Source organism: Rhizobium indigoferae, from assembly GCF_034554815.1.
Classification (GTDB): Bacteria; Pseudomonadota; Alphaproteobacteria; order Rhizobiales; family Rhizobiaceae; genus Rhizobium; species Rhizobium leguminosarum.
In genome coordinates this window covers 3,811,733-3,867,771 of record NZ_CP140635.1, presented here as the reverse complement: position 1 = coordinate 3,867,771, position 56,039 = coordinate 3,811,733, and the positions used below count along the sequence as shown (strand labels likewise).

General features: G+C 60.7%; 55 protein-coding genes (2 of these 55 running past the window's edge). 31 read left to right on the top strand and 24 right to left on the bottom strand.

Annotated elements, in window-relative coordinates:
- On the top strand, positions 1 to 763 hold the end of the coding sequence (locus U5G49_RS19170; RefSeq protein WP_193444342.1) for an FGGY-family carbohydrate kinase. The gene continues 821 nt to the left of window position 1, outside the view; 763 of the gene's 1,584 nt are visible here — the last part of the coding sequence; the start codon falls outside the window, past its left edge; it ends in the stop codon at positions 761 to 763.
- 91 nt (positions 764 to 854) lie between these two features.
- Here the strand turns inward: U5G49_RS19170 and U5G49_RS19165 are convergent, their stop codons facing one another.
- Entirely contained in the window at positions 855 to 1,709 is an 855-nt protein-coding gene (locus U5G49_RS19165; RefSeq protein ID WP_112905253.1) for a MurR/RpiR family transcriptional regulator, read from the bottom strand.
- A 237-nt stretch (positions 1,710 to 1,946) separates the two neighbouring features.
- Between U5G49_RS19165 and U5G49_RS19160 the strand changes: the two genes are divergently transcribed.
- Complete coding sequence (locus U5G49_RS19160; protein ID WP_018243655.1) at positions 1,947 to 2,660, top strand: sulfate transporter family protein; 714 nt, start codon at positions 1,947 to 1,949, stop codon at positions 2,658 to 2,660.
- A gap of 357 nt (positions 2,661 to 3,017) precedes the next feature.
- Here U5G49_RS19160 and U5G49_RS19155 read toward each other — a convergent pair whose 3' ends face one another.
- Positions 3,018 to 3,443, bottom strand: coding sequence for a VOC family protein (locus U5G49_RS19155; protein ID WP_193444341.1), 426 nt, complete (start codon positions 3,441 to 3,443; stop codon positions 3,018 to 3,020).
- Between the two features lie 71 nt (positions 3,444 to 3,514).
- Between U5G49_RS19155 and U5G49_RS19150 the strand changes: the two genes are divergently transcribed.
- Positions 3,515 to 4,093: a TetR/AcrR family transcriptional regulator gene (locus U5G49_RS19150; RefSeq protein ID WP_193444340.1), complete on the top strand. Its 579-nt coding sequence runs from the start codon at positions 3,515 to 3,517 to the stop codon at positions 4,091 to 4,093.
- Here the strand turns inward: U5G49_RS19150 and nth are convergent.
- On the bottom strand, positions 4,058 to 4,864 hold the full coding sequence (gene nth / locus U5G49_RS19145; RefSeq protein ID WP_018243652.1) for an endonuclease III: 807 nt from the start codon (positions 4,862 to 4,864) through the stop codon (positions 4,058 to 4,060). The genes U5G49_RS19150 and nth overlap by 36 nt on opposite strands.
- Here nth and U5G49_RS19140 point away from each other — a divergent pair.
- Together U5G49_RS19140 and U5G49_RS19135 are read left to right on the top strand one after the other, a co-directional pair.
- The gene (locus U5G49_RS19140) at positions 4,863 to 5,360 is read left to right on the top strand and encodes a DUF2244 domain-containing protein (protein ID WP_018243651.1); all 498 of its coding nucleotides are present in this window, start codon (positions 4,863 to 4,865) and stop codon (positions 5,358 to 5,360) included. The two genes, nth and U5G49_RS19140, sit on opposite strands and share 2 nt — an antisense overlap.
- A 179-nt stretch (positions 5,361 to 5,539) precedes the next feature.
- Complete coding sequence (locus U5G49_RS19135; protein WP_026188532.1) at positions 5,540 to 6,412, top strand: methylated-DNA--[protein]-cysteine S-methyltransferase; 873 nt, start codon at positions 5,540 to 5,542, stop codon at positions 6,410 to 6,412.
- A gap of 35 nt (positions 6,413 to 6,447) precedes the next feature.
- Here the strand turns inward: U5G49_RS19135 and U5G49_RS19130 are convergent, their stop codons facing one another.
- The gene (locus U5G49_RS19130) at positions 6,448 to 7,473 is read right to left on the bottom strand and encodes a sugar-binding transcriptional regulator (protein WP_065278088.1); all 1,026 of its coding nucleotides are present in this window, start codon (positions 7,471 to 7,473) and stop codon (positions 6,448 to 6,450) included.
- Between the two features lie 404 nt (positions 7,474 to 7,877).
- On the opposite strand from U5G49_RS19130, the gene tal reads away from it, so the two are divergent.
- Both tal and U5G49_RS19120 read left to right on the top strand, forming a co-directional pair.
- Complete coding sequence (gene tal / locus U5G49_RS19125; protein WP_018445996.1) at positions 7,878 to 8,843, top strand: transaldolase; 966 nt, start codon at positions 7,878 to 7,880, stop codon at positions 8,841 to 8,843.
- Between the two features lie 93 nt (positions 8,844 to 8,936).
- A complete protein-coding gene (locus U5G49_RS19120) occupies positions 8,937 to 9,605 on the top strand; it encodes a DUF1345 domain-containing protein (protein WP_018445997.1) in 669 nt (222 codons plus the stop codon).
- Between the two features lie 54 nt (positions 9,606 to 9,659).
- On the opposite strand, the gene U5G49_RS19115 is transcribed toward U5G49_RS19120, so the two are convergent.
- Both U5G49_RS19115 and U5G49_RS19110 read right to left on the bottom strand, forming a co-directional pair.
- Entirely contained in the window at positions 9,660 to 10,460 is an 801-nt protein-coding gene (locus tag U5G49_RS19115) for an anti-sigma factor family protein (RefSeq protein WP_193444339.1), read from the bottom strand.
- Positions 10,457 to 11,212: a sigma-70 family RNA polymerase sigma factor gene (locus U5G49_RS19110; protein ID WP_018243645.1), complete on the bottom strand. Its 756-nt coding sequence runs from the start codon at positions 11,210 to 11,212 to the stop codon at positions 10,457 to 10,459. Before U5G49_RS19110 ends, U5G49_RS19115 begins: the two co-directional genes overlap by 4 nt.
- A gap of 300 nt (positions 11,213 to 11,512) precedes the next feature.
- Here U5G49_RS19110 and U5G49_RS19105 point away from each other — a divergent pair, with 300 nt between their 5' ends.
- From U5G49_RS19105 to U5G49_RS19070, 8 genes are all read left to right on the top strand, one after another.
- Positions 11,513 to 12,487 (top strand): MBL fold metallo-hydrolase, encoded by a 975-nt coding sequence (locus U5G49_RS19105; protein ID WP_182564998.1) that lies wholly within the window; start codon positions 11,513 to 11,515, stop codon positions 12,485 to 12,487.
- Between the two features lie 20 nt (positions 12,488 to 12,507).
- A complete protein-coding gene (locus tag U5G49_RS19100) occupies positions 12,508 to 12,972 on the top strand; it encodes a tetratricopeptide repeat protein (protein ID WP_130653086.1) in 465 nt (154 codons plus the stop codon).
- Between the two features lie 57 nt (positions 12,973 to 13,029).
- Positions 13,030 to 13,479, top strand: coding sequence for a DoxX family protein (locus U5G49_RS19095; RefSeq protein WP_130653085.1), 450 nt, complete (start codon positions 13,030 to 13,032; stop codon positions 13,477 to 13,479).
- 123 nt (positions 13,480 to 13,602) lie between these two features.
- Positions 13,603 to 14,094 (top strand): hypothetical protein, encoded by a 492-nt coding sequence (locus U5G49_RS19090; RefSeq protein WP_193444338.1) that lies wholly within the window; start codon positions 13,603 to 13,605, stop codon positions 14,092 to 14,094.
- A 190-nt stretch (positions 14,095 to 14,284) separates the two neighbouring features.
- On the top strand, positions 14,285 to 14,554 hold the full coding sequence (locus U5G49_RS19085) for a hypothetical protein (protein WP_193444337.1): 270 nt from the start codon (positions 14,285 to 14,287) through the stop codon (positions 14,552 to 14,554).
- Positions 14,555 to 14,785: 231 nt separating this feature from the next.
- Complete coding sequence (locus U5G49_RS19080) at positions 14,786 to 15,526, top strand: response regulator (protein WP_018243639.1); 741 nt, start codon at positions 14,786 to 14,788, stop codon at positions 15,524 to 15,526.
- Entirely contained in the window at positions 15,523 to 16,899 is a 1,377-nt protein-coding gene (locus U5G49_RS19075; protein WP_193444336.1) for a sensor histidine kinase, read from the top strand. The genes U5G49_RS19080 and U5G49_RS19075 overlap by 4 nt, the downstream gene beginning before the upstream one ends.
- Positions 16,900 to 17,065: 166 nt before the next feature.
- Positions 17,066 to 17,725, top strand: a complete 660-nt coding sequence (locus U5G49_RS19070) for a DUF3313 domain-containing protein (RefSeq protein ID WP_210262184.1) — start codon at positions 17,066 to 17,068, stop codon at positions 17,723 to 17,725.
- Positions 17,726 to 17,854: 129 nt separating this feature from the next.
- On the opposite strand, the gene U5G49_RS19065 is transcribed toward U5G49_RS19070, so the two are convergent.
- From U5G49_RS19065 to U5G49_RS19035, 7 genes are all read right to left on the bottom strand, one after another.
- On the bottom strand, positions 17,855 to 18,028 hold the full coding sequence (locus U5G49_RS19065) for a DUF1328 domain-containing protein (protein WP_003552965.1): 174 nt from the start codon (positions 18,026 to 18,028) through the stop codon (positions 17,855 to 17,857).
- Positions 18,029 to 18,178: 150 nt separating this feature from the next.
- Positions 18,179 to 19,606 (bottom strand): gamma-aminobutyraldehyde dehydrogenase, encoded by a 1,428-nt coding sequence (locus U5G49_RS19060; protein WP_193444335.1) that lies wholly within the window; start codon positions 19,604 to 19,606, stop codon positions 18,179 to 18,181.
- A 13-nt stretch (positions 19,607 to 19,619) separates the two neighbouring features.
- Positions 19,620 to 20,432 carry an ABC transporter permease gene (locus tag U5G49_RS19055; RefSeq protein ID WP_018446007.1) on the bottom strand — a complete coding sequence of 271 codons (813 nt, stop codon included), beginning with the start codon at positions 20,430 to 20,432 and terminating at the stop codon, positions 19,620 to 19,622.
- A complete protein-coding gene (locus tag U5G49_RS19050; RefSeq protein WP_018446008.1) occupies positions 20,422 to 21,384 on the bottom strand; it encodes an ABC transporter permease in 963 nt (320 codons plus the stop codon). Before U5G49_RS19050 ends, U5G49_RS19055 begins: the two co-directional genes overlap by 11 nt.
- Positions 21,381 to 22,367 carry an ABC transporter ATP-binding protein gene (locus U5G49_RS19045; protein ID WP_193444334.1) on the bottom strand — a complete coding sequence of 329 codons (987 nt, stop codon included), beginning with the start codon at positions 22,365 to 22,367 and terminating at the stop codon, positions 21,381 to 21,383. The genes U5G49_RS19050 and U5G49_RS19045 overlap by 4 nt, the downstream gene beginning before the upstream one ends.
- A 235-nt stretch (positions 22,368 to 22,602) precedes the next feature.
- Positions 22,603 to 23,763 carry an ABC transporter substrate-binding protein gene (locus tag U5G49_RS19040; protein WP_028733934.1) on the bottom strand — a complete coding sequence of 387 codons (1,161 nt, stop codon included), beginning with the start codon at positions 23,761 to 23,763 and terminating at the stop codon, positions 22,603 to 22,605.
- A 116-nt stretch (positions 23,764 to 23,879) separates the two neighbouring features.
- On the bottom strand, positions 23,880 to 24,788 hold the full coding sequence (locus U5G49_RS19035) for a LysR family transcriptional regulator (protein WP_003566676.1): 909 nt from the start codon (positions 24,786 to 24,788) through the stop codon (positions 23,880 to 23,882).
- Positions 24,789 to 24,967: 179 nt separating this feature from the next.
- Here U5G49_RS19035 and U5G49_RS19030 point away from each other — a divergent pair, with 179 nt between their 5' ends.
- Positions 24,968 to 25,717, top strand: a complete 750-nt coding sequence (locus U5G49_RS19030) for a hypothetical protein (protein ID WP_018243631.1) — start codon at positions 24,968 to 24,970, stop codon at positions 25,715 to 25,717.
- A gap of 168 nt (positions 25,718 to 25,885) precedes the next feature.
- On the opposite strand, the gene lysS is transcribed toward U5G49_RS19030, so the two are convergent.
- From lysS to U5G49_RS19005, 5 genes are all read right to left on the bottom strand, one after another.
- Positions 25,886 to 27,382, bottom strand: coding sequence for a lysine--tRNA ligase (gene lysS, locus U5G49_RS19025; RefSeq protein ID WP_193444333.1), 1,497 nt, complete (start codon positions 27,380 to 27,382; stop codon positions 25,886 to 25,888).
- A gap of 22 nt (positions 27,383 to 27,404) precedes the next feature.
- Positions 27,405 to 28,871, bottom strand: a complete 1,467-nt coding sequence (gene gltX, locus U5G49_RS19020) for a glutamate--tRNA ligase (protein WP_018243629.1) — start codon at positions 28,869 to 28,871, stop codon at positions 27,405 to 27,407.
- Positions 28,872 to 29,116: 245 nt separating this feature from the next.
- Positions 29,117 to 29,866, bottom strand: coding sequence for a TerC family protein (locus tag U5G49_RS19015; protein ID WP_026188530.1), 750 nt, complete (start codon positions 29,864 to 29,866; stop codon positions 29,117 to 29,119).
- Positions 29,867 to 30,080: 214 nt separating this feature from the next.
- Positions 30,081 to 30,920, bottom strand: a complete 840-nt coding sequence (locus tag U5G49_RS19010) for an AraC family transcriptional regulator (RefSeq protein WP_193444332.1) — start codon at positions 30,918 to 30,920, stop codon at positions 30,081 to 30,083.
- 208 nt (positions 30,921 to 31,128) lie between these two features.
- On the bottom strand, positions 31,129 to 31,809 hold the full coding sequence (locus U5G49_RS19005) for a TetR/AcrR family transcriptional regulator (RefSeq protein WP_193444331.1): 681 nt from the start codon (positions 31,807 to 31,809) through the stop codon (positions 31,129 to 31,131).
- Between the two features lie 151 nt (positions 31,810 to 31,960).
- Here U5G49_RS19005 and U5G49_RS19000 point away from each other — a divergent pair, with 151 nt between their 5' ends.
- The 5 genes from U5G49_RS19000 to xylA all read left to right on the top strand — a co-directional run bounded on the left by U5G49_RS19000 (position 31,961) and on the right by xylA (position 39,081).
- The gene (locus U5G49_RS19000) at positions 31,961 to 33,178 is read left to right on the top strand and encodes an HlyD family secretion protein (RefSeq protein WP_028733938.1); all 1,218 of its coding nucleotides are present in this window, start codon (positions 31,961 to 31,963) and stop codon (positions 33,176 to 33,178) included.
- A gap of 129 nt (positions 33,179 to 33,307) precedes the next feature.
- A complete protein-coding gene (locus U5G49_RS18995) occupies positions 33,308 to 34,906 on the top strand; it encodes a DHA2 family efflux MFS transporter permease subunit (protein WP_018243623.1) in 1,599 nt (532 codons plus the stop codon).
- A gap of 208 nt (positions 34,907 to 35,114) precedes the next feature.
- A complete protein-coding gene (locus U5G49_RS18990; RefSeq protein WP_193444365.1) occupies positions 35,115 to 36,140 on the top strand; it encodes a LacI family DNA-binding transcriptional regulator in 1,026 nt (341 codons plus the stop codon).
- A gap of 21 nt (positions 36,141 to 36,161) precedes the next feature.
- The gene (xylB, locus tag U5G49_RS18985; protein ID WP_193444330.1) at positions 36,162 to 37,616 is read left to right on the top strand and encodes a xylulokinase; all 1,455 of its coding nucleotides are present in this window, start codon (positions 36,162 to 36,164) and stop codon (positions 37,614 to 37,616) included.
- Positions 37,617 to 37,770: 154 nt separating this feature from the next.
- Positions 37,771 to 39,081 (top strand): xylose isomerase, encoded by a 1,311-nt coding sequence (gene xylA / locus U5G49_RS18980; RefSeq protein ID WP_193444329.1) that lies wholly within the window; start codon positions 37,771 to 37,773, stop codon positions 39,079 to 39,081.
- 81 nt (positions 39,082 to 39,162) lie between these two features.
- On the opposite strand, the gene U5G49_RS18975 is transcribed toward xylA, so the two are convergent.
- Entirely contained in the window at positions 39,163 to 40,194 is a 1,032-nt protein-coding gene (locus U5G49_RS18975) for a LacI family DNA-binding transcriptional regulator (protein ID WP_028733942.1), read from the bottom strand.
- Positions 40,195 to 40,364: 170 nt separating this feature from the next.
- On the opposite strand from U5G49_RS18975, the gene U5G49_RS18970 reads away from it, so the two are divergent.
- From U5G49_RS18970 to U5G49_RS18950, 5 genes are all read left to right on the top strand, one after another.
- Positions 40,365 to 41,891: a sugar ABC transporter ATP-binding protein gene (locus U5G49_RS18970; protein WP_168298710.1), complete on the top strand. Its 1,527-nt coding sequence runs from the start codon at positions 40,365 to 40,367 to the stop codon at positions 41,889 to 41,891.
- A gap of 78 nt (positions 41,892 to 41,969) precedes the next feature.
- On the top strand, positions 41,970 to 42,974 hold the full coding sequence (locus U5G49_RS18965; protein WP_003552935.1) for an ABC transporter permease: 1,005 nt from the start codon (positions 41,970 to 41,972) through the stop codon (positions 42,972 to 42,974).
- 84 nt (positions 42,975 to 43,058) lie between these two features.
- Positions 43,059 to 44,006: a substrate-binding domain-containing protein gene (locus U5G49_RS18960; RefSeq protein ID WP_018072728.1), complete on the top strand. Its 948-nt coding sequence runs from the start codon at positions 43,059 to 43,061 to the stop codon at positions 44,004 to 44,006.
- 252 nt (positions 44,007 to 44,258) lie between these two features.
- Positions 44,259 to 45,311, top strand: coding sequence for a sugar phosphate isomerase/epimerase family protein (locus U5G49_RS18955; protein ID WP_012759029.1), 1,053 nt, complete (start codon positions 44,259 to 44,261; stop codon positions 45,309 to 45,311).
- A gap of 223 nt (positions 45,312 to 45,534) precedes the next feature.
- Entirely contained in the window at positions 45,535 to 46,722 is a 1,188-nt protein-coding gene (locus tag U5G49_RS18950; protein WP_018243617.1) for a Gfo/Idh/MocA family protein, read from the top strand.
- 76 nt (positions 46,723 to 46,798) lie between these two features.
- Here U5G49_RS18950 and U5G49_RS18945 read toward each other — a convergent pair whose 3' ends face one another.
- On the bottom strand, positions 46,799 to 47,203 hold the full coding sequence (locus tag U5G49_RS18945; protein ID WP_018243616.1) for a DoxX family protein: 405 nt from the start codon (positions 47,201 to 47,203) through the stop codon (positions 46,799 to 46,801).
- A 238-nt stretch (positions 47,204 to 47,441) separates the two neighbouring features.
- Here U5G49_RS18945 and U5G49_RS18940 point away from each other — a divergent pair, with 238 nt between their 5' ends.
- Positions 47,442 to 48,815 carry a GH1 family beta-glucosidase gene (locus tag U5G49_RS18940; RefSeq protein ID WP_193444328.1) on the top strand — a complete coding sequence of 458 codons (1,374 nt, stop codon included), beginning with the start codon at positions 47,442 to 47,444 and terminating at the stop codon, positions 48,813 to 48,815.
- A gap of 112 nt (positions 48,816 to 48,927) precedes the next feature.
- On the top strand, positions 48,928 to 51,141 hold the full coding sequence (locus tag U5G49_RS18935; protein WP_193444327.1) for a putative bifunctional diguanylate cyclase/phosphodiesterase: 2,214 nt from the start codon (positions 48,928 to 48,930) through the stop codon (positions 51,139 to 51,141).
- 51 nt (positions 51,142 to 51,192) lie between these two features.
- On the opposite strand, the gene trhO is transcribed toward U5G49_RS18935, so the two are convergent.
- The 4 genes from trhO to U5G49_RS18915 all read right to left on the bottom strand — a co-directional run bounded on the left by trhO (position 51,193) and on the right by U5G49_RS18915 (position 54,183).
- Entirely contained in the window at positions 51,193 to 52,122 is a 930-nt protein-coding gene (trhO, locus tag U5G49_RS18930) for an oxygen-dependent tRNA uridine(34) hydroxylase TrhO (protein ID WP_193444326.1), read from the bottom strand.
- Between the two features lie 71 nt (positions 52,123 to 52,193).
- On the bottom strand, positions 52,194 to 52,670 hold the full coding sequence (locus tag U5G49_RS18925) for a VOC family protein (protein WP_193444325.1): 477 nt from the start codon (positions 52,668 to 52,670) through the stop codon (positions 52,194 to 52,196).
- Between the two features lie 138 nt (positions 52,671 to 52,808).
- Positions 52,809 to 53,717 (bottom strand): CHAD domain-containing protein, encoded by a 909-nt coding sequence (locus U5G49_RS18920; RefSeq protein WP_193444324.1) that lies wholly within the window; start codon positions 53,715 to 53,717, stop codon positions 52,809 to 52,811.
- On the bottom strand, positions 53,695 to 54,183 hold the full coding sequence (locus tag U5G49_RS18915; protein WP_018243610.1) for a CYTH domain-containing protein: 489 nt from the start codon (positions 54,181 to 54,183) through the stop codon (positions 53,695 to 53,697). Before U5G49_RS18915 ends, U5G49_RS18920 begins: the two co-directional genes overlap by 23 nt.
- Before the next feature lie 154 nt (positions 54,184 to 54,337).
- Here U5G49_RS18915 and U5G49_RS18910 point away from each other — a divergent pair, with 154 nt between their 5' ends.
- The 3 genes from U5G49_RS18910 to U5G49_RS18900 all read left to right on the top strand — a co-directional run.
- Complete coding sequence (locus tag U5G49_RS18910) at positions 54,338 to 54,976, top strand: 2-dehydro-3-deoxy-phosphogluconate aldolase (protein ID WP_018243609.1); 639 nt, start codon at positions 54,338 to 54,340, stop codon at positions 54,974 to 54,976.
- Positions 54,977 to 55,087: 111 nt separating this feature from the next.
- A complete protein-coding gene (locus tag U5G49_RS18905) occupies positions 55,088 to 55,807 on the top strand; it encodes a tellurite resistance TerB family protein (protein WP_112905199.1) in 720 nt (239 codons plus the stop codon).
- 145 nt (positions 55,808 to 55,952) lie between these two features.
- Positions 55,953 to 56,039, top strand: the 5' portion of a protein-coding gene (locus tag U5G49_RS18900; RefSeq protein WP_193444323.1) for a GNAT family N-acetyltransferase. The gene runs 609 nt beyond the window's last position; only the first 87 of its 696 coding nucleotides appear in the window; its start codon is at positions 55,953 to 55,955; the stop codon falls past the right edge of the window.

Here is a 56,039-nt window from a genome sequence, read left to right as displayed (position 1 = left end):
TCAGCTGGCGCTGATTGCCGGCACGTCGAGCTGCATCGTTACCTTCTCGCGGGAACGCAAGCCGAGCCATGGCATGTGGGGTCCCTATTACGAGGCTGTCTTCCCGCAGTCCTGGCTGGTGGAGGCCGGGCAATCGGCGACCGGCGCGTTGCTCGACCACATCGTGCGCATGCATGCGGCCGGTGGCGAGCCGACGGCTGCGCTGCATCAGAAGATCGTTGCGCGCATCGCCGAATTGCGGGCCGAGGAGGGCGATGACTTCGGTGCGCGGATCTTCGTGCTGCCGGATTTCCATGGCAACCGCTCGCCGCTCGCCGATCCGCATGCCGTCGGCGTCGTCAGCGGGCTGACCCTCGATACGTCCTTCGACGGGCTCTGCGCGCTCTATTGGCGGTCTGCGGTGGGGATTGCGCTCGGCATCCGCCATATCCTGGAAATGATGAAGGAATACGGCTACATGCCCGATACGCTGCATATTGCCGGCGGGCATGTGAAGAACCCGGTGCTGATGGAGCTTTATAGCGATGCGACCGGCTGCAAGGTCGTGGTGCCGAAGATGAACGAGGCGGTGCTACTCGGGACGGCGATCGCAGCATCCGTCGCCTGCGGCTTGTACAAGGATCTGGCGGCGGCCGGCGAGGCGATGTATCCGGGCGGCGACGAACGGTTTCCCGACAAGGCCAAGCAGGCGCTTTACGACCGTGATTACCGCCGTCTTCTCGCCATGCACCGGCACCGCGCCGAACTGGAAACAATGCAATAGACGCCGCCTTAAGGACGCTCCAACACTTTGAATCTGCGCATAACCCCGAAAATCGGTATCGATTTTCGGGGTTATGCGCTGGCCTTTTATATTAGTGGTTTGCCGTCTCGCCGAGGACGGTTGCGAATTCCATCATGCGTCGGCGGCGAAGCGCCGCCTCCTCTCCGACTTGGAGGATGACGGATTCCGACAGGCAATCGAGCAGCGCAATCAGCGGCGGAAGATTATCGAGATCGGGGGCGCGAGCGGGCGGCAAGGGCAGCATGACGTTCGATTGGTCCGCCATCCAGTCCGCTTGCTGCGGCGAAATGAGCACGACCTTATAGCCGTAGCGCCGCGCCGTTCTGGCAAGCAGCCGTGCCTTGGCGAAGCGGCGGCAATCGATGATGACAAGCAGCGCGTCGTCGACTGCCAGCCGGGCGAAGAGTTCCGCAAAACGATTGTCGGCGGCGTCGAGGGTGCGCACGCCGTCGCGGGCTTGCGTCAGCCGCTGACAGAAATGATTGGCCAGGCTGGAGAGCCGCGCATGAGTGGCGATCGACACTTCGCGGGCGGTGCTGATCAAGCCGACGGCTTCTGACCAGTGCGGCTGCGCCGTCAGATGATAGATATGATGGAGGGCCTGAATCTGTTCGGCGACCAGCACGGCGAGCGGTTTACCCTCCGCGGCGTCCGCATGCAGCTCGCTCATAGCGCTCTGCAATTGCGCCGGCGATGTCGTCACGGTCTCGCGAATCTCCACCTTGACGCTGTCCAGTCCCTGATAGCCGAGCGCGCGCAGAAAGCGCCCGACGGTCATCGGCGAAAGATCCAGCCTGTCGGCGACGGACGCAGCCGTCTCGAACGGCAGGTCGTTCAGGTGCTCGGTGAAATATTTCGCGATACGGCGTTCCGCCGGCGTGCCGGTTTTTGCGTATTGCCTGAGTTTGTGCACAAAGTCTTCCACATCAGCCTCCCCCGTCTTCCCTCAGAGGCGTTCCGGGGGTGCGCTGTTGCGCGCCCTTGTCTTTGCAACTATTCTCGGAAGCTGCTTCTCAGGCCCATGCGTATTTTAGATGCCTTACAATATTATATTAGCATTCAGTTTTCGACAAGTTTTCTATTACAGAATGCAATTTTATTCTCTCTTGTCGATGGCCTCCACCTTTCTTACATCTTCGGCGCAACCGGAGACGCCTGAGACATGATTCTTGACGCCGCTCGACTTTCGCTCGCCAATTTATTCGCATCGGAAACACGTTCTGTCTTCTGGAAGGTGCTCGGCCTGACGATTCTCGTGCTCGTCGGCCTCTGGTTCGCTTTGCGCGGGGCCTTCATGGCCTTCCTCTTTCCCTGGCTCACGGGCTTCTTTCCCGATATGCCGGATTGGGCGGGGTGGCTCGCTTTCCTCTTCGCGATCCTTGCCGGTATCGGCCTTGCGCTGATGCTGGCGTTGCTGCTGTCGCCGGTGACGGCGCTGATCGCCGGCCTGTTTCTCGACGATGTCGCCGATGTCATCGAAAAGCGCGACTATCCCAAGGACGCGCCGGGCACCGCCATGCCGCTCGGTCCGGCGATGGCAAGCTCGATCAAGTTCCTCGGCGTGGTGATCCTCGGCAATATCGTGGCATTGTTGTTGCTGTTTATCCCCGGCGTCAATCTGGTCGCGTTCTTTCTGGTGAATGGTTATCTGCTCGGACGGGAGTTCTTCGAATTCGCCGCTATGCGCTCCCGTTCGCCTGATGAGGCACGGCTCTTCCGCGCCAAGCATGCCTCCACCGTCTTTCTCGGCGGGCTGGTGATCGCCCTCTTTCTGGCGATCCCGATCGTCAATCTGCTGACACCGCTTTTTGCCGCCGGCATGATGGTGCATCTGCACAAACTGGTTTCCGCACGGGATACCGGTTTGCGGACCTAGAGCCTTTCCGGGTTAGATTGAAGCATTCTGTTGGCTCAAACGGAGTCGGATGATCGACCGGTCGGCGCGCGTCGTAGCCAAGCTCTACGGCCAAGCCGGCCGGTCGATCAGCCGGCCCGTTTCAGCCAACCCTCCCGCAGATTTGCCGGGCAAATCTGCAAGACTTTAGAATCGCCGGACGCACCTATTGCTTCGCATGGCGAAGCAGTGCGGCCGGTGGGCCGGGCATCTTTCCGCCAGGATCAAAGGCGATGGGCTCGGACGTACCAGGAGGTATGCCCTTCGCCAATCGCCTTTGCCCTGACGAAAACCTGCTCCGGCAGAATGCTGCAATCTAACCCGGAAAGGCTCCAAGGCTCAACCAGGCAGGGCGGAGACGTCGTACATCGCCGCAAATTCAGCGCTCGGCGGGATCGGCTTGATGATGTCGATCAGCACACCGTTCGGATCGGCAGTGATGAAATGCCGCTGGCCGAAATCCTCGTCGCGGATTTCTCTGAGAATTGGCAGGCCGGCGCTCCGGCAGGCTGCATAGATTGCATCGACATCGGCGACCTCGAAATTGAGGAGCAGGCCAGACACCTTGCCGCGGGCTATAGTCGGGATGGTCTCGTGGCTGCTGTCAAGGATGGCAAGCGCGATGTGCTCATTCTCTGGCGATTGCAGGTGAACGTACCAGTCGCTCTCGAACAGAGCTTTGAAGCCGAAATGCTTGCAATAGAAGCTGGCGGTGCCGGCAACGTCGTCGGTCATGATGACAGGATAATAGCTCGTCGATTTCATCTCTTTTTCCTCCTTTGCATTTACATGCAATCTGTATGTTTTTGCCTATTAACATACATTCGAGAGAGCGTATGAGCCGCAGCAATCGCGAGAGAACGGAACAGACGAGACAGGCGCTGATCGACGCCGGTCGGCGTCTCTTCGTCGAGAAAGGTTATGCCGAAACCGCGACGCCGGAGATCGTGGCGGCGGCGGGAGTGACGCGTGGCGCGCTCTATCATCATTTTGAAGACAAGAGGGCGCTTTTTCGCGCGGTTATCGAATGCGAGGCGAAAGCGGTGGGCGAGGCCATCGAGGCGCGCTCGGCGTCTTACGACGCGCCGCGTGCCACGCTGATCGCCGGTGCCTCGGCCTATTTCGATGCGATGAGGGCGGAAGGGCGCACGCGGCTGCTGCTGATCGAGGCACCTGCCGTTCTCGGCTTGTCGGCGACCGCGGCGATCGATGCAGAGAATGCGGAAGCGACGCTGCGGGCAGGGCTTGCAGCCATGCTTCCGAAGGCCGGCGCTATGCTCGAACCGTTGACGTCGCTGCTATCGGCGGCCTTCGATCGCGCGGCGATCGCGATCGAGGCGGGCGCTGAGAGGCGGCATTACGAACAGGCGATCGCTGTTCTACTCGACGGCCTCGCCGATCATCTGTGGTGGTAGCTCGACGAGCGGCGCCGGCACATCCCAACTCTTCTCCGGCGATTTGCAGAGATCGGCAATGACGCAACGCTCGCATTCGGGCCGGCGCGCCTTGCAGGTGTAGCGACCATGCAGGATCAGCCAGTGATGGGCGTGATAGAGGTAATGCTTCGGGATCACCTTCATCAGCCGCGCCTCGACCTCGTCTGGCGTCTTACCGGGGGCAAGCCTGATGCGATTGGCGATGCGGAAGATGTGCGTATCGACGGCCATCGTCGCCTGGCCGAAGGCCATGGAAAGCACGACATTGGCGGTCTTGCGGCCGACGCCCGGCAATCTCACCAGTTCGTCGCGCGTCTCCGGCACCTTGCCGCCGAATTGGTCGACCAGCATCTGTGAGAGTGCGATAACGTTTTTCGCCTTGTTGCGGTAGAGGCCGATCGTCCTGATGTAATCGCGCAGCCGCTCCTCGCCGAGATCGAGCATCTTTTCCGGCGTATCGGCAACCTTGAAGAGCGCGCGCGTCGCCTTATTGACGCCGACATCGGTCGCTTGCGCCGAAAGCGCGACGGCGACGACGAGCGTGAAGGGGTTGGTGTGCTCGAGCTCGCCCCTCGGTTCCGGCCGCTGCACCGAGAAGCGACGGAAGATTTCCTCTCGCTCGGCCAGTGAATAGGCGGTGCGCACCGCTGCCGCCGATTTGCGGCTGACGATCACTTTCGTATCCTGAGGCGTCTTGGTAACGGATTTGAGTTTCGGATTTGCCATGGAAACTCTATACTCAGCAGCCATGATGGAAAGCAACGCCGACAGCTCCAACGAGCAGCCTGTTTTCGCTGCCGAACTCTTTCCCCACCGGTCACTTGGCCGCCGGGGCTTCAAGGTGCTGCTTGCCCTGTCCGGTGCGGTCTGCTTCCTCTACGGCATGTTCTTCATCGCGACAGGCGCCTGGCCGATAGGCTTCTTCTTCGGACTGGATTTCGTGCTTCTCTACGGCGCCTTCTGGCTGAATTACCGCTCCGGAAAAGCGCGCGAACAGGTGACGGTGTCGCGTATGGACGTGTCGGTGCGCAAGTTTACGCCATCGGGACGGATGGTAGAGCATCATTTCAATCCGTTCTGGGCACGCTTCCTCGTTCGCCGGCACCAGGAGATCGGCATTCTTTCCATGCATATCTTCGGTGAGGGCCGGCGCACGGATATCGGCTCCTTCCTCAATCCCGACGATCGCGAAAGCTTCGCCAAGGCCTTCAAGGGAGCACTGGCGACGGTCAAGCAGCGGATCTGAGCTAGAGCGGTTCAGCTTTTCACGGAAGCGCAGAACCGCTCTAGCTTTTGCTTTTACGCAATTCCAGACGGAAAACCGCTTCGCACTTTTCCTGGAATTGCTCTATCCAGCGGCTACGCAAGAATCGGGTGGTTTGCTCACCCCATATTGACTATCTCCTTGTGACAAGGAGAAAGACGATGAATATGATTGCCAACCTGCAGACAGACATCACGCCTGACGGCCCTGATTATGACATTGTCCGTCGGGTAATCGAACTCATCACCGAGGATTACCGCGACCAGCCTTCGCTGGAGGCGATCGCGGCACGGCTCAACCAGTCGCCGACCCAGCTGCAGAAGACCTTCACCCGGTGGGCCGGCCTGTCGCCCAAGGGCTTCCTGCAGGCGGTGACGCTCGACCACGCCAAGCGATTGCTGCGTGGGGAAGACATGCCGTTGCTCGAGACCTCGATTGAGGTCGGTCTCTCCGGGCCGAGCCGCCTGCACGACCTCTTCGTCACGCATGAGGCGATGTCGCCCGGAGAATGGAAGGCGAAGGGCGGTGGTCTCACCATCCGCTACGGCTTCCACATCTGCCCCTTCGGCGTGGCGTTGATCATGGTGACCGACCGCGGCCTTGCCGGCCTTGCCTTCAGCGATTCCGGCGACGAGAGGGCCTGCCTCGAGGATATGACTTGCCGCTGGCCGAATGCCTGTTATGTCGAAGACCTGCAGGCGACGGTTCCCTATGCCGCCCGCATCTTCGAGCCCGGCAAATGGTCCTCGGACCAGCCGCTGCGTGTCGTGTTGATCGGCACGGACTTTCAGGTGCGCGTCTGGCAGAGCCTGTTGAAAATCCCGTTCGGCAAGGCGGTCACCTATTCCGATATCGCCAACGATATCGGCCGGCCGACGGCGCAACGCGCCGTTGGTGCGGCGGTCGGGGCAAACCCGATCTCCTTCGTGGTGCCCTGCCATCGGGCGCTCGGCAAGAATGGCGCGCTGACGGGCTACCATTGGGGCCTCACCCGCAAACGGGCGATGCTCGGCTGGGAATCGGCGCACGCCTGAGCGGGTTTCCTGGGCGGAGGCGGGTCGTTCGCCGCTTATCGCTCCGGCAGTTCTCCCTGCTGGGGAGAAGTGGCAGACGGTGATGTCTCGGCCAGTTCCAGCAATGCCCGGGCAGCACTTTCGTCGGTGATCAGCGTGTTGCAGCCGATGCGCTTGATCGTCGCACGGATTGCCACGGCCCGATGGGCGCCGCCGGAGGAGAGCACGATGTGCTTGGCCTCCTTCAGCGTGTCGAGATCGACGGACATGACGCGCCGATTGATCGAATGGTCAACCGAATTGCCGTCCTTGTCGAGGAAGTTGAACATCGTGTCGCAGACGCAGCCGGCATCGATCAATTGCTGCAACTCGGCCTTTGATATCCAGCCCTCCGATAGCGAGGTCGAATGCGGGCCGATATCGCCGCAGCTGACGATCGCCAGATCGAGGTTCTCGGCGAGGCGATAGATCGTGTCCAGCCCGCATTTCTCGATCAGATTCCGCTTGGTCTCGATGGAATCGACGAGAAGCGGCGCCAGGAACATGTAGCATTCGGCGCCGAGCTGGTTTGCCAGCCGCCATGTGTAATCGATCGGGTTCGTCTGGTGCACGGCGACGATGCCGCCGAGCAGCGAGACGACCTTGCAATTGGCGCGGCGCGGCGGCCGGAAGCTCGACAGCGAGGCGGTCATGGTGCGGCCCCAGCCGACGCCGATGGTATAGTCGTCGGGGATGGCTTCGGAGAGGAACTGGCCAAGCGCCAGGCCGACATTTTTAGCCAGCGAATTGACGTCACCATTGACCGGCGCAGGGACGACAATCGCCTCGTCGAGGCCATAGGCACGCTCCAGCTTCACCGAAAGTTCAACGCAGTCGCCGATCGAATCGTTGATCCAGATCTGGACTTCGCTGCGCTTCATCGCCTCGTCGAGCAGGCGGATCACCGTCGTGCGGCTGATGCCGAGCTGTTCGGCGACGTCCTTCTGGGTCAAGCCCTCGTTGTAATAGAGCCATGCCGCCCTTAGCCGCAGCGAGGATGCCTCCGAATAGGCCGTGTGCGTGCCGCGTTTGAGCTTGACCACATCTCCTCCGCACGATTTCCTGCCCTAGATCCCTCATGGGATGAAAGGCCTTAGCGACGCTTTTGTTGCCGGGATAATGACGATTGTGACACTTATGTCAATTGAAATGCACAAATGTCCTTGACTTTTCGTTAGGCGAATGGCGATAGTCCGGGTGACACACGTCGTTCTTGTCCGTCCGAGGAGGACATAGTGCGGGCATGCCGAAAGTCACGACCGGCCTTCCAGCCGCAAGCGGCATCGCTTGCGTTCGGGAACACGGCTACCGTCCTTCACGTTTGTGAATCATCCGTGACGGATGCGCGCATTTTCGCCTGCAGCATGCAAACAACCTGTCGGTAGATCACCTTTGCCCGGCGGAACTCGCGCCGGTCGCAGCCCAAGTTCAACAAGGATTATTGACCATGACATCCAAGCTTGACCAACTCCGCGAGATTACCACCGTTGTCGCCGATACCGGCGACATCGAAGCCGTCGCACGCCTGAAGCCTGTGGATTGCACGACGAACCCGAGCATCGTGCTCAAGGCTCTCGGCACGCCGATGTTTGCTGACGCCATCAAGGAAGCCGTCGCCTGGGGCAAGAAACAGGGCGGCAATCCCGAAGCCGTTTCATCAGCCGTCGCCGATCGTCTCGCCATCTCCGTCGGCGCAGCCCTGGTGAAGCTCGTCCCAGGCCGCGTCTCGACCGAAGTCGACGCCGATCTTTCCTTCGATACCGAGGCTTCGCTTGCCAAGGCGCGCGCAATCATCGCCGCCTACAAAGATCGCGGCATCGGCCAGGACCGCATCCTCATCAAGCTCGCTTCCACCTGGGAAGGCATCCGCGCCGCGGAAGTCCTGCAGAAGGAAGGCATCGACTGCAACCTGACGCTTCTTTTCAGCAAGGCCCAGGCGATCGCTTGCGCCGACGCCAAAGTGTTCCTGATCTCGCCCTTCGTCGGCCGCATCCTCGACTGGTACAAGAAGTCGACCGGCAAGGACTACACTGCCGAGGAAGATCCGGGCGTCATCTCCGTCCGTGAAATCTACAACTACTACAAGGCGAACGACATCAAGACGATCGTCATGGGCGCCTCCTTCCGCAGCGCCGGCGAAATCGAAGCCCTGGCCGGCTGCGACCGCCTGACCATCAGCCCGAACCTGCTCGACGAACTGGCCAAGGATGAAGGCAAGCTGGAGCGCAAGCTCTCGCCGGACAGCCGCAAGCCGGATCCGAAGGTCTCGGTCGACGAGAAGACCTTCCGCTGGATGATGAACGAAGATGCGATGGCGACGGAAAAACTCGCCGAAGGCATCCGCGCCTTCGCCAAGGATCTGGGAACGCTGCGCACCATGGTGCAGAAGGAACTGCAGCTCGCCGCCGCCTGATAAGGCACGGCATGCATTCGGAGGCGCGGCTGCCGGCTGGCAGGCGCGCCTTTTTCGTGGTGTTATCAAGCGCATATGCTGTCGGAGACCGATATGGCGGATGAGGAACGAGCAAATTCGCTGGCGGCATTTGCCTACAAGCATGCGAGCTTCATCATCGCCGCCCTTGCCGGACTGGTGGTCTTCCTGCTTCTGACGTCGCGCGAAGTCAGCGCCGGCAACATCCTGTTCGGCTGGAATGTCAGCGCTGGCGTTTTTGTCGCTCTCAGCTGGCGCAAGATGCTGCGGGCGACGGTCGAAAGCATCCGGAAACGCTCCGCGGATCTCGACTTCTCCGACACCGTCCTCTTGGCTCTTTCGATCGGTGCGGCACTTGCCAGCATCGCCGGCATCGGCCTTGAGCTCCACTCGATCAAGGAGGCGGCACCTGACGTCGCGCTGGCGCGGGCAGGTGCCGCGGTTCTGACGATCCTGATCTCCTGGATCTTCCTGCATACGCTCTTCACCATCCACTATGCCCATTATTTCTATGGCGGGGCGGACGAGGAGGGCGGGCTCAAGTTTCCCGACGGGATCGAAGAGCCCGGTTACTGGGATTTCCTCTATTTCTCCTTCACCATCGGCGTTGCGGCACAAACGGCGGATGTCGCGGTCAGTTCGACCAGCATGCGCAAGCTGACGCTGTTGCATGCCGTGCTATCGTTTCTGTTCAATACGACGATCCTGGCGCTGGCGATCAATGTCGGGGCGAGCCTGCTTTAGACATCAAAAAAGCAGAACACGATGCCATGCGAAAACCGCTCACACTTTTAGGCATCATGCTCTCGCCGCCGCCCTGAAGAAGGACTCGAACTCGGCCAGGTCGCCGGCGGCGACATCCGAAATCGCCCAGAACACGAGCCCGCCATCCGACCATTGCATCATGTTGTAGCCGTCATGCACCGTCGTCGTCTGCGCGGCCGATGCCGCCGGCCAGATGAACAGGTTGATGACATGGCCATGGTGCCGGTAGACGAGGGCCGCAACGGCGCGATCGCCGATATAGTCGACACGTCCGCCGACCAGCGGAAAGCCATCCTTGGAGAGATCGCTGACCGGCGGCGAAAAATCGATCTTGCCGTTGAACCAAGGTTTTACTGTATGCTGATCCGAGGTTAGCACGTCGGTCAGATGATCGGCCATCATCGACCTGACATGGCTTGCCATGATCTGGTCCTGCAAAAGCACGGTCTGCGACGGCGCGTTGACAAATAGGATGGCGCCTGCCGCCAGGGCGGCGAGCGAAGGCACGAAGCTCCATTGCCGAATGAAATCCAAGGCACGGCGCCAGACAGGCGCCTGGCGCGGCGGGGACAGGCTGGACGCCGCCGCGGCCTGTTCGAATGACAACATCGACAGGACCTGCGAACGCAGTGCCTCCGGCGGTCGCCACTTGACGCCATCCTGATCGATGATCTCTCTCACGGCACGGACCCTTTCCATCTCCGCCCTGCAATGCGCGCAGGTGGCAAAATGATCCTCGAATTGCGCTGCATGGGCGGAATCCAGCTCGCCATCGACAAAGCCGTGCAGCATGACGCGCCATTCCGGGCAGCTTTTCCGTTGGGCTTCACTCATCCTGCGGTCTCGCTCTTGTTGCATGCATCCCAGGCTTCGCCAAAGTCACGCCGCGCCCTGGCAAGCCGCGACATGACAGTGCCAATCGGCGCATCGATGATCTCGGCGATCTGCCGGTAGGAGAGATCCTCAAGCTCGCGCAAGACAAGAATTTCCCGCATCGCCTCGGGCAACCGGCTGATAACAGCGCGCACGCGCTGCTGCTCGCTTCGCCGGATCGTTTCTGTCTCCGGCGAATCCTCCTCCGAGGCGATCTGGTACTCGCCACCCTCATCAGGGTCAGCGTAGCCGTCATTGCCCATAGGCTGCTCGAACCGCGCCTTGCGGCGATCCTGCTGGCGCCAGACATGGCAGCAGTTCCTCACGATGGCAAAGAGCCACGCGCGCGGATCGCCGCCACGATAGGTTTCGAAATTGCGGTAGGCGCGCAAGAACGCTTCCTGCACAATATCCTGTGCGGCATCTGCGTCGCGGCTGAGGAAGCGGGCAAAATTATAGGCCGCGTCAAGATGCGGAACGATCATGTCCTGAAAGCGCTGCATGAACTCGTGCTGCATGGTCGCATCCGCCGTCGAAGCGATCGGATCGCTGCTCGATTTTTCCGAGACCATGAGGTGCAATAGGCGGCCCACGCCGCCGAGAAACTCCGCTAGCGTTGATGGCCGAATGCGGGTTCTTGACGCGTGCCGGGCCAACAGCAGCGTCCAATCGGTCGATCCGACGGGATAGGTGATCTGAGCGTTTGTCATCATCCTCCCTGCCTCAACAGCAGCCGAATTTAGGCGTGAGACCGGCAGGCATGCAATGCGGTCCCTTGCCGTCTAGACCGATCGGCACGTGGTTTTATTCCACGCCGGCGCCGATTTTTCTGCACGCAGCGGGATACCGGTCGCGTGCGATAGAAATTACGTTTGTTTTTCAATCACTTGAAGAAATAACGCTGGAGATCGGGAATAAGCGTTCCTTGCCGGCGATCTAGTTCGTCAGCGAGGACATATGAGCAATAGCCGTCTTCGCCACCAGAAATGCCATCAACAAGAGGAGGCATATTCATGTTGACCATGTCACGTCGCGCCGTCCTGGGGTCGGCTGCTGCGGCTGCTGCATTCGGGCTGTCGTCGAAGCTTGAATTCGTCATGCCGGCATTTGCTGCAACACCGCTGGAGCCGACGGTCGGCTTCTATAAATACAAGGTCGGCGATATCGAGATCACGGCAATCTACGACGGCATCTGGAGAAAGCCGCATGACCCGGCCTTCATCAAGAATGCCTCGATCGAGGATACCAAGGAGGCGCTATCGAAAGCCGGGCTTACCACCGAGTTCATGCCGATCCCGCTGACTGTCGTGGTACTGAAGCTCGGCAACCGCCTGATCATGATGGATGCCGGCTCGGGCGTCGGCCAGTGGCAGGAAAATGCCACCCATCTGCCGGCGAACATGGCCGCGGCGGGGATTGACTACAAGAAGATCGATACGATCATGATCTCGCATTTCCATCCCGACCATGTCTGGGGACTGATGGAAAAGGGCACCAACAATCCCGTCTTCCCGAATGCCGAACTCATCGTCAATGCCGACGAATACAATTGGTGGACCGCGCCCGGCCGCGTCTCAAAGCTCGCCGAAGGCCGCAAGCCGGCAGGCAAGCGCATCGCCGAGGTCTTTCCGAAATGGAAGAACTGGAAGCTCGTCGCCGATGGCGCCGAAGTCGCACCCGGCGTGCAGCTTGTCGCCGCGCCCGGCCACACGCCCGGCCATTCGACCTATCTTGTCGCCTCCGGCAGCAAGCAACTGCTCGTCTCGGCCGATATCATGTATGTGCCGGCGCTGCTCGCACCCCATCCTGAATGGCAGGGCAGCTACGACCAGGATGGGCCAACGGCCATCGACACGCGCCGCCGTCTTATCGACCGCATCATTGCCGACAATATCGCGATTTGCGGCTCACATTTCCCGTTCCCTGGCTCCGGCACCTTTGTCAAGGACGGAAGCGCCTATGGCTTCACGCCGACAATCCAGGCCTGAAAGGCCGAAAGGAGATCACCATGACGAAATATGCAATTCTCGGATACATCTGGCTTTGCGCTATATCCGCAGGCTTCTCCGCGGTGACGGCGCTTCCCGCCTTTGCCGTCGACAACATGCAATCGACAGACGCTCCCGACCTGACCTCGGTGCGGGCCAAGATCGATGCCAAGGACTATGCTGGTGCGTTGGCAGAGCTTCGCGGCCTTGCAGAAGACAACCAGCAGGCGGATGTCTATAATCTGATGGGATATACGCTGCGCAAGACGGGCGACTACAGAACGTCGCTGACCTACTACACCAAGGCGCTAGAGCTGCAGCCAGATCACAGGGCAGCGCGTGAATATCTCGGCGAACTCTATGTCGAGACGGGCGAGATGGCGAAGGCGGAGGAGCAGGTGTCATCGCTGAAGCAACTTTGTCCGAGCGGCTGCGAGGAACTCGAAGACCTGCAAGAGCTCATCGCGGCCAAGGGCGGCAATTGACCCGCATATGAACGCAGGAACAGGCGGGAGAGCCGCCTGCTCTTCTAACTGGAGGGTATGATGGAAAACGCGTCAAGCCGGCCCCGACTGGCTGATCTTATTCTTCTCCTGGGCAGGCTTCTGCTGTCACTGATCTTCCTGCACGAAGGTTGGTCACTCGCGGCAGATATCACCTCGACCATCGACACTTTCGCGAAACTGGGGCTGTCGGCACCGATCGCGCTTGCCACCATCGCCCTTCAGATCGGCGCCGGCCTTTCCGTTGCGACAGGGCTCCTCAGCCGGCTTGGCGCACTGGCGCTGGCGCTCTTCTGCCTGGCGACCGCCTTGCTCTTTCACACGAATTTTGAGAGCCAGAACGAGCTGCTGCATTTCGAGAAGGACCTGGCGATTGCCGGCGGTATGTTCGTCCTGGTAGTTTCGGGTGCGGGATCGATATCGATCGACAAGCTGCTGAGAACGCAGACAAACAGAATGCCTCCTTGGCTCAGGACGGTGTTGTCGTGAATGCGCACCGAAATCCGAAGGCGTAACGAATTTCGCGAGTACTCAGTGGCGCAATAAAACCGAATAAAACCGAACAAACAGAAGCGTCGATGCGGGCTACACTTTTGGCGACAGGTCAGGAGTGTGCCAGTGATGTCTTCCGCGCAAAACAATCAGCAAAAGCCAATTCTCGTCTTTCTCGCAAAAGACGCTGCCTGCGACATCGTCTCGAAATTGAATGAGAACGGATATGTCGCGGCGGCTGTGTCCTCGGTGCCGGAGCTCTTCGACGCCTTGCGTTCGGACCGATATTTCCTGGCTGTAACGATGCGATCGGATATCGACATGGTCCGCAACATCAAGCCGATTCCGGTCATCAATCTGGAGGTGTTTTTCCATACTATCCAGTCGACGACAAAGTCCGTCCGCTCCTCGAAAGAGTTCGACAGCGATGCATTTCTAAGAAGGATCGCGGCCCTCACGGAGTCAAGGACAGGCAGGGTTAGTGCAGTCCGAAGAGATCCGGCCGCAAACGAGACAGTGATTGCAAGCACGGCGAAGGCATCCCGGTGGCGGGCCGCCACATCTCTTCTGTTGAGTCGCCGCGCCGCGCCCAGCGCAGAACGAGCGGATTAGACGTGGGCGCATTCTCATCGCCGACAGACCGGTCGTCGCTCGATTCAGATCCCGATGAACCGGCGCGCGCGCTCTGGCCGGCCACGCTGGGCCACGTTGCCGACGGATCCTATAGGCATCTTTCTACCGGGTTTCGTCGGCTTGAAAGCGTCATTCCGAAACCAGAACTTCTGACTTGGTGCGGGTGTAGTTGCTCGGGGCAGCGTCAGCGAGCGGATATATCATCACGGCACTGTTCGTGCTCGTGGCGATCGGTCGTCTCGCCAGAAACGTTCTCCATAAGCTCACCGCACGGCTTCCGAAGCGCTCAGCGTTGAAGCATTACACGACGGCGATCGTCTCTCTGGTGTTCTTTTGCCTGCTGGTCGTTCGGATGTGTTTCATCGCCACCGTCATCATCGATAGCGCAATCCGAGGTGACCATGTGGAAGTCAGTGGCGACCCCGAAAGGCAGTTTTGACGGCGGACTCCGGGTCGGAAATCACGCAACATATCTCAACATTATCGAATATAGCATTGCACGATACTTGATATCCTAAAGGCGAAGCCGTGTCGGTGCGGCGACAGATCGTGTGGTGTCTGATGTCCGGGAGATTAACCACTGCGGTTGACAGTGGCCGAGGCCGCCTGATGTAGACACGGTGAAACGTGGTAATTTAGCGCCGAGAGACATCTCCCGGCAAGAGAACGAATGACGATGGCATATGAAATGGCAGTTCCCAATCAGGCTCATATCCTCATCGTCGAAGACGATCCCGCAATCGCAGATATGCTGGTGGACCTAGTTCGAACCAGCGGCTTCGAGGCCTCGTCGGTGGAGAGCGGCGCGGCTATGGATCGAATGATGGCGCGACAGCAATTCGATCTCATCGTCCTCGATGCGATGTTGCCGGGCGAGGACGGCTTCAGCATCTGCAGGCGGCTTCGTGCGTCGTGCTCGGTGCCAATCTTGATGCTGACGGCACTCCAGGAGGATATCGACCGCATTCTCGGCCTCGAGCTCGGAGCCGATGACTATGTCACGAAACCATTCAACTCCCGCGAGCTGCTGGCCCGGATCAAGAGTATTCTCCGCAGAGCGTCATATGCTCATCATCAGGAGGAAGCACTTGGACCGATGATGTTCTCGGGATGGCGCATCGATCCAAAAAGCCGTCAACTCCACGACGCCGATGGAGCGCAGGTTTCCATGACAACCGCGGAGTTCGATATCCTCCTGGCCTTCTGCTGCAATCCCAACAAGGTTTTGACTCGCGAACAGCTCTTGTCGATGACACATGCCGGATCAGCGGGGCCGGTCGAGCGCAGCATCGACGCCCACATCAGCCGGGTCAGGCAAAAGATAGAGCCAAATCTGAAAGATCCGTCGTTCATAAAGACGGTGCGGCTGGGCGGTTATCTTTTCGCATCCAAGGTAGAGCGTCTCTCTTGAGAAATTTCCGGCGGGCTTCGATCCAAAGCCAGATCCTCATATTGGCGACCTTCCTTGTCGTGCTCGTTTCCGTGGTGGCGACCGCCATGGAGCCCTATATCTACGGCCGTCATGATCGCGGCTTTCAAAACGGCCTGTTTGCTGCCAGAGCGGCGATGGTCGCGGAGCAATTTGCCCAGGCAAATTCAGCGCAAGATGAAGGCGCCGTTCTCACGAGAGCAGCAGCGCTCGGCGTTGGGGTCGAAAAATTGTCGCTAGACCGGCCGCTCGCCGGCAAACAGCAGATGGTATCTCCAGGCGAGCTGGTGGCGCGTATCAACACAATGCTCGCCGACAATATTTTCGCGGCATTTCATCGCTTCGCCATCGGTCAATCACACCCTGACGTCCTGACTGTCGGAATTGATGATAAGCGCGCCCTTGTCTTTCAACTGCCGGTTTTTCCCAGCTATGTGTGGTTTGTTCCAGCCGCGGCGAGCGGATTTTTAAAAATCGTCATCCCATTGGTGCTGCTCGCATATTTCAGCAGCCGGCTCATCACCGCACCTCTGAGGCACTTTGCCGCCGCTGCAAAACGAGCGAGCATGGAGGGCAGCTGGGAAAAGCCTTTCGAGCCGGACGGCGCATCCGAGATTCGAAGTCTGGCGGAATCGCTGAACGTCATGAGCGATCGAATCCAGAGCATGGCAGAGGATCGAACAAGAATGCTGAGTGGCGTGGGTCATGATCTCAGGACACCGCTGACGAGATTGCGGATGCGTGCCGAGCGTTCCGGCGAGCCCGAGCTTCGCAGCCTGATGCTGACCGATATCGCCACCTTGAGTTTCATGATCGACGAGTGCTTGGCCTATTTCAAAGACGCATCCACTGCGGAGGCTGATCGAAAGGTCGATATCTCAAGCCTGCTGCAGACGATTGCGACAGACTTCTCCGACATGGGCATCGATGTGAGCTTCACCGGTCCGCGGCGACTGGCGTTTATCTGCAAACCTCAGGCCCTTACTCGGGCAATTACCAATCTGGTCGACAATGCGTCTCGTTATGCAAAGCAAGTCGAAATCGATCTGCGAGAGAGCGACGATGGCGGGATCAAAATATCGGTGGGCGACAACGGCCCTGGTTTGACCGATGAAGCCAAGGCGAAAGTTCTGGAGCCGTTCTTCAAAGTGGATAAATCCCGCCAGATCAGTGCCAAAGGCGGTTCTGGGCTTGGGCTCGGCCTTCCGATCGCCAAAGGGATCGTCACCAAAGCGCACAATGGACAATTGACGTTGTTGGACAGGAAGCCAACCGGCTTGGTCGTCGTAGTCGATCTTCCCGCCCCTCAGGGGATCCAGCCCGGAGGCTCGCGCTCGATCCCTTCATCACATTGACTTACTGCCCGTCGTGGCGTCGTCACGCGTCGCGCTGCCTTCGCAGCAAAAGATGGCTCGCGAACATTTCCGCATATCATAGCAAACACAGCAACATTCGAATTCCATAAAACCGGTGCCAGCAGATCCCATGCCATTCGGCATTTCCAAAGCTGGAGCCAAGTCATTGATAAAAAATCTGAAAATCGGCGTTGCAGTGATGCTCGCCTGTTCGAGCGTTGCCGCATGCACGACCCCTGACCCCACGGTTTATTCCGGACTTGCTTCGGCGTCACAGCTCCAGCCGAACACTGAGGATAAAACCGGCCGCGTGCCGTATCGCTATCAGACGAAAGTCAACTGGAGCCAATACAACCGGATCATCGTCGATCCCGTTACCGTCTATGGCGGTCCTGACAGTCAGTTTGGCAAGCTTGCGGAAAAAGACAGGATCTTCCTGGCCAATTACATGCAGACTCAATTCACCGAAAAATTGAAGACGCGCTTTGCGATTGTCAGCACACCCGCTCCGGCAACGCTCAGATTGCATCTGACACTGACGGGGGCGAAGGCGACGACCGCGGTACTCGGAACGGTCACGCGCATCGATGTTGCAGGCGGATTGTACAACACCGTTCAGGCCGCTCGCGGCCGAGAAGGTTCGATGACCGGTTCGGTGAATTATGCCGTGGAGGTCTATGATGCTGCGAGCAATCGTCTCCTGTCTTCCTATGTCACCAAGCAATATCCCAATGCAATGAATATCGGCGCAAGCTTCACGGCGATGGACGCCTCCATGGTGGGCGTCCGCAAAGGTGCCGATGCTCTGCTTGCCGAGTTGAAATAGGGGATAGGAGCAAAAGACCTAGCCGTGTTCCATGCACGGCCGAACTAGCCGAGACGTTCTACAACAGAGATGAAGGGCCGCATGCAGAAGTGGTGCGGCCCCGATGTCTTCAAACGGCTCCGCAACCGATCAGAGGATCGCCTGACCGGCCATCAGCGCAAGGACAAGGAAGATCAGGAAGATCACAAGCGCGATGCCGAAAAGAACGCGGGCGATCGTCGCGGTAGCTGCGGAGACGCCCGAGAAACCAAAGAAGCCGGCGATGATCGAAATCACGAAAAATATCAGAGCCCATTTCAGCATGACATCATCCTTTGCGTTTGCCTGGGAAAGACGCAGTAACCGGGAAAATGTTCCAGATCGCTTGAATGGATTGGCGATCTCTGTGAAGCACCTCCCGGTGCTACTGATGGGCATTGTGTCGAATTTCGTACCCTTGCTTTTCCCGCCGGTTCAGCCGTGATTGATCATCACGTGGCGTACGGCGGTGTAGTCCTCCAGTGCGTAGACCGACATGTCCTTGCCGTAGCCCGACTGTTTGAGGCCGCCATGCGGCATCTCGTTGACCAGCATGAAATGCGTGTTGATCCAGGTGCAGCCATATTGCAGGCGGGCGGCGGTCTTCATGCCGCGGCCGATATCCTTGGTCCAGATGGAGGAGGCCAGGCCGTAATCGCTGTCGTTTGCCCAGGCAACGGCATCATCGGCATCGGAGAAGCGGGTGACCGAGACGACCGGGCCGAAGACCTCGCGGCGGACGATTTCGTCGTCCTGCAGGGCGCCTGCAATGACGGTCGGCGTGAAGAAGAAGCCCTTGTCGCCGGAGACCTTGCCGCCGGCAGTGATCTCCATGTGCTTGTGCTCGGAAGCACGGGCGACGAAGCTCTCGACGCGGTCGCGCTGGCGCCTGGAGATCAGCGGGCCGATCTCGTTTTCGGTATCGTCGATCTGGTTGAAGCGGATGCTCGAGACGGCCGAGGAGAGGTCGGCGACGAAATTGTCGTAGACCTTGGCATCGGCATAGATGCGGCAGGCGGCCGTGCAATCCTGGCCAGCATTGTAATAGCCGAAGGTGCGGATGCCTGCGACAACGGCATCGATATCGGCATCGTCGAAGACGATGACCGGGGCCTTGCCGCCGAGTTCCAGATGGGTGCGCTTGACTGTCTTGGCGGCGGCCTGCAGCACCTTCTTGCCGGTTGCGACATCGCCGGTGATTGAGATCATGCCGATTTTGGCATGATTGATCAGGGCGTTGCCGACACTTTCGCCACGGCCGAGAATGACGTTGACGACGCCTTCGGGAAGGATTTCGGAGAGCAGCTTGGCCATCTTCAGCGCCGTCAGCGGCGTCTGCTCCGAAGGCTTGAAGACGACGGTATTGCCGCCGGCGATGGCCGGCGCCAGCTTCCAGGCCATCATCATCAGCGGATAGTTCCACGGCGCGATCGAGCCGACGATGCCGATCGGATCTCGGCGGATCATCGAGGTGTGGCCGGGCAGATATTCGCCGGCCGCCGGTGCGTGCAGGTTGCGCACGGCGCCGGCGAAGAAGCGATAACAATCGACGATCGCCGGGATTTCGTCGTTCAGCACGGCATTGATCGGCTTGCCGCAGTTCAAAGCCTCCAGTGTGGCGAAGCCGACGGCATCCTTCTCGATCGCGTCGGCGATCTTCAGCAGGTAGCCGGAACGCTCGCCAGGCGTCGTCTGCGACCAGCTTGTGAAGGCTTTTTCGGCGGCATCGACGGCGGCGTCGACCTGGGAGAGCGAGGCTTCCGGAAGGTCGATCACTGTCTCGCCCGTCTTCGGGTTCAGGATGTGCTCTTCCGTCTCCGTGCCTCTTTCGAAGCGGGAACCGATCAGCATTTGGATATCCATGATGTTCTCCCTGTTATTTGCCAGCGCCGGCGATCTGGTCGCCATCGCGGGTGAGGTAATAGGCTGCCAGGATTGGCAGGAAGGTGACGAGCACCACGACCATGGCGACCACATTGGTGACAGGGCGCTGGCGCGGGCGGATGAGTTCTTCGAGCATCCAGATCGGCAAGGTCGATTGCTGGCCGCCGGTGAAGGTGGTGACGATGACCTCGTCGAAAGACAGGGCGAAGGCAAGCATGCCGCCGGCAAGAAGAGCGGTGCCGATATTCGGCAGGATGACATGACGGAAGGTCTGGAAGCCGTCGGCGCCGAGATCCATCGAGGCCTCGATCAGCGAGCCGGATGTGCGCCGGAAACGAGCGACCGCATTGTTGTAGACGACGACCACGCAGAAGGTGGCGTGGCCGAGCACGATGGTCCAGACCGAAAACGGGATGTCGAACAGGCTGAAGGCGGAGCGCAGGGCAATGCCGGTGATGATGCCGGGAAGGGCGATCGGCAGGATGACCAGCAGCGAGATCGCCTCGCGGCCGAAGAACTTCGTCTGGCTGACGGCTGCAGCGCAGAGCGTGCCGAGCACCAGCGCGATCGCGGTGGCGATGACGGCGACCTGCACGGAAAGGCCAAGCGCCGACCAGACGTCCGGCCGGTTCCAGGCGACGGCAAACCATTGCAGCGTCAGCCCGGGCGGCGGCCACTGATAGCTCTTCTCCTCGGTCGTGAAGGCATAGACGAAGATAAGCAGGATCGGCAGGTGCAGGAAGAGCAATCCGACGGCTGCGGCGATCTTCAAGGGCAGTGGCGATGTCCTGTGGTCAGAGCGCATCGAAAGCCCCCAATTTCCTGGCGAGCGACAGATAAAGCGCCATGATGACGATCGGCACGACCGAGAAGGCGGCGGCGAGCGGCACATTGCCGGCCGTTCCCTGCTGGGCATAGACCGCCTGGCCGATGAAGAGCCTGGACGAGCCGATGATCTGCGGGATGATGTAATCGCCCAATGTCAGCGAGAAGGTGAAGATCGAACCGGCGACGATGCCGGGGAGCGCTAACGGCAGGAGCACGGTGCGGAAGGTTTGGCGCGGCGTGGCGCCGAGATCCGCCGAGGCCTCGATCAGGTTGCCGGGCACCCGCTCGAGGGCCGCCTGCGTCGGCAGGATCATATAGGGGAGCCAGATATAGACGAAGACGATGAAGGTGCCGAGGTAGCTGACCGACAGTGAGTTTCCGCCGATGACGGGCAGGTTCAGGATGGCATCAAGCAGCCAGGAGAGATGGAGCTTTTCGAAGATCCAGGTGAGGATGCCCTCCTTGGCGAGGATTAGTTTCCAGGCGTAGATCTTGACGAGATAGCTCGACCAGAGCGGCAGCATGACGCCGAGATAGAAGAGCGCCTTCCATTTGCCTTGCGCATAACGCGCCGCATAATAGGCGATCGGGAAGCCGATCAGGGCGGCGGCGGCGGTGACCAGCGCCGACATCACCAGGGTGCGGATGATGATGTCGAAATTCGCAGGATTCAGCAGTTGCGCATAGGTCGAGAGGGTGAATTCAGTATTCACCAGCCCGGAGAAATCGTCGATCGAGAAGAAGCTCTGCAGAAGCAGGGCGATCAATGAGCCGATATAGATGATGCCGAGCCAGAGCAGCGGCGGCGTCAGCATCAGGAAGAGCAAGAGCTTCGGGTGCCGCCAGAAGGCATCCGACAGTTGGCCGAAGAAACCGCCACGCCCCGGAAGGATCGAAGTCTTGCCGCCTGTGATGGTGAGCGCCGTCATGCCGCATCATCCATGTAGTGGATATCGGCCGGTTGCCAGGCGAGGCGGATACCGGCGCCGAGATCCGGCACTGGCGCGCCGGCCGGCAGCATGACATGCAGCCGGCTGCCCTTGAGGTCGACGCTGAGACGCGTGGCCGCGCCGAGGAAACTTGCATTTTCAACTTTCGCCTCGACGCCGTCGCTTGCCAGCCGGATCGCCTCGGGGCGGAGGCTCGCCCAGCGTTTCTCGCCGCCAAGCAAGGCCATCAAATCAGGCGCGATGACGTTCGACGAGCCGACGAAATCGGCGACGAAGCGGGTCCTCGGGCAGCGGTAGATATCCTGCGGCGTGCCTTGCTGAACGATGTTGCCATTGTTGAAGACGGCGACGCGGTCGGCCATGGACAGAGCTTCGCCCTGATCGTGGGTGACGAAGACGAAGGTGATGCCGAGCGCGCGCTGCAGGCTCTTCAATTCTTCCTGCATCTGCTCGCGCAGCTTCAGGTCGAGTGCGCCGAGCGGCTCGTCGAGCAGCAGCACCTTCGGCTTGTTGACGAGCGCGCGGGCGAGCGCCACGCGCTGCCGCTGGCCGCCGGACAACTGACCGGGGCGGCGGGCGCCGTAGCCCGGCAGCTTGACGAGTTCGAGGGCATCGCCTGCCGCCTTCATCCGCTCCGCCTTGCCGACGCCCTTGACCATCAGCCCATAGGCAACATTGTCGAGGATGTTGAGATGCGGAAAGAGCGCATAGTCCTGGAACACGGTGTTGACGTTGCGGCGATAGGGTGGAACGCCGTCTGCCGTCTCGCCGAAGATCTGGATATGGCCCGCGGTCGGCTGCTCGAAGCCGGCGATCAATCTCAGGCACGTCGTCTTGCCGGAGCCGGATGGCCCGAGCATGGCGAAGAATTCGCCGGGCGCGATCTCGAGATCGACCCCGTCGACGGCGCGAACCTGGCCGAAATGGCGCGATACCTGTTGGAAACGGACGGCGGATGTCATGAGGGCGGCTCCGGGTCTTGAGATGCACTGAACGGGTGAGATTCTTGCAGACGCAAAAACTCCTCCCCAACCCCTCCCCAGAAGGGGGAGGGACTTAACCTTCAGCACCCTCCGGATACAACCTTACTGCTGCATACAGCAGGGACGAGGCGGCGCCGCTGAAGCCCCTCCCCCTTGTGGGGATGGGTTGGGAAGGGGTCTTACGCTACAACAGTCCCCTCAGTGAGAACGCAAGTTACCGTCCGCCGATCACGCCGATATAATCCGACACCCAGCGATGATAGGGCACGCATTCGCCCTGCGTCGTGCATTTGGCGACCGGGGTTTTCCAGAACTTGATCTTGTCGAAGTGATCGAAGCCGTTGGTGGCGCAGCCGCTATCACCCATCAGTTCATTGCCCTTGCAGGCCGCAGGAACGGAAGGCACGGCGCCGAACCAGGCGGCGGCGTCGCCCTGGACCTTGGCCTTCAGCGAATGTTCCATCCACATATAGGCACAGTTTGGATGTTCGCTGTCGGTATGCAGCATGGTGGTGTCTGCCCAGCCGGTGACGCCTTCATCCGGGAAAGCGGAGGCGATCTTCTGCTTGTCGGCCTGCAGCAGGTTCACCTGGAAAGGCCAGGAGCCGGAGGCGACGACGCCTTCGTTCTTGAAGTCGTCGATCTGGATCATTGCATCGTGCCAGTAGCGGGAGACGAGCTTGCGTTGGCCGCGCAACAGGTCGAGGGCGGCCTTGTACTGATCCTCGTTCAGCTCGTATGGGTCCTTGATGCCGAGATCCGGCTTGTGGGCCATCAGGTAGATGGCGGCATCGGCGATGTAGATCGCGCCGTCATAGGCCTGGACGCGGCCCTTGTTGGACTTGCCGTCGGGCAGTGTCTGCTCCTCGAAGACGACGTTCCAGCTGGTCGGCGCCTTGTCCTTGAAGGCATCGGTATTGTACATCAGCACGTTCGGTCCCCAGAGATAGGGCACGCCGTAATGCACGCCACCGACCGTATACCACGGTCCGTTCTGCAGGCGCTCGTCGACGGTCTTGAAGCTCGGGATCAGATCGGTGTTGATCGGCTGGACACGCTTGCCGGCGATGAGACGGAGCGAGGCGTCGCCCGATGCCGTGACAAGATCGAAGCCCCCTTCGTTCATCAGCGACACCATTTCATCCGAAGTGGCGGCGGTCTTGACGGAAACCTTGCAGCCGGTCTCCTTTTCGAAATCGGTGACCCAGTCGTAGTTCTTGTCGGTTTCGCCGCGTTCGATATAGCCGGCCCAGGCGACAATGCTGACCGCGCCTTCGCCCTTGCCCAAGGCCTTCAGCGGTTCGGCGGCGATCACCTGCGTCGCGAAGCTCAGGCAGGTGAGCGCCGCCGTGCAGGATTTCAACAGATTCGTCATCATCCGTCTCCCGGTTTGCCACTTCTGTGGCGGTTTGTTCCCGGATGAAAAGGTGACGCGAAAAAGCCGCTTTCGCAAATTCATTTATCAGAAAGACGGTATCGGAAATTCCGATATCAGCGGATGCGGCCGGATCGTAAGCTTTCGGCGATACCGACGAAGTCGCGCGCCGCCTGCGGCAGGCTGGAGCCCTTGCGCCAGACCATGCCGACCTGGACGACCGGCAGCGAACCGGAGACGTCGCGGCTCTCGATGCGGTCGCCTTCCAGCGACCATGGACGGTAGACGAGATCGGGAAGCAGGGCCACGCCAGCGCCTGTTGCAACCAGGCTGCGCACCGCCTCCACCGAGCGGGTGCGGAAGGCGACATGCGGGCGGGCGCCGAGTGCTGAGAGCAGCTTGCCGGTATTCTCCTCGATTTCGTCGACCGTCAGCATGATCAGCGGTTCGCGGGCGATGTCGGCGACCGAGATGATGTCGGCCGATACCAAGGGATGGCCCATCGGCAGCCATAGTCGATAGGGCGAGGTTTCCAAGATCTCCGCCTGCAGCGCCATGCGGTCGCGCAGGTTTGATATCACCATGACGGCGACATCAAGTTCGCCGCCGACCAGGAGATGTTCGAGGTAACCACCATTGTCCTCGATGGCGCTGACCTCGATGCCCGGACAGGCGCGCCGATATCGCGCCAGCAGGTCGGAGAGGACGTAGCCGGCGACGAGCGAAGTGACGCCGATGTTTAGCGTGCCGGAGAGGGCGCTTTGCTGGCCGGAAAAGCTGGTCCTTGCATCGGAGACGGAGGCCAGGATCTTCGTCGCATGACGCAGGAACTGGTGGCCGTTATGGGTGATCGTCAGGCCGCGCGGATGGCGCTCGAAGAGTTCGACGCCGAGGTCGGTTTCGAGCTCCTTTAGTGCTTCCGTCACCGAGGATTGCGAGATCGAAAGGTTCTGTGCGGCTCGCGTCACCGAACCCTGTTCGGCGACGGCGACGAAATATTGAACCTGGCGAAGCGTGAAGGCCATGGGCGTTTAGAGCATGGCGGAATAGGCCGTGGCAAGCGACCCAAAAAAGCGGACCTTTTTTGGTGTTTTCTCAAAATGGCGCAGGCTTCACACGCCCACTTAAACTTTCGGAAACGTCATTTCTTTAGCGTTCTCAACACTTGTCCTGCGTTGGAGTTTCAGATGGCGGAGCAGTTGGCGTGAAGGCCTTACTGCGCATCTTCCGGCCTTCCCGGAAATTGGCAATCATCATCGGTGGAGTCGCTCTTCTGGCGGGCGTTTCCGGCGGTGCGGCGGTCTATGTCGGCAAGGACAGGCTGATCGGTGCAACTGGTGGTGGCTACGGGCTCGAATGCAGCGACGTCAACCTGGTGACGATCCGGAAGCAGGACCACGTCTGGGTGCGCAAATACATCAAAACCGAACCGACCGACGGGATGACGCGCGTCAAGACCGCGCTTCGTGTCGCCCAGGCCGTTTATGCCGCGCAGAAGCCGGATCTGGTCCAGGTGGTGGTGCTCGACGAGAACGGCCCGACCTTGCGTGCGGATATTCGCGGCCGGGCGATCGGCGCCGATGTCGTCTATATCCCGCATCCCGACAAGACCGTTCCCGGCCTCGACGACAAGTCCTATACGGCGCGCTACTACGACGGCAAGGCCAGTGAAAACGGGCTGTTCTTCGGCGAGCGGATTGAGATGCCACTCGACGAGATCGCCATGATCAGCGCTGGTTTCAAGGACCCCGAGGATTGCGTCGACCCGGTCGCGGTTGGCTCGACGAAGAACGGGGAAAAGGGCAAGGAAAAGAAGCCGGCAGGCGGCGCACATGGCGCAGCACCGGCAGCCGAAAGCGAAGCGGCGCCTGCCGAGAACGCGGGTGCCGATGTGGTGGCGGAAGCGCCGGCCGAAGAGCCGCCGGCGGAAACTGCACCATCTCAGGCCCATTGAACGAACAGCATGAAAAAAGCGGAGCGCCGGCTACAGCGCCGCGCGTCTTTTCGGACGCGCAAAGGACGCTGTAGCACTTTGAGTTGCTGCATAATTTATCCTTAAATCGATCCCGATTTAAGGAATTATGCAGTTGCACCCCGCTTCGATTTTTTGCTTTTCTTCCGGTCAGTCGGCTTTGCTGCGGCGGGCCGGGAAGAGGATGACGTCGCGGATCGACGGCGCATTGGCCAGAAGCATGATGAGACGGTCGACGCCGATGCCGAGGCCACCGGCCGGTGGCATGCCCTGGTCGATGGCGTCGAGGAACTCCTCGTCCAGCTGCTTTTCCTTTTCGCCGCGGGCATGCGCCTGTTCGAGCTGCTCGACCATGCGGCGGCGCTGCTCTTCGGGATCGTTGAGCTCCGAGAAGGCGTTGCCGAGTTCCCAGGCGTTGCAATAGGTCTCGAAGCGCTCGACCAGGCGCGGCTCGCCCGGCACTTCCTTGGCGAAGGGCGAAATGTCCTTCGGGAAATGCGTGACATGCGACGGCTGGATCAGGGTGGATTCGACCTTTTCCTCGAAGATGAAGGCGAGGCATTCGCCCCAGGTCCAATCCTTCTCGACCGCAAAACCGGCAGCCTTGGCGGCGGCGCGCGCCTCTTCATCGGTCTTGATGGCGAGGAAATCGATGCCGGTCGCTTCCTTGACGGCATCGGGCATCGGCACGCGCTTGAACGGACCCTTGAAGGACATGGTCTTGTCGCCGAAGGGGAATTCCGTCGCGCCGTGAATGGAGAGCGCTAAGCTCTCGAACAACCGCTCGACGAGGTCCATGATGTCCTCGTAGTCGGCATAGGCCCAGTAACACTCCATCATGGTGAATTCGGGATTGTGCCGGGTGGAGACGCCTTCGTTGCGGAAGTTCCGGTTGATCTCGAAGACCTTGTCGGTCAGCCCCGACACCAGCGTGCGCTTGAGGAACAGTTCCGGCGCGATGCGCAGGTACATGTCGAGTTTCAGCGTGTTGTGATGGGTCTTGAACGGCTCGGCGGTGGCGCCGCCATAGACCGAATGCAGCATCGGCGTCTCGACTTCCATGAAGCCGTCATTTTCCATGAAGCGGCGGATGCCGGAGAGGATCTTCGAGCGCTGCTGGAAGCGGAGCTTCGAATCCTCGTTGGTCATGATGTCGAGATGGCGCTTGCGATAACGCAGCTCGATGTCGGAGAGACCGTGCCACTTCTCGGGCATCGGCAGCAGCGACTTCGTCAGCATGGTGATCGTCTGCGCGTTGATCGTCAGCTCGCCACGCTTGGTGCGGCGCACGATGCCGGTGACGCCGATGATGTCGCCGATGTCGATCATCGGCAGCAGGGCGCGGGCTTCCTCGCCGGTGACATCCTTGTGTGAGAAGATCTGGATCTTGCCGGAGGCGTCATGGAGATCCATGAACATGCCGGAGTTGCGCGAGGAATAGACGCGGCCGGCGACGGTGACGACATCCTGCGTCTCGGTGTCCGGCTCCAGGCTCTCGTATTTCGCGGTAAGCTCGGCGTTGCCCATCGTGCGGTGAAAATGCGCCGGATAGACCTCGCCGACCTGCTCGCGCAGCAGCTTCAGCTTCTGGGCGCGCACTTCCGTCGCGTCGGAGGAAAGGGTGTTTTCGGTCTTGTTGTCAGCCATTGTCGAAATCCTCTGACTGTTCTTACTTCGAGCCGACGAGGGCGGCGACCGCCTGCGAGGCGAGCTTCAGACGCTGACGCACGACGGACCGGCCGAGGATCGCCATGGAATCGAAAAGCGGCAGGGAACGCGATGAGCCGGATACGGCGACGAAGAGCGGCGAGACCACGACCTTCAGCTTCTTGCCCATGCGGTCGGCGATCGCGCGCAGCTCCGCCTCGATCGTCTCGACGTTCCATTCCAGGATCTTTTCGAGATCCGGCTGAACGGTGTTGAGGATCTCCAGGATCTCCTCCGGCGGTGACTTGATCTTGGCGAAGTCGGAAGGCTGCAGGCCGAGATCGGACTTCAGCAGGAAGCCGGCGAGATCGGGCAGTTCGCCGAGCTTGGAAATGCGCGTCTGCGACAGGCGCAGACCTTCCTTCAGACGGTCGTTTTCCATCGCCCAGGTCAGCACACGCGCCTGGAACTCCTCTTCGGACAGCTTCTCGCGGATCCAGCGGCCATTGAGCCAATCGAGCTTTTGAATGTCAAAGATCGCACCGGCCTTGGAGAGGTTTTCCGGGTCAAACTTCTCGGAGAGCTCGTCCATCGTCAGGAGCTCTTCGCCCTCGGCGATCTGGACGAAGAACAGACCGAGGAAGTTCATCAACGCTTCGGGAATGTAGCCAAGCGCGGAATAATAGGAGATCGAGGTCGGGTTCTTGCGCTTCGACAGCTTCGACTTGTCGGCATTGCGCATCAGCGACAAGTGCATGAAGACCGGCTGGTCCCAGTCGAAATAGCGATAGAGCAGGATGTGCTTCGGCACGGAGGCCAGCCATTCTTCGCCGCGTGCGACGTGAGTGATCTTCATCAGATGGTCGTCGATGACGTTGGCCATATGATAGGTCGGCATGCCGTCGGCCTTGATGAGCACCTGCATGTCGACCGAATCCCACGGAATGGAGACATCGCCGTAGACGCCGTCCGTGAAGTCGCACGAGCCTTCGGCCGGAATCTTCATGCGGATGACGGTCGTCTCGCCGGCGGCCATGCGCGAGGTGACTTCCTCGGCCGTGAGGTTGAGGCAGAGACCATCGTACTTCGGCGGCTTGCCGGCGGCGCGCTGGGTTTCGCGCATCTGCTCCAGCCGCGCGGGTGTGCAGAAGCAGCGGAAGGCATGGCCCTTGTCCAGCAATTCCTGCCCGTAAGGCTGGTACATTTCCTTGCGGTCGGACTGGCGATAGGGGCCGTAGGGGCCGCCGATATCGGGGCCTTCCTTCCATTCCAGACCGCACCATTTCAGCGCGTCCAACACCTTCGTCTCGAATTCCGGGGTCGAGCGCGTCGCATCGGTATCCTCGATACGCAGGATGAACTCGCCGCCGTGCTTCTTGGCGAAAAGGTAGTTGAAGAGAGCGATGTAAGCGGTGCCGACATGCGGCTCGCCGGTCGGCGAGGGAGCGATGCGAACGCGGACGCCGGTAGCTGTCCCGGAAACTGTCATTGTGTGTGCCCGTCAATGATGCCGGACGGCTTTCATGGGGAAAGCGACGTTCGGCCGGAAGGATGCAGATATCTTCATCGGCAAACCGGCCGGAAAAGGGCATGCGCCCGCACTATCCGCCGATCGTCCGTTCGGCTGGCCTTAGGCCATATTCAACCGGGCGCGTCAAGAAAAACCACGCCTGCAAAGGCCTGATGGTGGTGCGTGAGGGCGCGTCGGTTCCGCCGCGCCCTCGTGCCCAAGCCTCAATGCGCGGCGTCGCGTTTTCGCTTGCGGGCGTTGCGTGCGATCATGTTCAGCACCTCGACCAGCGCCGAGAAGGCCATGGCGGCATAGACGTAGCCCTTCGGCACATGGAAGCCCATGCCTTCGGCGATCAGCGTCGTGCCGATCATCAGCAGGAAGGCGAGCGCCAGCATGACGATCGTCGGGTTCCTCTCGATGAAGTTGGCAAGCGGGGTCGCGGCAACAAGCATGACGGTGACGGCGGCGACGACGGCGACCACCATGATCGGCAGATGAGGCGTCATGCCGACGGCGGTGATGATGCTGTCGACGGAGAAGACGAGGTCGAGCAACAGAATCTGGCCGATGGCCGATGCAAAGCCTGTCGTGGCCGACTTGGCGATGAAATCCTCTTCATGGTCCACGGGGTCGACGCTGTGGTGAATTTCCTTGGTGGCCTTCCAGACGAGGAACAGACCGCCGGCAATCAGGATCAGATCCTTCCAGGAGAAGCCGTGGCCGAAGGCTTCAAACAGCGGTTCGGTCAGTTGCACGATCCAGGCGATGGTGCCGAGCAGGACGAGACGCATGACGAGCGCAAGACCGATGCCGATCTTGCGGGCCTTCTCGCGGTGTTCGGGCGGCAGTTTGTTGGTGAGAATGGAAATGAAGATCAGGTTGTCGATCCCGAGAACGACTTCCATCACCACCAGCGTGATGAGCGCCACCCAGGCGGCCGGATCCTGAATGAGCGTCATGATTTCCTGCATCAGCGTATATCCTTTCGCGTCACATGCGTGAATGACGCTCGCAATGTAATGTTGCCGGCCTGCCAAGCAAGCGCAGCAAAGGGTATACGAAACCGATGTGACTTTTATTCCCTAGAACAGGATTTAAGGCCCGGTCGGCCTTAAATTTGAATCCTGTTCTAAATTAAAGAGTTGGAGCATGACGTCGTCCGAAAACCGCTCGCACTTTTCGGCATCATGCTCTGATCGGCAACCAGATTTCGGTGACGCCCATGCCCGTATAGGGGTCAAAGCGCTCGTCATAGCGTTCGAACATGTCGGGTGTCTCGCCGTGCTCCAGGCCCGAGGTCGGCCACCATGCGCCAAAAATCCGGTTCATCGTCGCCGGAATGCCGGAGACGTGGCCGCGATGGGCAAAGACGACGTAGCGCTGGCCTGGAAGCTTGAGCGTTGCAAAATCTCCCGGCAGATCGTCGGCATCGGAGATTTCGACCGCGGCCATATAGCGGAATTTCTCCGCTTCGCCGTCGATATGCGTGCAGATGCCGTAGGCGACATTGCCTTTCTGACCGGAGATATGACCGAAATGGGCATTGAACTTCTGCCAGAGAGAGGGAATGGCGGCGTTGCCGCCATAGGGGTAAATCTCCTGCAAGCCGGCAAACAGCATCGGTTGGAGGGTTTCGAAGCGGGGCGGTTCGAGGTCGTTGAGGTGGGCAGGGTCCATTCTGATCGGCTCCAGCAAGACAAGGTTACGGGCGTGCCCCTGTCTGCGCACCGCATCCGGCGTCATGCCGAACTGGTCGCGGAAGGCACGGGTGAAGGCCTCGTGCGAGCCGTAGCCCGCGCAAAGCGCAACCTCGAGAATGGTGGATGAACCGCCGATCAGTGTGGGCACGGCGCGGCTGAGGCGCCGCCCTCTTATATAGCCGCTGATCGAGTGGCCGGTGACGAGCCCGAAGACGCGCGACAGATGGCAGCGCGACAATCCGGCTGCTTCCGATATCTCTTCCAGCGATATATCGCTTTCGAAATGGCTCTCGATGAACCAGATCGCCCGCCCGACGGCGCTCATCCTCACTCTCCTACAACACCGCGCGTCTTTTTGAGAGGCGCAGAGGACGCTGTAACACTTTGAAGTGCTGCATAATTTTATCCTTAAATCGATTCCGATTTAAGGAATTATGCAGTGTTGCAGCTTCTTCCTTAAAGAAAAGCCGGCAGCCGGATTTGATCGCTATTGCGGGATTTTGGTCGATGGAGTGCGGCGGTCTAGGGTGCAGTCAGGCGGTCTCGTGCCGGCGCACGCCATAGGCGGCCATGAAGACCCGGATCGCGCCGCGGATGACGCGCTCGATTTCGTCACGCGGCGGCGGCTCTTCCATGCTTCCGAACAGGCGGAGTTTGAAGAAACTACCGCTGGCGAGATCGAGAAACTGGCCGGCGGCGAGATCGATGTCATCGATCTCCAGCCTGCCTTCGGCGATTTGCCGTTCCAGGAAGTCGCGCATGATGGTGCGCAGGTTTACCGGGCCCTTGAAGAAGCGTTGACAGAGCACCGGCATGCGGTCGCGAACGCCGAGAACGGTGCGCATGGCGTTGATGACCTTCTCATCGGTCATATGGGTCACGAAGCTTATCCCGAATTCGTACAGGCCGGCTTCAGGATCGTCATGTTCGGCAAGCGCCGTGCGCACGGCCGCCACGAAGGCGGCGCGCTCGGTCTCGATCATCGCCGAAAACAGCTCTTCCTTGTTGGTGAAATAGACGTAGAGCGTTCCCTTGGAGACTCCGGCCTCGCGCGTCACGTCATTCATGCTGGCGGCATCGAAACCCATCTTCATGAAGACGCGCTTGGCGCCGGCGAGGATCTGTTGGCGCTTGGCCGGATCTTCGCCTGCGGCAAATCGGCCTCCGGCAGCGGGAGGACTGAATACGGCGGCGTGGTCGGGTTTCAGCGTCATGTCCTCTTAACCGTGTTGACGGTTTCGCATTTTCTTTAAAGAAATCGAACCGTTTGGTTCTATACATCTTGATATGACGATAAAACAGGTTTAAGTCAACTGAACCGAACCGTTCAGTTCGATTATTTACTCCAAGATCGGTAAAGTGGTTATGTCGAGCAACCAGAAGAGCAACGTCGCGCGTATCGTCAGCGAAAACGCCGGGACCGAAGAGGTAAAGGCCGAGGTTGCGGCCGTTGCAGAAGCTCCGACGGCGGAAGCCCGCGAAGTACCTTCCGCTCCCGCGCAGTCGGCGCCGGCTTCGGTCGCCGCCGCACCTGCGGCAGCAAAGAAGCGCCGCAGCCCGGTGCTGCCGATCGTCGTGCTCGCCCTTCTCGCAGGCGGCGGCTGGTATGGTTACGAATGGTGGACGAACGGCCGCTTCATGGTGTCGACCGACGACGCCTATATCGAAGGCGATATCGCAACGATTTCGCCGAAGGTCACGGGCTACGTCGCGAAGGTGAACGTTGTCGCCAACCAGGAAGTCAAAGCGGGCGACGTGCTTGCCACGCTTGATAACGGCGACTATCAGAACGCCCTCGACTTGGCCCAGGCCCAGATCGTCACCGAACAGCTTTCGCTGCAGCGTATCGACGCGCAGATCGAAGGCGCGAATGCGAGCCTCGTGCAGGCGCAGGCGCAGAAGGTGGCACTCGAAGCGGCCGTTCGCGGTGCCGAGATCACTCAGAAGCGCCAGAGCGACCTTCAGGCGAAGTCGGTCGGCACCGCCGCCGATCTCGACAACGCCAATATCGCCCTCGACCAGGCCAAGGCCAATCTTGCCGGCGGCGACGCCAACATCACCGCTGCACAGGCCAACATCACCATCCTCCAGGCCCAGCGCAAGGAAGCGGAAGGCTCGGTCCGTTCGCTGGAAATCTCGCGCGACAAGGCCGTCCGCGACCTTTCCTTCACCGTGCTCAAGGCGCCTTATGACGGCATTGTCGGCAACCGCTCCGTCCAAGAAGGCGACCTCGTCTCTCCCGGCCAGCGCCTGATGGCACTCGTTCCAGTGCGCCAGCTCTACATCGACGCCAATTTCAAGGAAACGCAGATCCAGCATCTGGTGCCGGGTTCGAAGGTCAACGTCCAGGTCGATGCCTATAGCGATCATCCTGTTGTCGGCACCGTCGAATCGATCTCACCGGCCTCCGGCTCGGTGTTTTCGATGCTGCCGCCCGAAAACGCCACGGGCAATTTCACCAAGGTGATCCAGCGGGTGCCAGTGCGCATCGCGCTGCCGCAGGATGCGCTCGACAGCGGGCGTCTGCGCGCGGGCCTGAGCGTCGTCGTCGACGTCGACACCCGTACGGCGCCGAGCAAGTAAGCCTTTAGAGCAATTCCTGCAAAAGTGTGCAGGCGGTTTTGCACCCGGAATTGCGTGAAAACAAAGAGATAGAGCAATTCCGTAATTCGAAGAAAAACGGAATTGGTCTGGAAAGGCGGAGGTGGTCTGATGGCCGGGAGCGCGACAGCAACAGCGGGGACGATTCCGGCAGCGCCTGCTCATGCCGACGAGCGCATGGACCCGAAGAAGCTCATCGCCTTCTTCGCGATGGTGCTCGGCATGTTCATGTCGATCCTCGACATCCAGATCGTTTCGGCCTCGCTTGCGGAGATCCAGGCTGGCCTTTCGGCCGGCAGCGACGAGATCGGCTGGGTGCAGACGTCCTATCTGATCGCGGAAGTGATCATGATCCCGTTGTCTGGCACGTTGGCGCGCATCATCTCGACGCGTTATCTCTTCGCGATCTCGGCCGCCGGCTTCACCATGGCGAGCGCGCTGGCGGCGACGGCGACGAATATCGACCAGATGATCGTCTATCGGGTCATCCAGGGCTTCATCGGCGGCGGCATGATCCCGTCGGTCTTCGCGGCCGCCTTCACCATCTTCCCGCCGTCGAAGCGCAGCATCGTCTCGCCGATCATCGGCCTGATCGCGACGCTGGCGCCGACTATCGGCCCGACGGTCGGCGGTTATCTCAGCCATGCCTTTTCCTGGCATTGGCTGTTCCTCGTCAATATCGTTCCCGGCATCATCGTCACGATCGTCACCTGGAACTTCATCGATTTCGACAAGCCGGAACTGTCGCTCTTCAAGAAGTTCGACTGGTGGGGGCTGATCTCGATGGGCGTGTTCCTCGGCGCGCTGGAATATGTGCTCGAAGAGGGCAATTCGAACGATTGGTTCAACGACAGTTCCATCACCATCGCAGCGGTTGCCTCCGGCGTTGCAGCCATCGTCTTCTTCTATCGCGCCTTCACGGTGGATTTTCCCGTCGTCGATCTCAAGGCTTTCGCGAACCGGAATTTTTCCTTCGGCTCGGTGTTTTCTTTCGTCATGGGCATCGGCCTCTATGGCCTCACCTATATCTATCCGGTCTATCTCGGGCGCATCCGTGGATATGACTCATTGATGATCGGCGAGACGATGTTCGTCTCCGGACTTGCGATGTTCTTCACCGCGCCGATCGCCGGCCGGTTGTCGACCAAGATGGACCTGCGCCTGATGATGGTGATCGGCTTCGTCAGTTTCGCTGCCGGCACTTTCATCATGATGCATCTGACGGCGGATTGGGATTTCTACGAACTGTTCATCCCGCAGATCCTGCGTGGCTTCGGGCTGATGATGTGCATGGTGCCGATCAACAACATCGCGCTCGGCACGATGCCGCCCTCGCGCATGCGCGGCGCGTCCGGCCTGTTCAATCTGACCAGAAACCTCGGCGGCGCCGTCGGCCTTGCCGTCATCAACACCGTGCTCACCAATCGGCAGGACGTGCATTACGAGCGGCTGCGGGAGAATATGGATTGGGGCAATCCGGCGGCGATCGACCAGATGAACAACATGGCCGCCAATTTCAATACCTATGGCATGGATGGCGCCTCGGTCGCGATCAAGCAGATGGTCGGTCTTGCCACCAAGCAGGCGATCATCCTCTCCTTCAGCGACGTGTTCCTGATCCTGACCGCACTCTTCCTTGCCATGATCCTCGGTGTCGCGATGATCAAGAAACCCGCGCCGCAAGGCGGGGGAGGCGGTGGCGGCCACTGACCTCCGGCCTGCCGCCCCTTGAAAAGGCCCTCTTCGGAGGGCCTTTTTGTTTGCTGTTTTCTGGCCTCCGTGCCATCAGGCAGATAAGCGCCGGCCGGATCGGTGCGAAGCGGACGGCAATACCGGAAAACAATGCGGAAATTGGCCTATTCGATTTTTTGATTTACGTACATCAAAATTGGCGCTAATGGTCTCGTCAGGAGGAATGATGAGGCCAACAGTTCACGATATCGCCGCTGCCGCCGGTGTCAGTCTCGCGACTGTCGACCGGGTTCTCAATCAGCGCCCCGGTGTGCGCCACGTCACGCGGGAAAAGGTCGAGACCGCGATCCGCGAGCTCGGTTATGTCAGAGACGTCGCCGCCGCCAATCTTGCCAAGGGGCGCACCTATCCGCTGGTCTTCATCCTTCCGGCCAGCGACAATTCCTTCATGTACGGGCTCAATGCCGAAATCCGGCAGGCCGCTCTCCGCTCGCCGGCCGAGCGTACCGATATCCGCACCATCGAGGTGCCGGCCTTCGATCCGGCCGCCCTCGTCTCCGTGCTCGAAGGGCTTTCCCAGGGAAAACCTTGTGGCATCGCACTGGTCGCAACCGATGCGCCTGAGGTGCGCGCCGCCGTCGACCGGCTGGTGCGCGAGCGCTTTCCCATCGTTACCCTGGTTTCCGATCTCACGGGCTCGCTGCGCCATCACTATGCCGGCGTCGACAATATCGCGGCCGGCCGTACAGCCGCCCGACTGCTCGGTCGATTTCTTGGGCGGCGAAAGGGCGAGATCGCTGTGCTCGCCGGCTCCATGCTGGTGCGCGATCATCGCGAGCGGCTGGAGGGCTTTAGCGCAGTCATGGCCGAGGAATTTCCTGATCTGGCGATCCTGCCGGTTCTCGAAGGCCGCGACGACCCCGAGGTCGCCCACATGCTCGTCGCTGACGCGCTTTCGAGGAATGCCGGAATCATCGGCGTCTACAGCCTCGGCGCCGGCAATCGCGGCCTGATCCGGGCTCTGAAGGAGAAGGCCGTCGACCGCATACTGACCGTGATTGCCCACGAGCTGACCGCCCATACGCGTGCAGCACTCATCGACAACACGATCGACGCGATCCTCAACCAGGATGCCGGCCATGAGGTGCGCAGCGCAATCCGCGTGCTGAAAGCCAAGGCGGACGGGCTTGCCGTCATCGAAGCGCAGGAGCGCATCCGCCTCGACATATTCCTGAAAGACAATCTGCCGTAACGGCAAAGGGAGAAATACCACATGTATCTGGGTCTCGATCTCGGAACCTCCGGCGTCAAGGCGATGCTGATCGACGGTGATCAGAAGATCGTCGGCTCGGCCAATGGTTCGCTCGACGTCTCGCGTCCGCATTCCGGCTGGTCGGAGCAAGAGCCGGCCCACTGGGTGCGCGCCACGGAGGAGGCTGTCGCCGGCCTCAAGGCAAAACATCCGAAGGAGTTAGCTGCGGTCAAGGGCATCGGCCTTTCCGGCCAGATGCACGGCGCAACGCTCATCGATGCCTCCGACAAGGTCCTGCGCCCCTGCATCCTCTGGAACGACACCCGCAGCTATGTCGAGGCCGCGGCACTCGATGACGATCCGCGCTTTCGCGCGCTCACCGGCAACATCGTCTTTCCCGGCTTCACGGCGCCGAAGCTCGCCTGGGTTGCAAAACATGAGCCCGATGTCTTCGCCAAGATCGCCAAGGTGCTCTTGCCGAAGGACTACCTGCGTCTTTGGCTGACTGGCGAATATATCTCGGAAATGTCGGATTCTGCCGGCACTTCCTGGCTCGACACCGGCAAACGCGCCTGGTCCTCCGAACTGCTCGCCGCCACCAAGCTTTCCGAGGAGCAGATGCCGGCGCTTGTCGAAGGCACCGAGCAGGCCGGCAAGCTCCGGTCCGAACTGGCGGCGCAATGGGGTATATCAGGTGATGTCGTCGTTGCCGGTGGTGCCGGCGACAATGCGGCTTCGGCCTGCGGCATGGGCACGGTCAGCGATGGCGCCGCCTTTGTCTCGCTCGGCACATCAGGCGTACTTTTTGCCGCGAACGGCTCGTATCTGCCGAAGCCGGAAAGCGCCGTGCATGCCTTCTGCCACGCGCTGCCGAACACCTGGCACCAGATGGGCGTCATCCTCTCGGCGACCGATGCACTGAACTGGCATTCCGGTGTGACCGGCAGATCGGCCGCCGATCTTACCGGCGAGGTCGGCGACACGCTGAAGGCGCCCACCGGTGTCACCTTCCTGCCTTATCTCTCCGGCGAGCGCACACCGCACAATGATGCCGTCATCCGCGGCGCCTTCATCGGCCTCGAACACGAAAGCAGCCGTATCGTTCTGACCCAGGCAGTGCTCGAAGGTGTCGCCTTCGCCATTCGCGACAATCTCGAAGCGCTGCGCTCGGCCGGCACCGGCATATCCCGGGTCACGGCGATCGGGGGTGGTTCGCGCTCGCGTTACTGGCTGGCGTCGATCGCGACCGCGCTCGGCGTTCCGGTCGACCTGCCGGCCGACGGCGATTTCGGCGCGGCCTTTGGCGCAGCCCGCCTCGGCCTGATCGCAGCAACGGGGGCAGATCCCATTGCCGTCTGCACGCCGCCGGTAACAGCCGGAACGATCGAGCCGGTGTCGGCACTGAGCGGCGCTTATGAGGATGCTTACAAGCGCTACCGCGCGCTCTACCCGGCGATCAAGTCGCTGGCGCATTGATATTTGGGCAGCCGCCGATCCGCCTGCCTGCACCCTCTCCCCAAGGGGAGGAGAGACCAGCAGCGGCGCCTCTTTCCCTCTCGCCAGCGGGGAGAGGGTAGGGTGAGGGGGCCCCACGGAACAACAGACAAGAGTGAACCCAAGGAGAACCAACATGAGCACCGGATTTTTCGGCGATATCCAGAAAGTAAAATACGAAGGCCCGGACAGCACCAATCCGCTGGCCTTCCGCTACTACCAGCCGGACGAGATCGTCATGGGCAAGCGCATGGAAGACCATCTGCGCTTTGCGGTGGCCTATTGGCACACCTTCACCTGGCCGGGCGGCGACCCGTTCGGTGGCCAGACCTTCCTGCGTCCGTGGTTCGAGGACACGATGAAGGCCGCCAAGCTCAAGGCCGACGTCGCCTTCGAATTCTTCTCGCTGCTCGGCTCGCCTTACTACTGCTTCCATGACGCCGACGTGCGTCCTGAGGGCAAGAACTTCGCCGAAAACACCAAGAACCTCAACGAGATCGTCGATTATTTCGCCGAGAAGCAGGCCGCAACCGGCACCAAGCTGCTCTGGGGCACGGCGAACCTCTTCTCCCACCGCCGCTATATGTCGGGCGCTGCGACCAATCCGGATCCTGACGTCTTTGCTTTCGCAGCTGCGACGGTAAAGACCTGCATCGATGCCACGCAGAAGCTCGGCGGCGAAAACTACGTGCTCTGGGGCGGCCGCGAAGGTTACGAGACGCTGCTCAACACCGATATCGGCCGCGAGCTCGACCAGCTCGGCCGCTTCCTCAACCTCGTGGTCGAATACAAGCACAAGATCGGCTACAAGGGCACGATCCTGATCGAGCCGAAGCCGCAGGAGCCGACCAAGCACCAGTATGATTACGACGTCGCGACCGTCTATGGCTTCCTCAAGAAGCAGGGCCTTGAAAACGAGGTGAAGCTCAATATCGAGCAGGGCCACGCGATCCTTGCCGGCCACTCCTTCGAGCACGAGCTGGCGCTTGCCAATGCACTCGGTATCTTCGGCTCGATCGACATGAACCGCAACGACTACCAGTCCGGCTGGGATACCGACCAGTTCCCGAACAATGTTCCGGAAATGGCGCTCGCCTATTACCATGTTCTCGCAGGTGGCGGATTCAAGACCGGCGGCACCAACTTCGACTCGAAGCTTCGCCGTCAGTCTCTCGACCCGGCGGATTTGCTGATCGGCCATATCGGCGGCATGGATTGCTGCGCCCGCGGCCTGAAGGCCGCCGCCAAGATGATCGAGGACAAGGCTCTGTCGCAGCCGCTCGCCGATCGTTATGCCGGCTGGGAATCCGCCGAGGCGCAGAAGCTCTTCCGCGGCGAGTATTCGCTGGATGAGATCACCCACTATGTCGAGAGCCACGACGTGAACCCGCAGCCGAGATCCGGCAAGCAGGAACTGCTGGAGAACGTCGTCAACCGTTACGTTTGATGAAGCGCGCCGGCGGTCATCGACCGCCGGCGCAAGCCTCTTCGGCCGGGCGAGGGCGCAAAGCCTTCAGCCTCTATCGGTTTACCGTTTCGACCAGTTGCGCGATGGGGCTGAGACGGAGTTTCGAACCACCAGATCCGGGCGCAGCAGGATTTCCGTTTCGGTCGGCCGGCCATCGGACAGGAGTTCGAGCAGCAGCGCCATCGCCTGCTTGCCGATTGCCGTTCTCGGCTGGCGGATCGTGGTCAGCGGCGGCGATATGAAGACCGCCTGCGGCACGTCGTCGAAACCGGTTACCGAGAAATCCCGCGGAATATCGTAGCCTCGCGCGCCGAGCCCGATCATGACGCCGATCGCCGTCTGGTCGTTGACGCACATGAAGGCGGTCGGAAGCGTGTCGCGCATGAAAAGCTGTTCAACCGCATGCCGCCCACTTTCGATCGTGCCGTCACCTTCGAGCACGATCCTGGTGTCGGGCGGGATGCCGGCGGCGTCGAGACCGGCATCGTAACCCATGCGGCGCCTGGTATAGGCAAGCCGGGTGCGCGAATCGCCGATGAAGGCGATCTTGCGATGCCCTTCGGCCAGCAGCAGGTCCACCGCTTTCCGAGCGCCCTCGGTATCGTCGACGCCCACATAGGGTATGCCGCCGTTGAAGACGGGCTCGAAAACACCGACGCTCGGCGGCAGCCGTGCGGTCATCGTCTGATGCCCGAACGGCAGGATACCGGTGAAGAGGATCAATCCGGCCGCCTGGTTGGAATTGAAGAATTTCAGATATTCCAGACCGCGCTGGGCATCGTTCTGCGTGTGGCCGATCAGGATGCCGTAGCCGTGCGCGCGCGCTTCGTTCTCCAGCCCGACGAGAATGTTGGAGAAATTGGGATCGCCGATATCGGGCGCCACGACAAGGATCATGTTGGAGCGGCCGAGCCTCAGGCTGCGCGCCATGGCATTGGTGGTATAGCCGGTGATGGCGATCGCCTGGTTGACCTTGAGGCGCGTGGAGTTGGCGACCTTCTCCGGCATGTGGATTGCCCGGGAAACCGTCGCGATAGAGACCTCGGCGATCCGGGCGACGTCTTCGATGGTTGCGGGCGTGGAATTCGACACTGAGCTCTGCCTTGGGCTGTCTTCGCCGCGACACTACACAGACTTGTCGAGAGGTCAAAGGCAGGCTTCAACTGATCTGTGTAAATCAACGATGTAAACCTTTACACGATGTATGTAAAGGTTTACATAAGGCTTCAGAGCGGACGGGGAGCCGCTTTTGGGAGGATCAGATGACCGTGGAGATCGCCGACACCGCACCCGTGGTGCTGTCCGCCAGGCGCATATGCAAATCCTTCAGTGGAGTGCAGGTCCTCTTCAGCGTGAACTTCGATCTCCGCGCCGGCGAAATCCATGCGCTCATGGGTGAAAATGGCGCCGGCAAATCCACGCTTGTCAAGGTTTTGTCCGGTTTCGAACAGCCGAGTTCCGGCGAAATCCTGCTCGACGGCAAGCCCGTCGTTCTGCCGCCCAATGGCGCCGCCGAGGCGCTGGGCATCGTCATCATTCACCAGGAATTCAACCTTGCCGAACATCTGACCGTGACGGAAAGCCTCTTTCTCGGGCGCGAAGTCACCCGTTTCGGCATGCTCGACCGCAAATATATGCGGTCGGAGACACGCAAGGTTCTCGACGTGCTCGGTTCGCATGTCGATGAGAATGCGCTGATCAGCACGCTTTCCATCGCCGACAAGCAGATGGTCGAAATCGCCAAGGCGATCAGCCGCGATGCGCGGGTGGTGTTCATGGACGAGCCGACCGCGGTGCTGTCGCGGGAAGAGACCAATATGCTGTTCAAGCAGGTTCGCAAGCTTCGCGACCAGGGTACCAGCTTCGTCTTCGTGTCCCACAAGCTCGACGAGGTGATGGAATTGACCGACCGCGTCACGGTGCTGCGCGACGGCCAGTGGATCAAGACTTCGGCGACGTCCATTCTGGACGGGGAATCGATCGCACAGCTGATGGTTGGCCGCGAACTTTCCAGCCTCTATCCCGCCAAGGTCGAGCCTGATGTCGACGAGGAGATCGTCCTCAGCGTCGCCTCGGTGTCGACGGGCTATGTAAAGGATGCGAGCTTCGAGGTGCGCAAGGGCGAGATCATCGGTTTTTCCGGCATGATCGGCTCGGGCCGCACCGAACTGATGGAAGCGATCGCCGGATTGCGGACCCGTCTCGAGGGCGAGGTGGTCATCAAGGGGGAAACTGTTCCCTCCGGCGACGTGCATGCCGCCAATCGCTGCGGGCTCGCCTACATGACCAAGGACCGCAAGTCGAAAGGTCTGCTGCTGCGCTCCGGCATGGTGACCAATCTGACGCTGCAATCGCTCGGAAGGCACGCTCGTCACGGCTATCTCAGCCCAGGCAGCGAGGCGGCCGCGATGGCAAAGGCCAAGCGCCGCTTCGATATTAGGGTTCGCGACGGCAATATCGTCGCCGGCCGGATGTCGGGGGGGAACCAGCAGAAGCTGCTGCTGGCCAAGGTCATGGAGACCGATCCTGATATCATCATCATCGACGAGCCGACGCGCGGCATCGATGTCGGCACCAAGCAGCAGATCTATCATTTCATCTCGGCGCTCGCCCGGGACGGCCGGTCGATCATCGTCGTGTCCTCGGAGATGCCGGAGGTCATCGGCCTCTGCACGAGAGTGGCGGTGATGCGCGAAGGGCGTATCGTCGGCGTGCTCGAAGGAGACGAGATTTCCGAGCAGGAGATCATGCGTTACGCCGCCGGGCTCAAGAAGAAGGCGGCCGCCTGAAGGCTGAAGCAGGGCTTTACCGATCAGGACGACACATAAGATGCCCAGAAAATATGGGACGGGAGGTTGGTTTTGGAAATGAGTGTCAACGAGGAGACCAGGGAAATCCGGCGCCGATCCTGGCGGGATGTCGACCTGCGTGCGGTCGCGCCCTTCGTCGCCCTGGCGCTGCTACTGATCGTCGGAGCCCTGGTCAATCCGAATTTCATCGGCATTACCAACCTTGCCAATGTCGCGACGCGCAGCGCTTTCATCGCCATCATCGCGGTCGGTGCGACCTTCGTGATATCAGCAGGCGATCTCGACTTGTCTGTCGGCTCGATGGTGGCCTTCGTCGCCAGCCTGATGATCCTGCTGATGAATTCGGGCGCCATCGAAAACCCGGCTTTGATGCTGACGGTCGCCGCCGTCTTCACCATCGTCGCCGGCGCGCTCTGCGGTCTGGCAAACGGCCTGATCACGACGGTCGGCAGGATCGAGCCCTTCATCGCGACGCTCGGCACGATGGGCATCTATCGCGGCCTGACGACATGGCTGTCGCAGGGTGGCGCGATCACGCTTCGCTCCGCCGATATCCAGACGCTCTATCGCCCTGCTTACTTCGGCAATGTCGCCGGCATACCGGTGCCGATCGTGGTGATCCTGGCAGTGACGGCGGTTGCGGCCTTCATCCTCTATCGCACCCGCTACGGGCGCCACGTCGTCGCTGTGGGATCAAACAGCGATGTCGCCCGCTATTCAGGTATCGCGGTCAATCGCGTCAGGACGATCGCCTTCGTCATCCAGGGACTGTGCGTCGCCATCGCCGTGCTGCTCTATGTTCCCCGTCTCGGCTCGACGTCGGCGACGACGGGCATCCTGTGGGAGTTGCAGGCGATCACGGCCGTCGTCGTCGGCGGCACGGCGCTCAAGGGCGGCGCGGGCAGGGTCTGGGGCACGATCTGCGGCGCCTTCATTCTCGAACTGGTCGGCAACATCATGCTGCTTTCGAATTTCATCAGCGAATATCTGATCGGCGCCATCCAGGGTGCGATCATCATCATCGCCATGTTCGTCCAGCGCTCGCTGGTGCGCAAATCATGAATTGACCGGGCTTGCAATTGATCGGGCTTACAGGGCGTCCGGTCCCGATATGGAAAAGTCCCTGAATTATTGGGAGGAAATAGCATGCGTAAATTGATGTTGGGCCTGGCGGTTGCGGCGGTGACCTTCGCCGGCGCCGCTCACGCCCAGGACAAGAAATTCACGATCGGCGTGTCCATTCCGGCCGCCGACCACGGCTGGACGTCGGGCGTGGTGTTCCATGCCGAACGCGTTGCCAAGCTGCTGATGGCCGAACATCCCGGTCTCAACGTCATCGTCAAGACCTCGCCGGACGCCGCAAGCCAGGCCAACGCCGTGCAGGATCTCGATACGCAGGGCATCGACGCCCTCGTCATCCTGCCGTCGGATCCGGATCCGCTCGTCAACGCCATCAAGGAAGTCAAGGGCAAGGGCAAGTTCGTCGCCCTCGTCGACCGTGCGCCGAGCAACAACGACAATTCCGTGCGCGATCTCTATGTCGCCGGCAACAACCCAGCTCTCGGCGAAGTCGCCGGCAAATACATCAAGGACACCACGCCGGATGCCGAAGTGGTCATCATCCGCGGTCTGCCGATCCCGATCGACCAGCAGCGCCAGGACGGCTTTGACAAGGGCATTGCCGGCTCGAACGTCAAGGTTCTTGACCGCCAGTACGGCAACTGGAACCGCGACGATGCCTTCAAGGTCATGCAGGACTACCTGACCAAGTACCAGAAGATCGACGTCGTATGGTGCCAGGACGACGACATGGCCGTCGGCGTTCTGCAGGCGATTGAGCAGGCCAAGCGCACCGACATCAAGTATGTCGTCGCCGGTGCCGGCTCAAAGGACATGGTCAAGAAGGTCATGGATGGCGACAAGCTGATCCCGGTCGACGTTCTCTATCCGCCGGCAATGGTCGGCACGGCGATGGAGCTGACGGCGGCGGCACTTTACGACCAGGTCCCGGTTCACGGCAGCTACATCCTCGACGCGACGCTCGTCACCAAGGACAATGCCAAGGACTTCTACTTCCCGGATTCTCCGTTCTGATCCATTCATTGGAGATGTGCGCCCATTCGAAAGGATGGGCGCATTTTTTATGCTTTCCATAGAGCGGGTGGCCGAAAATGCTGCACGTACCTCTTGCCCGCCAAAGCCCATCATGATTAGCTCGCCGCCATATCGCATCTGGCTTCGCGCCAAATCACGAGCCAAGGGCGAGGAGGCGCCTTGCTCCCGCCAAATTGCGTGCTACAACACTTTCAGAAACGTTTACGGTCGATATTCAGGGAGGAATCTGACATGAAGACGATCAAAGGCCCCGGCCTTTTCCTTGGCCAGTTCGCGGGCGATACTGCTCCTTTCAACTCGTGGGACGCGATCACCAAATGGGCGGCCGACATCGGTTACAAGGGCGTCCAGGTGCCGACCTGGGCCAGCCAATTGATCGATCTGAAGAAGGCTGCCACGTCCAAGGACTATTGCGACGAATTCGCCGGCAAGGCGCGCGAAAACGGCATCGAAATCACCGAACTCTCCACTCATCTGCAAGGACAGCTCGTCGCCGTTCACCCGGCCTATGACGAAGCCTTCGACGGGTTTGCTGCACCGGAGGTGCGCGGCAATCCGAAGGCGCGTCAGGAATGGGCGGTCGAGCAGGTCAAGATGGCGCTGACGGCATCCAAAAACCTCGGGCTCAAGGCGCATGCGACCTTCTCCGGCGCGCTTGCCTGGCCCTTCATCTATCCCTGGCCGCAGCGTCCTGCCGGTCTGGTCGAGACCGCCTTCGACGAACTCGCCCGCCGCTGGACGCCGATCCTCAACCATGCGGACGAGAACGGTATTGACGTCTGCTACGAGATCCACCCGGGCGAAGACCTCCATGACGGCATCACCTTCGAGATGTTTCTGGAGCGGGTGAAGAACCATCCGCGCGCCAACATGCTCTACGATCCTTCGCACTACGTCCTGCAGTGCCTCGATTATCTCGACAACATCGACATCTACAAAGACCGCATCAAGATGTTCCACGTCAAGGATGCTGAGTTCAATCCGACCGGTCGCCAGGGCGTCTACGGTGGCTATCAGGGCTGGGTCGAACGCGCCGGCCGGTTCCGTTCGCTCGGCGACGGCCAGGTCGATTTCGGCGCGGTGTTCTCGAAGATGACGGCGAATAATTTCGACGGCTGGGCCGTGGTCGAATGGGAATGCGCGCTGAAGCATCCGGAGGACGGTGCCCGCGAAGGCGCCGAATTCGTTGCCGCCCATATCATCCGCGTCACCGAAAAAGCCTTCGACGATTTCGCCGGCAGCGGCACGGATCAGGCGGCGAACCGGCGGATGCTGGGGCTCTAAGCTTCTATTCCCTTCTCCCGGGTGGGGAGAAGATGCCCGTAAGGGCAGATGAGGGGGATGAGGAGCGATAGCGACGAATGCCTTGAGCGACAAGCGAAAGGCATATCTGTCGCCAGGCCCCCTCATCCGGCCCTCCGGGCCACCGACCGGGGTTGAGCCACGGGGCTCAATCCGTCCTTCGAACCCCCGAGGGGAGAAGGGAAGAAAAATTCAGGAGGAATCAATGGCAATCGAAGCATCATCCGAACAGACACGTGAGCCGCGCATCCGGCTCGGCATGGTGGGCGGCGGCGCGGGCGCGTTTATCGGCGCGGTGCACCGCATCGCGGCACGTATCGACGATCAGTACGATCTCATCGCCGGCGCGCTGTCGGCTTCGCCCGAAAAGGCGATCGCATCCGGTCGCGACCTCGGCCTCGATCCGTCGCGGACCTATTCCAGCTATCGCGAGATGGCGATCCGCGAAGCGAAGCTGAAGAATGGCATCGAGGCGGTGGCGATCGTCACGCCGAACCATGTTCACTACGATGCGGCCAAGGAATTCCTGAAGCGCGGCATTCATGTCATCTGCGACAAGCCGCTGACATCCAACCTTGCCGATGCGAAGAAGCTGAAGAAGATCGCCGACGAGAGCGGCGCGCTCTTCGTGCTGACGCATAATTACACCGGCTATCCGATGGTCCGCCAGGCGCGGGAGATGATTGCGAATGGCGAACTCGGCGACATCCGCGTCGTCCAGGCCGAATATCCGCAGGACTGGCTGACGGAAGCGGTCGAGCAAACCGGCCAGAAACAGGCTGCCTGGCGCACCGATCCTGCGCAGTCCGGCGTCGGCGGCTCGACCGGCGATATCGGCACGCATGCCTACAATCTCGCCGCCTTCATCACTGGCCTGGAGCTCGACAGCCTCGCCGCCGATCTCGACAGTTTCGTTCCGGGCCGCCGGCTGGACGATAATGCGCATGTCATGCTGCGCTTCAAGGCGAAGGGCTCGGAGAAGCCCGCCAAGGGCATGCTCTGGTGCAGCCAGGTTGCGCCCGGCCATGAAAACGGCCTGATGGTGCGTGTCTACGGCACCAAGGGCGGGCTGGAATGGACCCAGAAGGACCCGAATTACTTGTGGTACACGCCTTTCGGCGAGCCGAAGCGGCTGATCACTCGGGGCGGCGCCGGTTCAGGCGCTGCTGCCGGCCGTGTCACGCGCGTGCCATCAGGGCATCCGGAAGGTTATCTCGAAGCCTTTGCGACGATCTATACGGAAGCCGCGCATGCGATCAACGCCCGCAAGAAGGGCAAGGCCGTCGATAAGGCGGTGGTCTATCCCACAGTCGATGACGGCGTGAAGGGTGTGGCCTTCGTCGAAGCCTGTGTCGCGTCTTCGAAGAAGAACGGCGCCTGGATCAAGGTGTGAATTTACCGATCCGCGTGGCCCAATGAAAAACGCCGAGGCGATCTCAAGTCGCCTCGGCGTTTTATTTTATTTTCGGTCAGGCAGCAGCGGTGCGGCCACGCTTCAGTAGGTTATCGACGCTCAAGGGTCCGGCGCCTGCCGCCACCAGATAAAGAAACACGAAGCAGAACAGGATCGCCGCGACGCCGCCGTTCTGTGCGGGGTAGATGCCCTTCGAGGCATGCCCGATGAAATAGGCAAAGGCCATCAGGCCGGAGAGCACGAAGGCTGCGATACGGGTCTGGAATCCCACCAGGACCAGAAAGCCGAGGGTGAGTTCGAGCAGCCCGGCAATCCAGGAGAGCGAGCCCGCGGGCGGCACACTTGCCGCAGCCGGAAAATGCAGGATCTTCTGTGTTCCGTAGCTGAAAAGTACAAGTGACGAGACAATGCGCAACAGGCTCAGCAGATGAGGTTGCAGCGAATGGACCGAAGAGAGCATTGGATCCCTTTCATATTTGTGATGCCATTTCCCGTGTAAGGATCGCGGTCTCAACGGCCAAATCACGACTGCTGACATTGCCGTTATGAGAGCGGCAGCGCGGTGAGGGAGCGGCGTTGCAGCTGTTCTGTTTTTCCTCCTGCAACGTTGCAGTTTTTCTCGCCGTCAGCCTGTACTTTGCCTTCAGGCTTGGCTAAATCCGGCGCAAACGGCTCAACCTGAGAGATAGGATTTACAGATGATCGATCCGAAGAAACTCGCGGAGCGCTTTCCTGGCGACTTCACTTTCGGCGTTGCCACCGCTGCCTTCCAGATCGAAGGCGCCAGCAAAGCCGATGGCCGCAAGCCATCCATCTGGGATGCTTTCTGCAATATGCCCGGCCGCGTCCATAATCGCGATAACGGCGACGTTGCCTGCGATCACTATAACAGGCTGGAACAGGACCTCGATCTCATCACGGAAATGGGTGTCGAAGCCTATCGGTTCTCGATTGCCTGGCCGCGCATTATCCCCGAAGGCACGGGTCCGGTGAACGAGGCCGGCCTCGATTTCTACGATCGGCTGGTCGACGGCTGCAAGGCGCGGGGCATCAAGACCTTCGCGACGCTCTACCACTGGGATCTGCCTCTGTTGCTCGCCGGCGAGGGCGGCTGGACGGCGCGCTCGACCGCCTATGCGTTTCAGCGCTATGCCAAGACGGTGATGAACCGCCTTGGCGATCGCCTCGACCGGGTCGCGACCTTCAACGAACCCTGGTGCATCGTCTGGCTCAGCCATCTCTATGGCATCCATGCTCCGGGCGAGCGCAACATGCAGGCCGCCCTTCACGCCATGCACTACATGAACCTTGCCCACGGTCTCGGCGTCGAGGCGATCCGCTCCGAAGCCCCAAATGTGCCCGTCGGGCTTGTGCTCAACGCCGCCTCGATCATCCCCGGCTCCGACAGCCCGGCCGATCTTGCCGCTGGCGAGCGTGCGCATCAGTTCCACAACGGCGCCTTCTTCGATCCCGTCTTCAAGGGCGAGTATCCGAAGGAATTCGTCGAGGCGCTCGGCGACCGCATGCCTGTCATCGAAGATGGCGACTTGAAGCTTATCAGCCAGAAACTCGACTGGTGGGGCCTGAACTACTACAAGCCCGAGCGGGTCACTGATGATGCCCAACGCAAAGGCGATTTCCCCTGGACGGTGGAAGCGCCGCCGGCAAGCGACGTCAAGACCGATATCGGCTGGGAAATCTATGCGCCGGGCCTGAAGCTCTCGGTCGAGGACCTCTACGGCCGCTACGAACTGCCGGAATGCTACATCACCGAGAACGGCGCCTGCGACAACACCGATGTCATCGACGGCGAGGTCGACGACACGATGCGCCTCGACTATGTCAGCGATCACCTCGAAATCGTTGCCGGCCTCATCAAGGACGGCTATCCCCTACGCGGCTATTTCGCCTGGAGCCTGATGGACAATTTCGAATGGGCGGAAGGCTACCGCATGCGCTTCGGTCTGGTCCATGTCGATTATGAGACCCAGGTGCGTACGGTAAAAAAGAGCGGCAAATGGTATCGCGAACTCGCGGCCAAATTCCCGAAGGGCAATCATAAGCCGGGTTAGGGGTGCGTCCTCAGGCGGGGCACAAAAATAGCTCGTCAGAAACCTGCAACAGCCGGTTGCTTAAACGTTTTTGAACCCTTGGCTGGCAAAGTCCGACGGTCAGGGAGTCGTAATGCAGACAGCCGGAAAGTCGCAGAGCAAAGGATCGGGAGTAAGCCGTCACATCACCGTCACCGGCGTGCTTTTCTCCTTCGCGGTTATTGTCGCAGTCGTCACCGTCATGGTGCTGACGGCGCTCGAACGCGTGGCTGAAAATGCCAATCTCCTCGATGACGAGCGCTCGCGCGAAACGACGGTCGGCGCGCTGAAGACCTTCGAGGATCAGCTCGGCGCGACGCTTGACGATTACGCCGCCTGGGACGACGCCGCCGTCAACGTCTACGCGCCTGACGGCATGGCCTGGACGGTGAGCAATTACGGCGAGATGTCGGTCAACAGCTCACTGTTTGACATGGCGATCGTCATCGATGGTGAGAAGAAGGCGATCATGGCCTATCGCGACGGCAAGCCGATGGAGGAGCCGCTCACGGATTTCTTCGCGCCGTCGCTCTGGAGCCTGCTCGACACGGTGAAGGCGGCCGGTCCGGCCGATCGTCCCCAGGCGATCGGTTTCGTCACCACCAAACGGGGCATTGCCGCCGTCGGCGTGGCATTGGTTCGGAAAAAGTCCGGTGCGCTTGATGTGCCCGCCGGCCAACACCGCTACCTCGTTTTCGCCCGCCATCTCGATGACGACAGGGTGGCCGCTCTCGGCCAGACCTATGTCATCGGCGGGCTGAGGCTGGCGCCGCCTGGCTTTGCGGCCGACTATCGCGTACCGATCGTCGATCCGACGGGGGCAACGCTCGGCAAGCTCGTCTGGATCTCGCGTTCACCCGGCGATATCGCCTATGCACAGGTGCGGCCGATGGTCATCCAGGCGCTCGGCCTCGTCGGATTGTTTTTCGCAGTACTGCTGGCTATCGGCTGGCTTGCCGGCCGCCGCCTGAAGGCGGAGGAAGGCAGCGCCCGCGAGGAGGCGCTGCGCGACAGGCTGAGCGGCCTTTCCAATCGCGACGGTCTCGGGCTCGCCGTCGATCGTTTTGTCGTGGAGGCACGCCAGACCAAGCGCAACGTGCTGCTCCTCTATCTCGACCTCGATGGCTTCAAGGAAGTCAATGACAGCTATGGCCACGGCACCGGTGACCAGTTGATCCGCGCGGTCGCGGCCGGGCTCGACGTGCTCATTCCGCAAGGTGCGGTTCTTGCCCGTATTGGCGGCGATGAATTTGCGATCGCCTTTCTCTCCGACAGCGAGAATGCCGCCGCCCTGCAGCTTGCCGAGCAGATCCTCGATTTTCTCGTCGAGCCATTGGAGATCGGTCGCCGTGTCGTCGTCGTTGGGGCAAGCATTGGTATCGCCATGTCGCCTTTCGGGGCGATCGGGCGTGAGGAGCTGGTGCGCCGTTCCGACCTTGCCATGTACAAGGCGAAGGAGGCCGGCCGCGCGCGCATGACGCTCTACGACCCGTCGATGGACGCCGATCGAGAGCAGCGCAATGCGCTGGAGCTCGATCTGCGGATCGCCATCGAAAGCGGCGACCTGACGCTTGCCTACCAGCCGCTGATCGATGCGGCGACGCATGCCATGACCGGCGTCGAGGCGCTGGTGCGCTGGAACCGTCCGGGACATGGCCCTGTGTCGCCCGAGCTGTTCATCCCGATCGCCGAGACCAGCGGCCTCATCGAATCACTTGGCCTGTTCGTGCTGCGCAAAGCCTGTGAGACAGCCAAGCAATGGCCGGACCTCAACGTCTCGGTCAACGTCTCGCCCGGCCAGTTCCGCAATCCCGCCTTTACCGACTATGTGCGCTACGTGCTGAAGCAGACGGAGATCGAGGCCGGTCGTATCACGCTCGAGATCACCGAAGGCTACATGATCCAGAATCCGCAGCGCACCCGCCAGTCGATCGAACGGTTGAAGGGGCTGGGGGTTAAGGTGGCGCTCGACGATTTTGGCTCCGGCTTCTCCTCGATCGGTTATCTCAGGCAGTTCGGCTTCGACCGCATCAAGATCGACCGCTCGCTGGTCATGGGTGTCAACGAGGACAAACGCCAGCGCGAGATGCTGCAGGCGACGGTAGCGCTTGCCCGCTCGCTCGACATTCCGGTGACGGCCGAAGGCATCGAGACCGAGGAGCAGGCGATAGCCATGCGCCTGTTCGGCTGCGACTGCCTGCAGGGCTATTGGTTCGGAAAGCCTGTGACATCAGACCTTATCACCGAGATGCTGAACGAGCGGCGTGCAGCGGAGCCGCAAGCTCGGCGCCGCATCAGCGCTGTCTGACTGGTGGGCCTGATCCTCAGACAGCAAGGCTGTTCCAACCGGAATCCCGGCTTAGCTGCCGATATGCCGTTGGCCACGCTTTTTCGCGAGGGCGATCTGGTGCTGCCGCTGACGGTAACGCAGCCGGTCTTCCTCCGTGCGCTTATGATAGCAGTGGCTGCAGGAAACGCCTTCCTCGTAGAGCGGTGAGGTGATTTCTTCTGCGGTGATCGGGTTGCGGCAGGCGTGGCACAGCCTGTGTTCGCCTTCCTTCAGACCGTGCTCGACGGAAACGCGCTCGTCGAAGACGAAGCAGGCGCCATCCCAGAGGCTTTCCTCCTGCGGCACTTCCTCCAGATATTTCAGGATGCCGCCCTTCAGATGATAGACCTCGTCGAAGCCCTCAGCCTTCATGAAAGCGGTGGCCTTCTCGCAACGTATGCCGCCGGTGCAGTACATGGCGACCTTCGGCTTGTTGTGCAGGCCGGGATTGTTGCGCACCCAATCGGGAAACTCTCGGAAGGTCTTGGTCTTCGGGTCGAGCGCGCCGCGAAAAGTGCCGATTGCCGTCTCGTAATCGTTGCGGGTGTCGATGACGATCGTATCGGGATCGGAGATCAGCGCATTCCAGTCCTTGGCCGCCACATAGGTTCCGACCACCTTGTTGGGGTCGACGTCCTCGACGCCCATGGTGACGATTTCCTTCTTCAGCTTCACCTTCATGCGCAGGAAGGGCATTTTCGAGGCGCGGCTTTCCTTGTGCTCCAGGCCCGAAAATTCCGACTGGGCGCGCAGGAAGGCGAGCGCGGCGTGAATGCCGGCATCCGGGCCCGCGATCGTGCCGTTAATGCCTTCATGCGCCAGAAGCAGCGTTCCCTTGACGCCGTTCTCCTCGCAAAGCGTCTGCAGCGGTGCCTGCAGGCTGGCAAAGCGCGGCACGGAAACGAAATGGTAAAGTGCGGCCACGAGGAACGGGCTGGTGTGTGTCAGGCTGTCGGTCATAGGCCGGAAATACAGAAAATCAGCGGGCGGCGCAATTGCCTTCGCCAGCGGCCGCCTTGACCGCTGACCGATTACGCTCGCGCCTGCCATTCGGAAAACGGCCGCACGCCGAAGCTCCGGTCGGGGACGGCGTCGAGAACGCTGATGAACTCGATTGAGTGCCCGTCCGGATCCTTGAAATAGATCGACAGCGCCGGCATCCAGCCGAGAACCACCGGCTCCGTTACCGGTTCACCGGTAAAGCCGAGAGGTTCCACGCCCTTTGCCCTGAGAATGTCAGGCGCCTGCAGCACGCCATCGGCGGTCATGCGGAAGGCGATGTGCAGCCGCATCTTCAGCGGCCCGGTTCCGGTTTCCCAAAGGCCGAGCATACCGGTCTTCCTGTCGTCCACCCAGAGGAAAGTGACTTTGCGCTCCTCGAACGACGCTGCGGGTTCGAGCCCGACGACATCGCGGTAGAATTCCGTGGAGGTCTTGAGATCGGCAACGGTCAGATGTGTTTCGTAGAGCCCGAGTACCTTCGGCATCGCGGCATTTTCGGCGGTCATTTTTTCCTCGCGGATCAGGTCTCTGCTTGTTTGACCACCGCAAGCTAGGACCTCAAGATTGGTTGAGGTCAACAGGGTTCTTTGTGATATTGCAGGAAATGCAGAGCAACGCGCAGGCACTTCCGGTTTCGCTGTCTCTCAACTCCCGGCCATCAGCCAGAGAAGCTCGATGCGCTGGGCTTCCTCGTCGGCATCATCGGCGAAGACGGCTTCGGCTTTGATCAGCGCTTGCCGCCGGTCTTCCTGCTGGCGGAAGATGATGATGTCGAGCAGATGCGTCAGGTCGTCATTGCGAGTGAAGAGCTGCGGTTCTGCCTCGACCAGTTCGGAGAGTACGGTGAGATCATGGATGTGGCCGAGATCCTCGACGAGTTCGCTGGCCGCATCGCGCTTAGCCTTCATCGCGCCCGGCCAGATGTCGCGCAAAAGGGCATGGTAGAGCCGATAGTCGTAGGTGCGTTTGCGCAGATCGTGGAAATCGTCGGCCGATGCCTCGCCGTGACAGGCTGTAAGCGCGGTCTTGGCCTTCCGCGCGATGCGGCGCCAGCTCTTCGCCAGCATGCGTGCATTTTTGCGGTGGCCGCCATCAAAGGAGACGGCGTCTAAGGCGGCGATCGCCTCCTTCAGAACGTCGGAGGTTTCCGCGAGCCGCTGTTCCAGGCCGCTTTCGGCTTCCGCCATCCAATCACGGCGGCCTTCGAGGATGGTGACGATGCGGCCGAGCGCCTCGCTCTCCTCGTTCCCGCGGGCTGCATGCTGCAGATATTGGGCGGTGCCGATGAGGGCGGTAGCGTCGCGGATCGCCGAAAGCGAGTGTGCGGCATCGCGAAGCCTCGCATTTTCTTGGGCTTGGAAATCCGGAATTTCGCGGGCCACGAGGCGGTAGAGCGAGCGTAGTCGCTTCAGGTTCTTGCGGAAGGAATGGATCGCCTCATGCGCGCCGTCCGGGCGTTTTCTGAGGACAGTGATGGCGTGTTCCAGCTGCCTGGTCGCGACGCTACGGAACGCTTCGGTGAAATCGGCGTCAGGCCGAATGCGATAGGCCATGCCTGTCGTGCCCGTATTCTGTGGCAAGGGCCTGGTTGGAATAGCGGAAATCCCCGGTTACTTCGCGGCCGAGCCAAGCGGGCAGCGCCGGATCGTCGGTTTCCGCCGTCATCTCCACCTCGGCGATCACCAGTCCGCGATGCTCGCCGGTAAAGACGTCGACTTCCCAGACGAAACCCTCATGCGGAACGCGGTAGCGCGTCTTCTCGATGACGACGCCGATGGCGTTCAGCAGCAACTCTTCGGCATCGGCGATTGGGATATCGTATTCGAATTCGTCACGAGTGATGGTGCTGCGGCCGATCTTGATCGTCAGTCTCGCCTTCCTGCCGTCGAGGATGCGCACCCGCACGGAACGGTCGTCCATCGAGGCGATGTAACCCTGCCTGAGGACAGACTTCGTCTCGACGGCGGAACGCCATCCATCGCTGCGTACAAGAAACTTCCGCTCGATTTCTTTCGCCATGCCGGTGAACCTTTTGTGACGATTGCGGCACGGTAGCCCACTTTCCAGGCATTTCATACCCTTCTTGTGATGCGGTCCGGTTTTATCTCGACAAGGTTCCGCGGGGGCGTTATTCGGGATGCAAATTCAATCGTTTCAAGGAAGTCGCACGACCATGGGCGAGAAAACAGAGAAGCTCCTTTCCATCCTGAAACTCCAGCCTGTCGTTCCGGTATTGATCGTCGACGATGCGAAGTCAGCGGTGCCGCTCGCCCGCGCGCTCGTCGCGGGCGGGCTGAAGGCGATCGAGATCACCATGCGCACGCCGGCGGCACTCGAAGCCGTGCGCGCCGTCGCTGCCGAGGTCGAGGGCGCCGAAGTCGGCGCCGGGACGATCCTGAATGTCGCCCATTGGGAAGCCGCCGTCGCCGCCGGTTCGAAGTTCATCGTCAGCCCCGGCACGACGCAGGAACTGCTCGATGCCGCCGCCGATTCCGACGTGCCGCTGCTTCCGGGGGCCGCGACCGCCAGCGAAGTCATGGCGCTGCGGGAAGAAGGCTACCAGGTGTTGAAGTTCTTCCCGGCGGAGCAGGCCGGTGGCGCCGCTTATCTCAAGGCGCTGTCCTCGCCGCTTGCAGGCACGTTGTTCTGCCCGACCGGCGGCATTTCGCTGAAGAACGCCCATGATTATCTGTCGCTGCCGAACGTCATCTGCGTCGGCGGCTCCTGGGTGGCGCCGAAGGAACTGGTTGCGGCTGGCGACTGGGCTGGGATCACCAAGCTCGCAGCAGAGGCGGCAGCGCTGAAGGCTTGAGTTTCGGCAGGAGCGGGTGAGCGCCACCGCTTAATCCCGCTCCTCCTATTTGTATTTCAGCCGTCGCAAACCTATGTTCTCCTCCAGTTTCAAACAGGGAGACGACGAGGAATGTTCGACGCAAAGAAGCTTCTCGACCAGTTCTTGGGTTCACAGATGCCGGGTCTTGGCGGTTCGGTCCGCGACAGGGCCGGCGACGCCGTGCAGACGGCAAAGAACAATCCGCTGGCGACTGGCGCCATTGCCGCCGTACTTCTCGGCACCAAGACCGGCCGCGGTATTGCCGGCAATGCACTGGCGATCGGCGGTCTTGCCGCCATTGCCGGTCTCGGCTACCAGGCCTACAAGAATTACCAGGCGGGGCAGGCGCCGGCAGCCCCCTCGGATGCGCCGTCGGCAAACAACCCGGTTCTCCTGCCGCCGCCTGCCGAGTCCGGTTTCGGGCCGGCGTCGCCTGCCGGCAGCAACGAATTCGTGCTGGTGCTGATCCGGGCGATGATCGCCGCCGCCAAGGCCGACGGCCATATCGACGATGCCGAACGCGCCCTCATCATGGACAAGGTCAAGGCCGCCGACGTCAGCGGCGAGGCTGCGGCCTTCATCGAGCAGGAACTCGCTTCGCCGACGGATATCGATGCGCTCGTTGCTGCCGCGACGACGGAAGAACAGCGTGTCGAGCTTTACACCGCCTCGCGGCTCACCATCGACCCGGATTCGCGCGCCGAGCGCGGTTATCTCGATCTGCTTGCCGGCCGCCTCGGCCTTGCCGACCAGCTGGTCGACCATATCGAGGCAACGGTGTCCTCCGCCAAGGTGACCTTGTCACAGTGACATCTAAAGCATGTCGCGCAAAAGTGTGCAGCGGTTTTGCGACAACGACATGCGTTGAAATAAGGGCCCAAAGCGCGACGCGCTTTAGGCCGGTTGCCTTTGTCGGGCGGCTGGCCTATCCACTCTTCCGAAAAGGGGAGTGGACATGCGCGATCTTGCAAATTTCAAGGGATGCCCGGCGCCGAAGCCGGTCACGCTGAAGGGCCGTTTCGTCACCGTCGAGCCTTATCGG

What these genes read in the sequence shown, in the direction of transcription:
- U5G49_RS18915 (WP_018243610.1), bottom strand. Translation starts at nt 54,183, where the DNA reads ATGGCGAAAGAAATCGAGCGGAAGTTTCTTGTACGCAGCGATGGATGG.
- U5G49_RS19080 (WP_018243639.1), top strand. Translation starts at nt 14,786, where the DNA reads ATGACGATGGCATATGAAATGGCAGTTCCCAATCAGGCTCATATCCTC.
- U5G49_RS19035 (WP_003566676.1), bottom strand. Translation starts at nt 24,788, where the DNA reads ATGGCCTTCACGCTTCGCCAGGTTCAATATTTCGTCGCCGTCGCCGAA.
- xylB (WP_193444330.1), top strand. Translation starts at nt 36,162, where the DNA reads ATGTATCTGGGTCTCGATCTCGGAACCTCCGGCGTCAAGGCGATGCTG.
- U5G49_RS19005 (WP_193444331.1), bottom strand. Translation starts at nt 31,809, where the DNA reads ATGACGCTGAAACCCGACCACGCCGCCGTATTCAGTCCTCCCGCTGCC.
- U5G49_RS18995 (WP_018243623.1), top strand. Translation starts at nt 33,308, where the DNA reads ATGGCCGGGAGCGCGACAGCAACAGCGGGGACGATTCCGGCAGCGCCT.
- U5G49_RS19105 (WP_182564998.1), top strand. Translation starts at nt 11,513, where the DNA reads ATGTTGACCATGTCACGTCGCGCCGTCCTGGGGTCGGCTGCTGCGGCT.
- U5G49_RS19010 (WP_193444332.1), bottom strand. Translation starts at nt 30,920, where the DNA reads ATGAGCGCCGTCGGGCGGGCGATCTGGTTCATCGAGAGCCATTTCGAA.
- U5G49_RS19155 (WP_193444341.1), bottom strand. Translation starts at nt 3,443, where the DNA reads ATGAAATCGACGAGCTATTATCCTGTCATCATGACCGACGACGTTGCC.
- nth (WP_018243652.1), bottom strand. Translation starts at nt 4,864, where the DNA reads ATGGCTGCTGAGTATAGAGTTTCCATGGCAAATCCGAAACTCAAATCC.
- U5G49_RS18960 (WP_018072728.1), top strand. Translation starts at nt 43,059, where the DNA reads ATGCGTAAATTGATGTTGGGCCTGGCGGTTGCGGCGGTGACCTTCGCC.
- U5G49_RS19100 (WP_130653086.1), top strand. Translation starts at nt 12,508, where the DNA reads ATGACGAAATATGCAATTCTCGGATACATCTGGCTTTGCGCTATATCC.
- U5G49_RS19110 (WP_018243645.1), bottom strand. Translation starts at nt 11,212, where the DNA reads ATGATGACAAACGCTCAGATCACCTATCCCGTCGGATCGACCGATTGG.
- U5G49_RS18970 (WP_168298710.1), top strand. Translation starts at nt 40,365, where the DNA reads ATGACCGTGGAGATCGCCGACACCGCACCCGTGGTGCTGTCCGCCAGG.
- U5G49_RS19045 (WP_193444334.1), bottom strand. Translation starts at nt 22,367, where the DNA reads ATGACATCCGCCGTCCGTTTCCAACAGGTATCGCGCCATTTCGGCCAG.
- U5G49_RS19095 (WP_130653085.1), top strand. Translation starts at nt 13,030, where the DNA reads ATGATGGAAAACGCGTCAAGCCGGCCCCGACTGGCTGATCTTATTCTT.
- gltX (WP_018243629.1), bottom strand. Translation starts at nt 28,871, where the DNA reads ATGACAGTTTCCGGGACAGCTACCGGCGTCCGCGTTCGCATCGCTCCC.
- U5G49_RS19150 (WP_193444340.1), top strand. Translation starts at nt 3,515, where the DNA reads ATGAGCCGCAGCAATCGCGAGAGAACGGAACAGACGAGACAGGCGCTG.
- U5G49_RS18910 (WP_018243609.1), top strand. Translation starts at nt 54,338, where the DNA reads ATGGGCGAGAAAACAGAGAAGCTCCTTTCCATCCTGAAACTCCAGCCT.
- U5G49_RS18940 (WP_193444328.1), top strand. Translation starts at nt 47,442, where the DNA reads ATGATCGATCCGAAGAAACTCGCGGAGCGCTTTCCTGGCGACTTCACT.
- U5G49_RS19015 (WP_026188530.1), bottom strand. Translation starts at nt 29,866, where the DNA reads ATGCAGGAAATCATGACGCTCATTCAGGATCCGGCCGCCTGGGTGGCG.
- U5G49_RS19050 (WP_018446008.1), bottom strand. Translation starts at nt 21,384, where the DNA reads ATGACGGCGCTCACCATCACAGGCGGCAAGACTTCGATCCTTCCGGGG.
- U5G49_RS18905 (WP_112905199.1), top strand. Translation starts at nt 55,088, where the DNA reads ATGTTCGACGCAAAGAAGCTTCTCGACCAGTTCTTGGGTTCACAGATG.
- tal (WP_018445996.1), top strand. Translation starts at nt 7,878, where the DNA reads ATGACATCCAAGCTTGACCAACTCCGCGAGATTACCACCGTTGTCGCC.
- lysS (WP_193444333.1), bottom strand. Translation starts at nt 27,382, where the DNA reads ATGGCTGACAACAAGACCGAAAACACCCTTTCCTCCGACGCGACGGAA.
- U5G49_RS18920 (WP_193444324.1), bottom strand. Translation starts at nt 53,717, where the DNA reads ATGGCCTATCGCATTCGGCCTGACGCCGATTTCACCGAAGCGTTCCGT.
- U5G49_RS18990 (WP_193444365.1), top strand. Translation starts at nt 35,115, where the DNA reads ATGAGGCCAACAGTTCACGATATCGCCGCTGCCGCCGGTGTCAGTCTC.
- trhO (WP_193444326.1), bottom strand. Translation starts at nt 52,122, where the DNA reads ATGACCGACAGCCTGACACACACCAGCCCGTTCCTCGTGGCCGCACTT.
- U5G49_RS19115 (WP_193444339.1), bottom strand. Translation starts at nt 10,460, where the DNA reads ATGAGTGAAGCCCAACGGAAAAGCTGCCCGGAATGGCGCGTCATGCTG.
- U5G49_RS19040 (WP_028733934.1), bottom strand. Translation starts at nt 23,763, where the DNA reads ATGACGAATCTGTTGAAATCCTGCACGGCGGCGCTCACCTGCCTGAGC.
- U5G49_RS18925 (WP_193444325.1), bottom strand. Translation starts at nt 52,670, where the DNA reads ATGACCGCCGAAAATGCCGCGATGCCGAAGGTACTCGGGCTCTACGAA.
- U5G49_RS19055 (WP_018446007.1), bottom strand. Translation starts at nt 20,432, where the DNA reads ATGCGCTCTGACCACAGGACATCGCCACTGCCCTTGAAGATCGCCGCA.
- U5G49_RS19135 (WP_026188532.1), top strand. Translation starts at nt 5,540, where the DNA reads ATGAATATGATTGCCAACCTGCAGACAGACATCACGCCTGACGGCCCT.
- U5G49_RS19160 (WP_018243655.1), top strand. Translation starts at nt 1,947, where the DNA reads ATGATTCTTGACGCCGCTCGACTTTCGCTCGCCAATTTATTCGCATCG.
- U5G49_RS19060 (WP_193444335.1), bottom strand. Translation starts at nt 19,606, where the DNA reads ATGGATATCCAAATGCTGATCGGTTCCCGCTTCGAAAGAGGCACGGAG.
- U5G49_RS18965 (WP_003552935.1), top strand. Translation starts at nt 41,970, where the DNA reads ATGAGTGTCAACGAGGAGACCAGGGAAATCCGGCGCCGATCCTGGCGG.
- U5G49_RS18945 (WP_018243616.1), bottom strand. Translation starts at nt 47,203, where the DNA reads ATGCTCTCTTCGGTCCATTCGCTGCAACCTCATCTGCTGAGCCTGTTG.
- U5G49_RS18955 (WP_012759029.1), top strand. Translation starts at nt 44,259, where the DNA reads ATGAAGACGATCAAAGGCCCCGGCCTTTTCCTTGGCCAGTTCGCGGGC.
- U5G49_RS19065 (WP_003552965.1), bottom strand. Translation starts at nt 18,028, where the DNA reads ATGCTGAAATGGGCTCTGATATTTTTCGTGATTTCGATCATCGCCGGC.
- U5G49_RS19140 (WP_018243651.1), top strand. Translation starts at nt 4,863, where the DNA reads ATGATGGAAAGCAACGCCGACAGCTCCAACGAGCAGCCTGTTTTCGCT.
- xylA (WP_193444329.1), top strand. Translation starts at nt 37,771, where the DNA reads ATGAGCACCGGATTTTTCGGCGATATCCAGAAAGTAAAATACGAAGGC.
- U5G49_RS19000 (WP_028733938.1), top strand. Translation starts at nt 31,961, where the DNA reads ATGTCGAGCAACCAGAAGAGCAACGTCGCGCGTATCGTCAGCGAAAAC.
- U5G49_RS18935 (WP_193444327.1), top strand. Translation starts at nt 48,928, where the DNA reads ATGCAGACAGCCGGAAAGTCGCAGAGCAAAGGATCGGGAGTAAGCCGT.
- U5G49_RS18950 (WP_018243617.1), top strand. Translation starts at nt 45,535, where the DNA reads ATGGCAATCGAAGCATCATCCGAACAGACACGTGAGCCGCGCATCCGG.
- U5G49_RS19120 (WP_018445997.1), top strand. Translation starts at nt 8,937, where the DNA reads ATGGCGGATGAGGAACGAGCAAATTCGCTGGCGGCATTTGCCTACAAG.